This is a genomic window from Pseudophaeobacter profundi (assembly GCF_029697505.1).
In the GTDB taxonomy this organism is placed as follows: domain Bacteria; phylum Pseudomonadota; class Alphaproteobacteria; order Rhodobacterales; family Rhodobacteraceae; genus Pseudophaeobacter; species Pseudophaeobacter profundi.
The window spans coordinates 171,015-227,731 of record NZ_JARJEF010000004.1; the positions used below are offsets into that span (position 1 = coordinate 171,015).

The window sequence follows — 56,717 nt, forward strand, 5'->3', positions numbered from 1 at the left end:
GCGATCTTTTCCTTCCTGCAGTTCACCACCTTTGGGATGGTTGTGCGGGCAGGCATGGCTGATCGCGAAACTGTTGGCCTGTTGGGGATCAATATTGATCGCCGCTTTACCATCATGTTTGGGATTGCGGCCGCCGTCGCCGGCCTTGCCGGGGTGATGTACACCCCGATCAATTCGCCCAACTACCACATGGGCATGGATTTTCTGGTGCTCAGCTTTGTGGTGGTTGTTGTTGGCGGCATGGGCTCTCTGCCCGGCGCCGTGCTGGCCGGTTTCCTGCTCGGCATTCTGGAAAGCTTTGCCTCGATGAATGAAATCAAATCCATCCTGCCCGGTATCGACCAGATCATCATCTATGTGGTCGCGATCATAATCTTGCTCACCCGTCCGCGGGGTCTGATGGGCCGCAAAGGTGTGATGGAGGAATAAGCACATGTTCGGACTTGATAATAAAGATACTCGGATGCTGATCATCGTCGCTGTACTGACGCTTTTTGCACCCTTCATCCTCAATCCATTCCCCACGGGCAGCGCCATGGCGCAGTTCAATGCGGGCTACCCGGATCTGATGCAACGCTTTGTGATCTTTGGCATCTTTGCCATCGGTTTCAATATTCTCTTTGGCCTCACCGGTTATCTCTCCTTTGGTCACGCGGCCTTTCTGGGGGTCGGCTCCTACTCTGCCGTTTGGATGTTCAAACTGCTGAGCATGAACGTGGTGCCTGCCATCCTGCTGTCGGTAGCAATTTCGGGGCTGTTTGCGCTGCTCATTGGCTTTGTCTCGCTGCGGCGCTCGGGCATCTACTTCTCGATCCTGACGCTGGCCTTTGCACAGATGTCCTTTAACCTGGCCTATTCGGTTCTGACCCCCATCACCAATGGTGAAACCGGTCTGCAACTGACGCTGGATGATCCCCGTATCCTGGGTGTTTCGGCCACCGCTGACGGATCAATTCCGGTAACCAGCCTGTTTGGTCTGGAAATGCGTTCAACCTTTGAAATGGTTGTTGGCCCCTGGGCCTTCCAGTTCAACGTCGGATACTACCTCTGTGCCTTGGTTCTGCTGGCGGCCTTCTATCTATCGATCCGCATCTTCCGCTCGCCCTTTGGCATGATGCTGCGGGCTGTGAAGTCCAACCAGCAGCGGATGAACTACACCGGTCTCAACACCAAACCCTACACCCTTGCCGCCTTTGTGATCTCTGGCATGTATGCGGGTCTGGCCGGTGGTCTGATGGCCTCGATGGATCCGCTGGCTGGTGCGGAGCGCATGCAGTGGACCGCCTCGGGCGAGGTTGTTCTGATGACCATCCTCGGCGGTGCGGGCACATTGATCGGCCCGGTTCTGGGCGCTGGTTTCATCAAATACTTTGAGAATATCTTCTCAAAGATCAATGACACCGTGTTGCACAACTGGTTCGCCTTTATGCCCGACGGGCTGGAAGATTTTGTCGTCTTCATCGTGCATCCTTTCATCGGCAAAGGCTGGCATCTGACTCTGGGTATCATGTTCATGCTGGTTGTGGTCTTCCTCCCAGGTGGCCTGGTCGAAGGTGGTCAACGCATTGGCAAATGGGTGAAGGGTCGCAAGAACAAGGACGACTCCACCTCTGCCACAAAAACCCCTGCGGAATAAGGAGACGGATTGATGGGTATTCTTGAAGTCAAAAACGTAGGCAAACGCTTTGGTGGCCTGCAGGCGCTGGGGGATGTGAATCTCAGCGTCAAGGAAAACACCGTCCACGCCATTATCGGACCAAATGGCGCGGGCAAATCCACCCTGCTGAACTGTCTTGTGGGTAAGCTTATTCCTGATACCGGGTCGGTCATGTTTGATGGCCAGTCGGTGCTGGGGCGCAAACCCTTTGAGATCAACCAGATGGGCATCAGCCGCGTGTTTCAAACACCTGAAATATTTGGGGATCTTTCGGTTCTGGAAAACATGATGATCCCCTGCTTTGCCAAACGGGATGGTGCGTTTTCTCTCAATGCCATCTCTTCGGTGCCCGCGCAGAAAGACGTGCTGGAAAAAGCCGAGGCAATGCTGGAGGAAATGAACATGGCGGACAAGCGGCACATGCATTCTGCCTCTCTGTCGCGGGGGGACAAACGGCGCCTTGAGATTGGCATGTGCCTGTCACAAGAGCCACGTCTGCTCTTGTTGGATGAACCCACCGCCGGGATGGCGCGGGCGGATACCAACAACACCATTGATCTGTTGAAAGAGATCAAGGAACAGCGCGACATCACCATCGCCATCATCGAACACGACATGCATGTGGTGTTCTCTCTTGCGGATCGGATCACCGTTCTGGCCCAGGGCACCCCCCTGGTCGAGGATGATCCGCAAAACATCCGTGGCAACCCCAAGGTACGCGAAGCCTATCTCGGCGAGTCGGCATAAGAACGGACACTCCCTGCCCGTCCTGACAGGACATCACGCCAGTCAGGATGGGTCAGAGTAAGAAAGGACAAGACAGATGAACGTCAAACCCGACTTTTCCAAGAACGCCAATGCGGCAACCACCGCTCCGGCCTTTCTGTCGGTCTGGGATATGCATGCCTACTACGGCGAAAGCTATATCGTGCAGGGCATCAACTTTAACGTCCATGAGGGCGAGATCCTGGCACTGTTGGGCCGCAATGGTGCTGGCAAGACCTCTACCCTGCGCTCCATCGCGCGTACCGGATCGCCCATGGTGACCCAGGGGGAAATCTGGCTGGATCACCAGCCGCTGCACCTGATGGAAAGCCATGAAGCCGCCGCAGCCGGTCTGGGCCTGGTGCCGGAAGATCGCCGCATCATTGCCGGCCTCACGGTTGAGGAAAACCTGCAGCTGGCGCAGATCGCCCCGCCCATTGGCTGGTCGATTGACCGGCTCTATGATCTGTTCCCGCGCCTGGGCGAACGACGCAAGCAAGAGGGCATCACCCTATCGGGCGGCGAACAGCAGATGCTGGCAATTGCCCGTGCCTTGGCCCGTGACATCAAGGTGCTGCTGCTGGATGAACCCTATGAAGGCCTGGCCCCGGTAATCGTGGATGAGATCGAAAAGACCCTTATGCACGTCAAGGAACAGGGCATGACCACCATTCTGGTGGAACAAAACGCCGTACGCGCGCTGGAGCTGGCAGACCGGGCCGTGATTCTCGACACTGGTGGCATTGTCTTTGATGGCACCGCCGCCGAAGTTCTGGAAAATGCCGACCTGCGATCCGAATACCTGGCGATCTAAGGTCTCTGCCACGATCAGCAACAATAGGCCGGCCCCCACTTCGGGGTCGGCCTTTTTCATGACACGCGCGGGCGTTAGGCTTGGTGCAGTTGCTGGCGCAGCTCTGTCTTTAGTACCTTGCCATAGTTGTTCTTGGGCAGCTCAGCGACAAAGATATAGGCCTTGGGGCATTTGAACCGGGCAATCTGGTCGCGGCACAGGGCATCCAGCTCGGCCTCGCCAACCTGACCGACCACAAAGGCCACCACCTCTTCCCCCCAATCCGCATGCGACCGCCCGACAACCGAGACCTCCTGCACCTGCGGATGGGCCAGCAGCGCCTCTTCGACCTCGCGCGGGTAGACATTGGACCCGCCGGAAATGATCAGATCCTTCGATCGGTCCTGTAGGGTCAAATAACCTGCTGCGTCCAGAACCCCCATATCGCCGGTCATCAGCCAGCCGTCCTTCAGGGTTTCGGCGCTGGCGGCGGGGTTGTTCCAATAGCCCGGCATCACCGCATCGCCGCGCACCATGATTTCCCCCAGCGTGCCACAGGGCAAGGGAGTGCCATCCGCCGTGCCGATGCGCAGCTCCACCCCGCTTTGCGCCCGCCCCACTCCGGCCAGACGTCCCTTCCAGTTGGGGTGGCCGCGATCGCCTACCTCTTGCCGGGTCAACACCGTGATCCCCATCGGGCATTCCCCCTGACCGTAGATCTGGATGAAGATCGGGCCAAAATGCGCCTCGGCCTCGATGATATCCGCCAGATACATTGGCCCACCTGCGTAAATCACACTGCGCAGGCCTGCGCCCGACCGGCCCTGCGCCTTGGCCACGGCGGTCATCCGCGTCACCATTGTGGGGGCGGCAAACATCTGCACCCGGCCAAAATGTTCGGCCAGATCAAAGATCTCCATCTCGTCAAACCCGCCCGAGGCCGGGCAGACATGCGCCGCACCGACACGCACATGCAGCATATTGTAGAGCCCGGCCCCGTGGCTCATCGGGGCCGCATAGAGGATTTGATCCGCGCTGCTGGCCGCATCGACATCGGCAAAATAACCCAGCGACACGATGGTCAACATACGGTGGGTGATTTGCACCCCCTTGGGCCGCCCAGTGGTGCCAGAGGTGTAAAACAGCCAGGCCAGATCCTGCGGATCGCGTGTCGCCGGTGCCTGCACGGGGTCATGGGCCAGGGCGTCCGCATAGGCGGCATCCGTGACCGACACCCGAGGTGTATCGCCATCACAGCGCGCCAGGGCCTGGTCCTGACCGGGCGAGGTGAAAACCAGCTTGGCACCAGAATCCTGCAGGATGAACTGCGCCTCGCGCCCGTGCAGTTTGGCATTGATCGGCACTGCAGCCGCGCCGGCATACCAGATACCATAGAGCGTGATCAAATAATCCGGACAATTCGTCATGAACAGGGCCACCCGGTCGCCGGGGGCCACCCCCTGCCGACAGAGCCACCCCGCCACTGCGGCTGCCTTTTGATGAAAGCTGGCATAGTCTTCCACCAGATCCTGACCCAGAAAAATAGCTGGACGCGCTGCATCTGCTTGCGCCTGCCGTTGCAGCCATTGCGCGATATTCATCGCCTCATCTCCCCTTGAATACACGGCCCTGCCCACTCCCTCCCCGGAGCGTTGCGACAATGAGCCTGTCAAAAACAGCCTCTCATGGCGCAGCTTTCCCTTCAATTCCGCAGAAATACCCGGTTAATAGGGAATATGAGCGATATAGCCTTTGACCATGCCCCTGTGGGTCTCGCCGTTTTGGAAAACCGGGTGATCATCCGGTGCAACCAGCAATTTGCTGCCACCTTTGGCGGTGGCCCTGCTCAGTACAGCGACCTGCTGATTGCCGAACTCTATCCCAGCCAGGAAGATTACCAGCGCATCGGCGCGCTGTTGCAGCAGGATGAAGGCGCAAAAAGCGGCCTTTATAATGACGAACGCATCATGCGCAGGCGCTCGGGTGAATTGTTCTGGTGCCGGGTGCGGGGGCGATCCATTACGCCTGATGATCCCTTTCGGACCGGCATCTGGTCCTTTGCTGATATTTCCGAAGACCGACCTGTTGTCAGCCTGACGCCGCGCGAACGCGAAGTGGCGATCCTGACCTGCAAGGGGCTGTCGGCCAAGGAGATCGGCCAAAAGCTGGGCCTGTCCTACCGCACCATTGAAACCCACCGCGCCCATTTGTTGCAGAAGTTCGGTGCCCGCAAGCTGCCGGAATTGGTGGCGAAGCTAAGCGGGATGCCCCTGTAGAGACAAATGTCTGACGCTAATTTGAGCGCAGAGATTGCGAATCCTGCCAATCCTGCCCATTTTATGTGCCAGATCGACAGCGCTTTCCTTGTGGTAAAGCTTACCCTATAAGCGCATCTAATTTGCTGGCTGCCTATGTGGCAGACCTGTCAGAACCGGCTGAGGACAAAATGACAAATAAAACTCATGAAGCGGATGTGGCATTCATCAAGGCACTGGCCGAATTGCTGCGCGACAATGATCTGACCGAGCTAGAGGTCAAGCGCGACTATAGCGAAGACGACAGCCTGAATGTCCGCGTCGCACGCCAGACCATCGCGGCCGCCGCCGCGCCCGTGCAGGCCAGCGTTCCTATCGCAGCTGCCGCCGCCCCTGCCGCCGCGGCCCCCGCTGCCGCAGCAGCCGCCCCTGCCGATGACCCGGCCAGCCACCCCGGTGCGGTCACATCGCCCATGGTTGGCACCGTCTACCTGCAGGCCGAACCCGGCGCCCCCGCCTTCATCACTGTTGGCAAACAGGTCAACGAAGGCGATACTCTGCTCATCGTCGAAGCGATGAAAACCATGAACCATATTCCGGCGCCAAAATCCGGTACGGTCAAGCGCATCCTGGTTGAAGACGGGGCCGCCGTCGAATTCGGATCTCCGCTGGCCATCATCGAGTAAGGGCAGCCCATGTTTGACAAGATCCTGATTGCCAACCGCGGAGAGATTGCGCTGCGCGTGATCCGGGCCTGCCGCGAGATGGGCATCAAATCGGTTGCGGTGCATTCCACCGCCGATGCCGATGCCATGCATGTGCGCATGGCCGATGAATCCGTCTGCATTGGCCCGCCCTCGGGCGCGCAAAGCTACCTATCAATTCCGGCGATCATTTCGGCCTGCGAAATCACTGGCGCCCAGGCGGTGCACCCCGGCTACGGCTTTTTGTCGGAAAACGCCAATTTTGTGCAGATCATCGAAGACCACGGGCTGACCTTTATCGGCCCCTCGGCTGCCGATATCCGCACCATGGGCGATAAGATCACCGCCAAAGAGACCGCCAAGGCGCTGGGGATCCCGGTTGTGCCCGGCTCTGAGGGTGGTGTTCCAGATGTCGAAAGCGCCCGCAAGGCCGCCGCCGACATGGGATACCCCGTGATCATCAAGGCGACCGCCGGTGGCGGTGGGCGCGGCATGAAGGTGGCCACCTCTGCTGCCGATATCGATGTCGCCTTCTCCACCGCCCGCTCTGAGGCAAAGGCGGCTTTCGGCAATGACGAAGTCTATATGGAGAAATACCTCCAGAATCCGCGTCACATCGAAGTGCAGGTCTTTGGCGATGGCAAGGGCAATGGGGTGCATCTGGCCGAACGAGACTGTTCGCTGCAGCGGCGCCACCAGAAAGTGTTTGAAGAGGCCCCCGGCCCCTGCATCACCGCCGAAGAACGCGCCCGCATCGGCAAGATCTGCGCCGACGCCGTCGCCGCCATGAGCTACTCTGGCGCCGGGACCGTTGAATTTCTCTATGAAGCGGGCGAATTCTTCTTCATCGAAATGAACACCCGCCTGCAGGTTGAACATCCGGTGACCGAAGCCATCTTTGGCGTCGATCTGGTGCGCGAACAGATCCGCGTTGCTGCCGGGCTGCCACTGTCCTTCACCCAGGATGATCTGCAGATCAACGGCCATGCCATCGAGGTGCGCATCAACGCCGAAAAGCTGCCGAACTTCTCGCCATGCCCCGGCAAGATCACCGCCTACCACGCCCCCGGCGGGCTGGGTGTGCGGATGGATTCGGCGCTCTATGATGGCTATTCGATCCCGCCCTATTACGACAGCCTGATTGGCAAGCTGATCGTGCATGGCCGCGACCGTCCCGAAGCCCTGGCGCGCCTCAGCCGTGCCCTGGGCGAGCTGATCGTTGATGGCATCGACACCACCGTGCCGCTGTTCCACGCGCTGCTGGCCGAACCAGACGTCCAGTCTGGCGACTATGGCATCCATTGGCTGGAACGCTGGCTGGAAGAAAACCTCGGGGCCTGACCCCGATCAGACTTGGGGCGTGGCACAAGGCTGCGCCCCAATGGCCTTGCTACCGGCACTGTGCCCATACTCTCCTCAGACCTTCAGGCGGTTCGCCAGATGAGCCTCACCCCCGATCTCTTGCTGCATGCCTATTCCATTGGGGTCTTTCCAATGGCCGAGCACCGCGAAGATGAAGAGATCTTTTGGGTGGACCCCAAACGCCGGGGCATCTTTCCAATCGAAGGCTTTCATATCTCACGCTCACTGGCCAAAACCATCCGGCGCGGCGGGTTTGAGATCACGATCAATCGTGCCTTTGGCGCTGTGGTGGCGGCCTGCGCAGACCGGCAAGAAACCTGGATCAACGACGAAATCTACGCCCGCTACCTGGATCTGCATGCCATGAGCAATGCCCATTCGCTAGAGGTCTGGCAGCAGGACCAGCTAATTGGTGGCCTTTACGGCGTCTCGCTGGGGGGCGGTTTCTTTGGCGAAAGCATGTTTTCGCAGCAGCGGGACGCATCCAAGATTGCCCTGGCCTATCTGATGGATCGCTTGCGCCAGGCTGGCTTTGTGCTCTGTGATACACAGTTTTTGACGCCGCATCTGGCCTCTCTGGGGGCGATAGAAATCTCTCGTGCGACCTATAAGGCCCGTCTGGCACAGGCCATTGCGCGGCAGGTTGATTTCACCGCGCCGGAAATTCCCTCGCCTCAGCTGCTCTTGCAGCGAATGACCCAGACGTCATAGCGTGCATGATCCAGCGCTGACAGCGCCGGGCTAGAGGCAATCATCCACCCATCAAAGAACACCTCGCCATTCTGCGGATCACGAATGGTCACATAGGCAAAGGCATCGCCTGTAGGGTTTGTTACCGGATAGCGGCACTCCGTCAGGGTGACGATCAGGCCAAAGACCTCGGCGCTGCCGCCGGTGGGGATATCCACGTCGACATTTCGACCGTTGACCTTATCCAGCCCACGCAAAACCGCAGAAACACCGCGTTGGGCCTGTTCTTCCTGTGCCACAGCAGGCAAGGCGGCAAGGCCCAGAACACAGGCTGCTGCCAGCTGGCGCAATCGACCTATTCGCCCGAAGTTCACGAATCATCCCCACTGCCAGAGACAAATTTGACCAGCAGTGAAATCAGGCTGACCGCACCCTGGGTATCAAGCACCTCATCGCCCGGTTCAAAATTGTACGGCGATCCCCCCGGCATAATCTCTACAAAATTCCCGCCCAACAGACCTTCGGAGGAAATGATCACCGAACTGTCGTCGGGCACCTCAATCCCCTCTAGCACCGAAAAACGGGTATCGGCGCGAAAGGTCTGCGGGTTGAGATCAACGCCCGTCACCGTGCCAATCTTGACACCGGCCAGGCGCACATCCGTGCCGACGCTCACCCCTTCCAAAGAACGGAAAGAAGCCGCCAGCTCATAACCACCCCTTGCAGCGGATAACCCGGCAACCTGCCCGGCGTAGACGGCAAATCCAAGGGCGACGGCCAGAACCACGCCACCGGCCAGAACTTCAGTTGTATTGTGCGACATTGGGGTCTCAGCCTAGATCTTTGGGGGAAATCAAACAAACGGACCAAAGGGCAAAGCGCCGTAAGGCCCTGAAAATACGCAAGGCCCAGAGGGCCCAGGCGCGGACTGCACCTTATTCCGGGGCCCAGGCCTCGTAATCGCTGCGCGGCTTCGGGCTGCCCCCTGCGCGGATCGACCCGGCCGGAGCATAGGCCTGAAGGGTGCCCGTCAGGTTTTCCTGATGCGGCTTTTCCCAGTCCTTGTGAACCAGTGGCTTTTTGCTGGGCAATTCATCAAAGGTGCGGTGTAACCAGCCATGCCAGTCGGCACCAATACGCGAGGCTTCGACCTCGCCATTAAAGATCACCCAACGGCGGCTGTCATCGGCTGTGTGATAAAACACATTGCCCTGATCATCCTCACCCACTTTTACGCCCTTACGCGCGGTAAAGATCTGGGTGTTCAGCGTCTGACCGTTCCACCATGTCACAGCGCGCAAAAGAGTATTCAGGATTCCCATGGATGCCTCCGAAGATTTCCTCAACCGTATGACGTAATTTCCCGCAAAGGTCCAGTGGCTTGCAGCGCACGGGGGCACCCTGGCGGGTTTTGGCATAACTTACCGAGAAGACCTTAAGGTCCGGTATCCTGCACCGTTTGCTCGCAAAAGGTCAGGCGATTGCCAAAGGGATCCGTCAGGGTCATCTGCAGCCCCCAGGGAACCGTCTCGATCTCCGGGTTCAGGTTGGGATAGGTTTTCGCCTGCAATTCAGCATGAAAGGCGCCAAGCCCCAGCATGGGGATAAAACTACGCCCGCCTGGCGCTGCATCCCCGTGATGCTCGCTCAGATGCAGCAGGCAGCCCGAGCGAGAAACCTGTTGATAAAGCGGCAGGTCTGGCGCGTGCCTATGCTCCCAATCGACGCAAAACCCCAGGTAATCCAGGTAGAAATCCTGCGCTTTGCCCCCATCAAAGCAACGAATGATCGGGATCGCCGGATGCAGCGCAACGGGCTCATCCGTGGCCGCAATCCGAGCCGCAACTCGATCTCCGGCAACAACAGAACGCGGTGCCAGCGCAGTCACTTCGATCTCGATGCGGTATTTAGGATCAATCAGCCCCGTCTCAATCATGGTGGCGGCGGGCGGGTTGGCGCCAAATGTTTCCGCCAGCAGCGGCCAGCAGGGCGCAAACTCGCTGGCGTCTGGCAGATAGTAGTTCACCCGCACCACATCCGCAAAAGAGCCCCCCACCTCCGCAAGGGCCTTACCGATGATGTCCAGTGCTGACTGACACTGGCTCAGCACATCCTCGCCCTGGCCAACGGTGCCTGCAACATGCACAAAACCGCCCGCCACCACAGCCCGGCAATAGCCGACCTTGGCCTCAAATTCTCCACCTGATGAAATACGTCTGATCCTAGCCATTCCCTGTTCCTTTCATTTGGCCCAATACATCCTGGGGGGAGCGCCCAACGGGCGCGATGGGGCAAAGCCCCCGAGGCCGCAACTCCCGTAGGCTAAGGCCCCATTCACCTGTATACCCCCCCTAGCCAATAGAAAACGGCCAATGTCATCAAGACATTGGCCGTTCAAAACAGATCACGGTTCAGCTTCCCAGGATCACAGGATCAGCTCGCTGACGCGGGCTCTTTTTCTGCTTCTGCATCGGTGTAGATCATCAAGGGCTGGGCATCGGATATGACCGCCTCTTCGTTGACCACAACCTTGGTGACGCTTTCCATGCCGGGCAGCTCAAACATGGTTTCCAGCAGCAGATCCTCAAGAATAGAGCGCAGGCCACGGGCACCGGTTTTACGCTCAATCGCGCGCTTGGCGATAGCGCTTAGCGCCTCTTCGGTAAAGTCCAGCTCGGTGTCTTCCAGCTCAAACAGGCGCTGATACTGTTTTACCAGCGCGTTCTTTGGCTTGGTCAGGATGGTCACCAGGGCATCTTCGTCCAGATCCTCCAGTGTTGCCAGAACCGGCAGACGACCAACAAATTCAGGGATCAGACCAAATTTCAGCAGATCTTCAGGCTCCAGATCCTGGAAGATTTCGCCAACGCCGCGGTCGTCATTGTTGCGCACATCGGCGCCAAAACCCATGGCGGACCCCTTGCCGCGCTGCGCGATGATTCGATCCAAACCAGCAAAAGCGCCGCCGCAGATGAACAGGATATTGGTGGTGTCGACCTGCAGGAATTCCTGCTGTGGGTGCTTGCGCCCGCCCTGCGGTGGCACGCTCGCAACGGTGCCTTCCATCAGTTTCAGCAGCGCCTGCTGCACCCCCTCGCCCGAAACATCGCGGGTGATAGACGGGTTTTCCGACTTGCGGGTGATCTTGTCGACTTCATCAATATAGACGATGCCACGCTGGGCGCGTTCAACATTGTATTCAGAGGCCTGCAATAGCTTGAGGATGATGTTTTCAACATCTTCACCGACATAGCCTGCCTCTGTCAGGGTGGTGGCATCGGCCATGGTAAAGGGCACATCCAGGATGCGCGCCAAGGTCTGCGCCAGCAAGGTCTTACCGCAGCCGGTGGGGCCGATCAGCAGGATGTTGGACTTGGCCAGCTCGATATCGCTGCCCGCTTTCTGGGCATGGTTCAGCCGTTTGTAATGGTTGTGCACCGCCACCGAGAGCACCTTTTTCGCCATGGCCTGACCAATCACATAGTCATCCAGAACCTGGCAGATGTCTTTCGGGCTCGGCACACCATCGGTTGCCTTCAACCCAGAGGCCTTGGTTTCCTCCCGGATGATATCCATGCACAGCTCAACGCATTCGTCGCAGATGAACACGGTGGGGCCCGCAATCAGTTTGCGCACCTCATGTTGGCTTTTGCCACAGAAGCTGCAGTAAAGCGTGTTCTTGCTGTCGCCACTCGAATTCGTCGCCATGGTCTACCTTTCAGTCCGCTCGGACAACCGGCGTCGCCGGGCTCTCCGCCTTTTGGCCAGCTTATGACAGCCCATCCGCCGCCACAATGTCAAAATATGTGCCCCGACGAACGCGGGGCACATGTTCGTTCACTCAGGCGAGTCTCAGCTCTCCTCGTCGTCACCTTTGGCGCGATTTTCAACAATCTCGTCGATCAGACCAAAGGCCTTGGCTTCTTCGGGATCCATGAAATTGTCGCGTTCCAGCGCCGCTTCGACCTTCTCCAGCTCCTGGCCGGTGTGCTTGACGTAGATCTCGTTCAGGCGCCGCTTCAACTTCAGCGTTTCTTCGGCGTGAATCATGATATCCGTCGCCTGGCCCTGAAAACCACCAGATGGCTGGTGCACCATGACGCGGGAATTGGGCAGCGAGAAACGCATGCCTTTTTCACCCGCCGTCAGCAGCAACGACCCCATAGAGGCCGCCTGGCCAATCACCAGGGTCGAAACCTTGGGTTTGATGTACTGCATGGTATCATAAATCGACAGGCCCGAGGTCACAACGCCGCCGGGGGAGTTGATATACATCGAGATCTCTTTCGAAGGGTTCTCGGCCTCAAGATGCAGCAGCTGCGCCACGATCAGCGAAGACATGCCGTCATGCACCGGGCCATTCAGAAAGATGATCCGCTCTTTCAGCAGGCGCGAAAAGATATCATAGGCCCGCTCTCCCCGGCTGGTCTGTTCGACCACCATGGGCACGAGGGTATTCATATAAGTTTCTCTTGGATCATTCATGCGAACCTGCCTGCGTTGTGTTATGTCCGGTACCATACCCGACGAGTATTACCTGAGTCTTAGTATTGCCCCCTTGGGGCTGCAAGGGCCGACCTTTGTTTTTACGCAGCTGTCCCCATTGCAACACCCTGCTGCAATGCCTCTGAGGCACCGGCGTCGCAAATCATCGGAGCGCGGTCGTAATCTTAGGGCAGATCCGCAAGAATACACCGTAAACGCAAATCAAGAGAGGCCAGCCCCGGCCCCCGGTGGGATGTCGCATTTGGCCGTCCCTCCACCGGTATTGGCCTGTCTGCCGCCTGAACCCCTTGGGGGTACCTCACGCCTTTGGACCGGGACCATGCCATGACAGATGACAATTTTGTGCAAAAGGGTGCCGCTGCCACCCTGGCCGTGCCCTTTACCGGGGCACCACAAGATTTTTACTTCCTGCTGCTGCCCAAGGCGACGATGCTGGCGGTTGCAGCCGCAATTGAACCTCTGCGTATTGCAAATCAGGTCACCAATTCCAAGCTTTATCGCTGGTTCATCCTGACCGAGGACGGCGCGCCAATCCGCTGTTCAAATGGCATGATGGTCACCCCTGACATGCCCCTGCAACCACTACCTGCGGATGCCTTGGGCTTTGTCTGCGCCGGGGTCGAGCCACAGTCCACTGCGGGTGAGGCGACGCTGAACTGGCTGCGGCGCGAAAGCCGGTTTGGCCGCTCTATCGGCGGCATCTGCACTGGTGCCTTTGCCCTGGCCCAGGCCGGACTGATCCGGGACCAGCCCTTTACCCTGCACTGGGAAAATCAGCCCGGTTTTCAGGAGAGCTATCCAGATCTGCACCCCACGGCGAATACCTTTGAAATAAGTGGTGCGCTGATGACCTGCGGCGGCGGCAATGCGGCCACCGATCTGATGCTCAACCTGATTGAGGCACGCCACGGCAAACAGCTGGCAATCATCGTTGCCGATATGTGCCTGCATGTGCGCTCGGGTGGGCAGGCGGTGCCGCAGAAATCCAACTTTGCCGTGGCCATCGGCAGCCGCAACCAGCGCCTGCTGAATGCGCTACAGTTGATGCAATCCGCCATCGAAGATCCGCTCTCTATTGGCGATCTCTGCGCCCAGCTGGATATCTCTCGGCGCCAATTGGAACGGCTGTTTTCACGCTATCTGAACCAAAGCCCGATGCATGTCTATTTTGACATGCGCCTTGCCCATGCCTTTGCCCTGATGAATGAAACCTCGATGAGCGTGACCGAAATCGCGCTGGCCTCTGGCTTTAACAATTCGACCCATTTTTCACGCCAGTTCAAACGCCGGTTTGGTGCCTCGCCGCATTTCTTCCGCAAAGGTTGGGGTTAGAGGCAGGGCACAGCTGCCACTGTTTGACGGCCACTAGCCATCCCCCTGACCGCAAAACAAAAATCCCCCACAGGCATGGCTGCGGGGGATCAGACTTGGCGTCATGTCGGCGGGTTCCGGGGTCTCGGCAGTGCCCCCAAAGGCCAGGCTCAGGCAACACCGCGAATCTGGCGGGGAAGCTCTGCGGCATCGAGGTCAGCATCTTGTTGCAGGTCCGGGACTGCAAACCCCTCCTGTAGCGGCAAGCACAGCCCAAGAGAGATGCAAAGCGGCAAGCGACGCGCGGCAAAATTGGTCGCCCGCACCTGCAAGACCGCTAGGTTTTCCGCGTCACTCTCTAGCATCCGTCCTTCGTGGCGTACACGTTGCCCCTGCGCCGACAGAATCCCCCAGACCATATCGGCCCATTGGTTGGGATCCGTCTTGCCCTCGCTCAGCGCCAGCAGGAACAGCTGCTCAAAGCGATCAAATTCTACACCGCCACCCGTCACCGGAGAGGCCAGGAAACGCAGGGTATCGCTGTCTTCAGCCCGTTTGCACAGGGCCAGATTGAAGGCCTGGCAGCGCGCCTCGCGCGCGGCGCGCCCTTCCAGTGGCAGACAGGGCGACAAGATGCCAGATCCGACAAGGATGGTCAGAAGCCGGGAAATTTCGCCCCAGGTCATGCGCCCGAATACGCCTTGATCCAACAGGCTGCGTACGGTGGCCGGGCCTGCCACCAGGGCGTCCAGGATGGGCGCATACTGGGCATGATCCAGCGCGATCTCGCCCTGACGCCAGCGAAGCTTGAGCACGCCGCCATTGTAGCGCTGCATCAGGGCAAGCGGGGTTTCGAACCAGGCGCCAATGGCACTGCGTTCGGTGTGCTGGCGTGGCCCCTTTACAAACAGGTCAGACCGGAACTGTTCATTCACCATGACATCGCGCAGGTTTTCCCGCTGTACCGGGTCACTTTCCGCCGCAAGCAGTTCACCCTGCTGCGGCGTCAGTGAAATGTCCGCAACATGGTCCAACACACAGGAAGATCCAACAAAGCTCAGCTTGGCCTGATCCAGATGCGCCGCGAGATCGCCAAAATGGAACGGGGTCCAGTCGGCATTGAACAGCTCATGCGCCAGATACTTGCGCGACATATTCTTGGCACTGCCCAGACGCGAACTGGCCGAAGGATTGATGGTGAAGAACTTGGCGCCCGTCGCTTCCAGCTTGGCGGCAAAGGCCAGCGCCTCATCCACCCGGTCTTCTGTCGGGGAAGAGCTTTGTGCCGCGTGATCCAGCAGCACCCGCCGAAGGGGCATGGCTGCGGCCCAGGCTGCAAGCACGTTATAGCTGATATAGACCATGCCACCTGCAGCCAGACGGCGACCGATAAAATCAACAATAAGATCTTGATTTTCTTTTGAAACCCAGCTCATCACCCCATGCAGCGCAATCACATCGAATTGCTTGGGCAGGGCGGTTTCCTCTTCGAAATCTGCAAAGGAGCGCTCATAAAAATGCACATTATCCAGGCCACCCTCGACCGCCAGCTCACGCGCGCCCGCGATATGCCCAGGCATGAAATCCATCGCGTGGAAATCTATATGCGGATTCGCCGCTGCCAATAGATTCGCGGTAAACCCTTGGCCACAGCCCAATTCACAATAGCTGAGCCGTTTTTGGTTCAGCCCGTGTTTCTGCCCGCGAGAGGTCGCAGACAAAGCCAACATAGCCGGTGTCATCTCGTGAAAAAAATCATGCGTGTAGTCAACATCGGCCACATAGCCAGAAGTCCAATCACTCATACACCACCTCTTGGTCTCGATTTGAATCAATGTTGCGGCCCAAGTTGTCTAAAATCTATGATGATGTGGTTAATAGCGCCGGGTTTGCGGCGCGCATTTATCTTTTCTTTGCTTTGCCCTGCTGGCAGATGCAAAAACGCAGGCTCCAGAGAGTTCCGGAACCTGCGTCACATATCGCCCAAACGGGCCGCCAAAATTGGCCAGGGTGCCTATTCCAGGCTTTTTAGATAGGCAACAATGGCCTCGATATCCGTCTCTTTTCGCAGGCCAGCGAAGGACATCTTTGTCCCCTTCATGTATGCGCGCGGCTTGGCCAGAAAGGCGGCAAGCTCCGCTTCGGTCCAGATCAGGCCGTCTTCGCCGGCAGCGGCCATCACCTTGGAATACCGAAAGCCATCAACCTGCCCTGCCGTGGCCCCGACAATCGCGTTCAACGCGGGGCCTGTACTGTTCTTGGCCCCCTCGCCCACCCGATGGCAGGCTTTGCATTTTTTGAACACCGTGGCACCCTGGGCAACCAATTCCGGATCCAGCAAAAGTGCCGCCTCTTCGACCTGCTCCTCTTGCGCCACCGGGGCCGCTTCAGCGGTTTCTGTGGTGTCAGCACCACTTTCGGTCCCGGCCTCGGAGGCGGCGGTTTCTTCCGGTGTTACATCCAGAACCCGCGCTCGCATGGTGATTTCAACGGTCTCCTTGCAGTCTTGCATGCAGGGCTCGGCGGTCCAGAAATGTTGTTCGCTTGTCAGCCGATCATCGACAAAGAACCCCTCGGCATTTGGCATAGCAACAGAGGTGAAATTCTCTTGTGAGAGGGTGAAATCCTCATCCACCAAATCGTTGGAATACAGAATATAGGCCAGGATTGCATAGACTTCATCCGGCTCCAGCGTCTGCGCCGCGCCAAAGGGCATCGAGCGATTGATATAGTCCCAGCCGGTTGACAGGTAAGGCCAGTATGACCCGACAGTTTTCAGCGGATCCTCGCGGTCCAGAGTGCCACGCCCGCCGGCGAGTTTGGGCCAGTTGCCAACCCCTTCGGCAAAATCACCATGGCACGCGGCGCATTTATCGGCAAAGATCTCTTCGCCGGTCCAGACATCGCCAGACCCCGGCGGCAAGCCAGTCCCGTCCGGCGATACGTCAAGATCCCAGGCGGCGATTTCTTCTGGCAGCGCCACACGCCCCAGACCATAACCTTCCGCCCATAGCGGGCTGCCACAGGTAAGGGCAAACACCCCAGCGGCCAGGTATTTAGGAAACTTCGACATTTTCTGCCTCCCCATCGGCTTTGACCCACCAGGTCTGGATGGCATTATTGTGGTAAATGGAGTTCAGCCCGCGCACCTCGCGCAGCTGCGTCTTGGTCGGCTGCACATAGCCCGAACTGTCGCGCGCACGGGCCTGCAATAGCATTTCAGAGCCATCCCAATGGGTATCCAGATAGAACCGTGTCAACGCCTTGTCGGTGCCCGGTGCCGCCAGACGGGCCGCAGTCCAGCTCTTGCCACCGTCCTTGGACACATCAACACCCGTAATCGCGCCACGCCCGGACCAGGCAAGCCCCGTGATCACCAGCGGACCGGTGCCATGGGTGATCGGTGCTTGCGGGCTGGGGCTGGTGATGACGGATTTTGCATCCATCTCCCATGTCCATTTGCGCGCCGTGCCATCTGCCATTGTATCGGTGTATTTAGAGGTCTCCTCGCGGCTCTCGACCGGGCCATCCGTGACCTCGATCCGGCGCAGCCACTTGATCCACATATTGCCTTCCCAGCCGGGCACGACCAGCCGCACCGGATAGCCATGTTCCTTGCGCAGGGCTTCGCCATTGGCCTTGAAGGCCACCAGAACATCGTCCAGCGCCTTTTCCAGCGGAATGGAGCGCCCATTTGAAGAGGCATCCGCGCCTTCTACATAGACCCATTTGTCCTTGAAATCGCCCGCAGCCGCCAGCCCGGCCTCTTCCAGCAGGGTGCGCAGAGAGACCCCGGAATATTCCATATTATGGATCATGCCATGGGTGAACTGCGCACCGTTCAGCTGCGCCCCCGCCCATTCCATGCCCGAATTTGCGGCGCATTCGCAGAAATACACCCGGTTTTCGCGGGGAAAGCGCTCTAGATCGGCGTAAGAGAACACCAGCGGGCGGTCGACCAGCCCGTTGATCATCAGCCGGTAGTCTTCTTTCGCCAGTTCGATCGCACCGGAATGATGCCGCTCAAAGGCGCAGCCCTGCGGCGTGATGGTGCCGTCAAGGGCATGGATGGGCGTGAAATTGATCGAGGAAATGGTATCAGCCGTCAGCCATTCCACATTGCGCCGCACCACATCCTGTTCAAACCGGATAGGCAACCCGTAGGGGGTGGCATCAACACCATCGCCCAGGCCGCTGGCCCAGTCCTGTACCTCGGTGATCAGCGGATCCACCTGCCCGGCGGCCTGCGCCGCACCCGTGGCTGCGGCACCTGCCCCAGCCGCCGCAGCTCCGGCCAGAAACTGGCGGCGCGAGGGCACAAATTTATCTGCTTTGTCGCTCATTTTCTCTTCTCCTCACATCGATAAATTCGCGTTTTTGAATTTATCAGCGCAAAAAATTTTGGTCAAACGAAGCGCCGCCCGGGCCAGACCCCAGAGCGGCGCCCCAAATGCAGGGGTTAAGCGCCCACCACCTTGACCGTTGTATTCGGGTTCACAGAGACGGTTCCCTGCTTGCGGATATGATCCTCGACCACATCCCAGATCATCGGGCCTTCGGTCCCCTCATTCACGCTGGCCCAGCCGGACACCACATAGGATTTTCCGGCATCGATCATTTCACCGGTTTTCAGCAGAGTCATCTCGCTGATGCGTTCGCCCTGCGGTTTGGTGATGTCGATCCGGTAGCCCATGCCACCAATGCGCACCATGTCACCGCCCTGCTGGTAATAGGGATCGGGGTTAAAGATGTTGTCGGCGACGTCTTCAAGGATCACCTTGATGAATTCCCCGGTCATCTCTGACCGGTAGGCCGCGCCATAGCTCATCGAGGTCACGTTCCAGATGTCTTCGCGGGTGATGTCATCCCCCGGCACCAGCGATGGCCCCCAGCGCACGCCGGGCGACATGGCGATATCGGCTTCGCGTTCGCTAAGCAGGGCGTCGCAGATCAGATCATCCCAGGTGCCGTTGAAATTGCCGCGCCGGTACAACAGGGAATCGGTTCGACCAATCACCTCGGCCAACTGGTCGGCATAGGGTGCGCGCTGCTCGTCGATCAACTGCGAGATCACCGGATCGGGGGCAATCACATCTGCAAAGATCGGGATCAGCTTATGGCGAATGCCCATCATCTGCCCGTCACGCACATCCAGATCAACGCGGGATACAAACTTACCGTTGGAGCCGGACGCAATGATATGGGTCTTGCCGATCAAAACCGGCTCGGGCAGCGCGTCATGGGTGTGACCCGACAGGATGACGTCAATGCCGCTAACAACGCCGGCCATTTTCTTATCCACGTCAAAGCCATTGTGCGACAGCAGAACCACAACATCAGCGCCCGCCGCGCGGACTTCATCAACCATATCCTGCATGTGCTCATCACGGATCCCAAAGGAGTATTCCGGGAACATCCAGCCAGGGTTGGCGATGGGCATATAGGGAAAGGCCTGACCAATGACAGCCACCTTGGCGCCGCCCCGATCAAAAAACTTGTAGGGCTTGAACAGCTCAGCCGGTTCATCCCATTCCGCGTCAAAGATGTTCTGACCAAGCGCCGCAAAAGGCAGGCCCTCGACGATCTCATTCACCCGGTCCGACCCAAGGGTGAATTCCCAGTGGAAAGTCATGGCGTCGGGCTTCAGCGCGTTCATCACATTGACCATATCCTGGCCCGCCGTGTGATGGCAGGTGTAGGAGCCATGCCAGGTATCGCCGCCATCCAGCAGCAGCGCATCGGGGCGATCCGCCCGGATGGCGTTGATCACCGTGGACACCCGGTCCAACCCGCCAACCCGGCCATAGCCCTGCGCCAGCGCCGAGAAATCATCGTGGGTCAGCGCATAGGCCGAGGGGCTGCCATCATTGATGCCATAGGCACGGCGGAAATCGGCACCGGTGATATGGGGCACATGGCCCTTGTTGCCACCCACGCCCAGATTGACCGACGGCTCGCGGAAATAGATCGGTTTCAGCTGCGCATGGATATCAGTGATGTGGATCAGGCTGATATTGCCATAGGTGTCAAACTGCAGCAGCTGGTCCTGTGTCAGGCGCTGCTGCGCGGCCAGACGGCCCCAGTTGCCAAAACCAGAGGCCCCTACCAAGGCGGTGGTGGCCATTGAGACCTGCAAAAAATCACGGCGCGAGATCATGTCTATCTATCATCCTGTGCAACCATAAGCGGCAAATATGATTCATATTCGCATTTATGAATTAGATAAGAGCGAAACACCCCACGCCAGAACAGACGCGGGGTGCAGATGTGTTTAGTTGCGGACCGAAGGCCCCTCGACCGAGAGGCCATTGCCGCGGGACGCGACATAGAGCTCCAGCGCCACAAACTCTGACGAGCCGGGCTTGTAGGTCTCGGCGCGGGTGTCGCGCACGCAGCCCTTGAAGCGGGCCTGCACGTTGTTGAGCTTGGCATTTTTCAGACGATAGGTCGGAAAGCCGTTGATGTGGCCCTGGCTCAGGTGATCCGCGCGGATCATCTTGCCATAACTGTCTTCGTGACAATTGGCACAGGACAGCTCCAGCTGGCCAGTGCGGGTGTAATACAACTCTTTGCCCTCTTCCCAGGCGGACTGGGCCGGGCCGTCGATGGCCACATTGACCGGCATGCCGCGCGACTGCACCGAGATCAGCGCCTCCATCGCGGTCATGTCACCGCCGGTGTATTTCCATGCCTTGGCGCCCATCTGGTTTTCGCGGCAGTCATTGACCTGCATCGCAAGGGTACGCACTTCGCCAGCGGCCTCGTTCCACCTGGGATAGACCGCGCGCACGCCTGCCATGCTCTCTTCCACATCATCGTGGCAAGAGGCGCAGGATTTGCCCTCGGATCCCTCAACGGTGTTCCAGGCGTCGTAGGCCTTATCGACAAACACCATGGCAGGGTTTTCAAAATCGTCCATCTGCAGGGCCTGGGTTTCATCAGAACGGAAGTGCCAGCCGGACATGATCTCGTCCAGCACATCCGCCACATGGGCGGGGGGCGCGGTTTTAGTCACCAGCGTCTCTTCTTCGTTGAGCACCAGCGTATCGTCGTCCGCATCCGCATAGGCAGAAAGCGGCAGGCTCAGTGCGACAGCGATGGCGGTAAGCGCCTTATAGTTCATTCCTTGTCCTCCCTTGGGTATCCACCCGGGCCACAAATGCAGCCAGGGTGCCGTGCCTTTGAGATCCGGAAGGGATCAGGCGATAGCGACCGATTTGGATGCCTCATAAACAGAGCCATCGTCATCATACCAGGTAAATGCAAAGTCGCCAGCTTCTGGCACAATGGCCTCGAACTGGAAATAGGGGTTGGTCGAAACCGCAGGTTCAATCGCGACATCCAAGACCAGCTGGCCGTTGAATTCACAGGTAAACCGGTTGATGATCGAGCGCGGAATGACGTTGCCCTCTTTATCCTTGCGCTGACCGCTTTCCATCTGGTGGCTGATCAGGGTCTTGATGGTGATTGCCTCACCAGCACTTGCCGTCTTGGGGACTTTGACGCGGGGTTTTACACCGGATGCCATGTCTTAAACTCCTTCGTATTCAAGGCCGTCTCAGCGGCCCTCTTCGGGGTGGTGCGGGGCGTATTGCTTAGCCGCCACAGCCCCCGATTGTCACTTTCACAGCGGCGCTCGCCTTGGCAAAGCTACCATCGGCCAGTTTGGCAATGGCAACCACATCCTGGGTGCCGGCCAGACGGATCCGGGTGGCGGCAGCCTGGCTGGCAGCCAGCGGTCCAAAGGTAAAGGTCGCAACGCCAGGTGTTGGGTTGCCAGTTGCCAAAACCATGATCGCGGTGGCCCCGGGGGCGCTGACCTCGATTGGCACGGTATTGCCGTTTTCAGCAATTTCCGGCGCGGTCAGCTCGATCCCGGCATCTGCCATATCGGCACCACCGGTAAAGGCGGCGATCCGCTCGTCTACGCTACTGCTGGCACTGGCCCGCAGCGGCAGCACTGTCATCACAGCAGCACCCAAGGCCAGGCCCAGGGTCTCACGGCGTGAGAACTCCATCATATGTCTCCTTTGACGTTCCGCAAAGCGGCAGGGTACGCAGCCCTGGCTTTACTCTTCTTTCAGCGTTGCGATGAAGGCAACGACATCTTCGATCTGCTGTGCAGACAGGATCGGCGTCAGCGCCTCTGTCGGGGCTTTGCCAGTATAGGCATCGCCTGGGCGAATAAAGCCTTCGACCTTGTAAAAGGCCGGCATCATTGTGCCGTCAAAGGTCATCTTGGCATTGGTCATCAGCCCGCGCAGCTCTGCTTCGCTCCAGCGATCGCCTGCGCCATCCAGCGAGGGGCCGATCTCACCATGAAACGGCACCTCCGCCAAGGCAGTGATCTGATGGCAGGCGATGCAGTTGCCCTGCGATTTTGTGCCCGCGATCACGGCACCATTTGCCGCATCCCCTGCTGTGCCAGTCAAGGAGGTCGCAACCGCCCCGTATTCGTCAAACTGCACATCCTTTGGCGCGACCTCTGCCGCGAGGGCTGCACTCCCGATCAGGCACGCGGCCAGTGTAAGAGATAGTCTCTTCATGGTTCCTCCCGTTGGCTGCCACCCGCATGGTGCGCGGGCTTAGCTGTCGTCTATCGTAGGGCACCGCCCTCTGAAAACGCAACAACAAATTCAATATTGTGAATTATTATATTTGTTCGCCTGCTTTCAGTCGGTTGACCCGTTGTCGCGTTCCGAAACGCGCCGCGCGTGATAGCGCTGAAAATCCTCTCCGTTGTCAAGGAGATATCGCTTTTCTCTCACCCAGGTAAACATGTCCAGCGTGGTGCCGACACCAAAGGCGCCCGGCATGATCGCCACTGCGGCCTTGGGCGCGCTCTCCCCTGCCGTGACCTCTTCCGGCAGGAACAGAATCGTCGGGGTAAACAGCACGCCCCATTTGCGCGCCATGTCCTTTTCCGCCAGGGTTTCGCCGTCAAAATCCGTGACCTCAATATCGCCATGCAGATTCAGCTGCACGACAAAATAGTTGTCAGCGATATAGCCTCCCACTTCGGGGCGCGGAAAGACTTCTTCATGCATCTTGGTGCAGTAGATGCAGCCGCGCTGTTCAAAGAACAGCACCAGACGCTTACCCTCGGCATTTGCCTCTTCCAGATCCTCGCGCAGATCCTTGAAGGTCTCGCGCATCCAGGGCGTCTTGTGCAGCCCGTCATCGCCCAGTTCTGCTGCGCGGGTCTCCATTGCCAGCACAGGCACAGCCAGCGCCAGAGCGGCAAGGTTCAATATCCAGTGCTTCATCGTTTCCTCCCAGATTATCCAGTTGATGTATCGCCTTATCCAATCGAGGCAAAGCCCGGCATCCAGCGGATCATCAGATCGGCGATCCAGCGCACGCCTCCGGTGACGATCAGAATGGCGAACAGGATCAGCATGGCGCCCATGATCTTTTCGACCCAGTGAAAGGCCGCCCGGTGACGCGCCACCCAGGCCAAAAACGGCTTGGCAAACAGCGCCGCCACCACAAAGGGGGCGGTCATCGCCGCACCGTAGACCAGCAGCAATGCGCCGCCGCGCCAGATATCGCCCAGACCCGAGGCCACCATCAGAATCGAGGCCAGCGCAGGCCCGACGCAGGGCGTCCAGCCAAAGCCAAACGCCAGCCCCATCAGATAGGCCCCCGCCAGGCTCGACGGGTCAGCTGTGCTTTCCACCCTGGCCTCGCGGTACAGCAGGGGAATGCGTATAACCCCAAGAAAGTGCAGGCCAAACACCACCAAAAGCGCCGCCGCCCCATAGGATAGGATTTCCATGTAGCGGCCAAACAGCTGCCCCAGCGCGGTGGCCCCCATGCCCATCAGCATAAACACAGATGTGACCCCGGCCGCGAAACAAACCGCCGCCGACACCATGCGCCGCTGCGCCCCCGGTGCAATTTCGCCGTCGCTGCGCAGCTCTGCCATCGACAGCCCCCCCAGATAGGACAGGTAAAACGGCACCATCGGCAGGATACAGGGGGTGAAAAAGCTGAGCAATCCGGCAAACGCCGCCCCCAGATACGAAATTTCCAGCATCACGGCTCTATGATCCTTCCTGTGCCCCGGTGTACCACCGCAAGGCTTGTACTATTCACATATTCAAATTACGTTGTATAAAGCCGCAAACGGCGGTTGCCGTCAACGGTAGAGGTAATGATCATTTCACGTCTGTTCTTTGCTCCGCTCGTCCTGTTTCGGCGCGCCTTGTCGCTGGTACCTGCGCTGCTGACGGTGGCCATAATCGGGCCCGTTATGGCAGCCCTGCCTGCTGCCGCTGCGGCCTCTGATAGGCCAGCGCAGACCGACACGCCAAGCCGACAGCTGGTTATGGTAGAACAGCGCGGATGTGAATGGTGCAAGCGCTGGAATGCAGAGATCGCGCCAATCTATCCCAAAACCCGCGAAGGGCGCTTTGCGCCGCTGCGCCGAGAGGATCTGCATGCGCTGCCGGATGATCTTGTCCTGGCCCGGCGCGTCACTTTTACCCCCACCTTTTTGCTAATAGAAGATAGCCATGAACTGGCCCGCCTCGAAGGCTATCCGGGGGAAGATTTTTTCTGGCCTCTCATCGCAGAGTTGATGCGCAGACATCTGGGCTTTACCCCAGAGGCAGAAGCCGCCGCCAAGAGTTAGGACAGGTCGAAACCAACCCGTGCAAAACCAAATTGGGAGTTGCGGCGCCCGCTGCGCCGCCACCACAGGAGACAGGACAATGGAACTACCGCAATTCTCGGCTGATATGGCACCGGAAGAGCTGGACAATATGGTCGATAACGCCACCCAGGCCTCGAATTTCCTGAAGGCCATCAGCCATGAGGGCCGGTTGATGATCCTGTGCCATCTGGTCACCGGCGAAAAATCCGTGACCGAACTGGAAGAGCTGCTGGCCGCCCGCCAGGCTGCCGTGTCGCAACAGCTGTCACGGCTGCGCCTCGAAGGTTTGGTGGTGCCCCGCCGCGAGGGCAAAGCGATCTACTACCGGCTGGCAGATGACCGCCCACGCCGCATTCTCGAAGTGGTCTATGAAATGTTCTGCACCGACGGCAAGGGCTGACCACAGAGAGACAACCGCAGGCCTATTGGGGCGAATCATCTGGCCCCGCCCAGGGGAAATACCAGCGCAGACCGCGCCCTCGGGCGACCACTTGAGCAACCACACGGGAGAGAGCACCAATGTTTGATCTGTTCAGCGATCACCAGCTGGTTGCAGCTGTGGGCCTGTTTGGCGGCATATTGCTGGGGCTGGCCGCGCGACTGGGACGGTTTTGCACCCTGGGTGCAATCGAAGACCTGCTCTATGGTGGTTCCTCCCTGCGGATGCGCATGTGGGGGCTGGCCATTGGCACCGCCATCATTGGCAGCTTTACTTTGATCGGGCTCGGCCTGCTTGACGAAGCGCAGTCTTTTTACCTCTCGATCCGCTGGATGCCGCTCGCCTCTATCACGGGGGGGCTGATGTTTGGCTATGGCATGGCGCTTAGCGGTAACTGTGGCTACGGTGCCATCGCCCGGCTGGGAGGCGGCGATCTGCGCAGTTTTGTCATTGTTCTGGTCATGGGCGTGGCCACCTATGTTGTGCTGGCCGGGCCTCTGGCGCCGCTGCGCAATGCCCTGTTTCACCAACAAGACGTGACCCAGGAACTGCCCCCAGGCCTCGCCCACCATCTGGCTGGGATTACCCGGCTTCCTCTGGCGGGCATTGGGATTGGCATCGGCGCGCTGGTAGTCATTGCCAGCCTCTGTCAGGCCGAGTTCCGCCAGGATCGCACCAGCCTGTTCTGGTCCATTGTTGTGGGGCTTGCGGTGGTCTCGGGCTGGGCGGGCACCGCCTATGTCAACCGGATGGGCTTTGCCGCGCTGCCGGTGGTGTCTCATTCCTTTTCTGCCCCCCTTGGCGAAACCATCCTGTGGAGCATGACCGGCAGTCTGCGCCCCCTTTCCTTTGCGGTAGGATCCATCGCCGGGGTCTGGGTTGGCGCCTTTATCGGCTCACTGATCAAGGGGCATTTCCGCTGGGAAGCCTGCGAGGATCCGCGAGAGCTGCGCCGCCAGATCCTTGGCGCCGCCATCATGGGGGCCGGAGCCGTCATCGCCATGGGCTGCACCGTCGGCCAGGGGCTTAGCGCGTTTTCCCTGTTGTCGCTGTCGGCACCCGTGACATTCTTGGCGATCTTTGCCGGGGCCGGGCTGGGGCTGCGCCAGTTGATCACCGGTTTTCGCATTGCGCCCTAGCCGCAGGTGCTGTTGACTTTGCCGCAGCAAACCAGAAAGGCGCGACAGCAGATGACAGGCCCAGACCCCACCGGCAACAAGGCCGAAGCCTTTGAGGCCGAGGATGACCTGCCGCGCAACCCCAATCTGACGCAAACCCTGGGGCACGTGATTGCCGCCCGACATGCGCAAGCAGCCTCACAGCCCACCCGCCGTGGGCTGCTGCAGGGGCTGCTGGGGGTGTCGGTCATTCAAGGCCTGCTCGGCAGCTCTGCCTTGGCGCAGACAGCGGCAATCCGGCCCGCCGCCGCGCGACAGCCCTCCCGCTTTGCCTTTGACGAACTGCCCTGGGGCAATGACGCGCATCACCATGTGCCCGCAGGCTATCGGGCCGATATCCTGCTGCGGTGGGGCGATCCGATCACCGCTGGTGCGCCAGACTTTGACGTCACCAACCAGAGCGCCAAAGCGCAGCTGCAACAGTTTGGCTATAACAATGACTACATCGGCTTTACCCCGCTGAATGCCGAGGCCAGCCGCGGCCTGCTCTGCGTCAATCACGAATACACCAACGAAGAGATGATGTTTCCCGGCCTGGGCCGCCAGGATCGGGCCGGGTTTTCCGGCATGACCCGCGATCTGGTCGAAATCGAGATGGCCGCCCATGGAGGCACGGTGGTCGAAATTTCCCGGCGCCACGATGGCTCAGGCGGCTGGCAGGTGCAGCGCGACAGTCCGCTGAACCGCCGCATCACCCCTCTGGATACCGCGATGACCCTGGATGGCCCGGCCGTCGGCCATCCCCGCCTGCAAACCCCCGAAGACCCAAGTGGCAGATCGGTGATTGGCACCCTGAACAATTGCGCCGGGGGGATGACCCCCTGGGGCACATGGTTGATGGCAGAAGAGAACTTTCACGGCTATTTCTGCAGCGACCGACGGGATGCAACCGGCGCGCCCGATCTGTCCGACCAGCCCGAGGCGCGACAGATGGCACGCTACGGTATTCCTGGCGGCTGGTATGCCTGGGGTCAGTATTTCGACCGCTTCAACATCGACAAATCCCCCAATGAAGCCAACCGCTTTGGCTGGGTGGTCGAGGTCGACCCGCGCGATCCACTGTCCACCCCGGTCAAACACACCGCTCTGGGCCGGTTCAGCCATGAAGGCGCAGAAACCTGCCTGTCCGCAGAGGGCCATCTGGTGATCTACATGGGCGATGATGCCCGGTTTGAATATCTGTATAAATATGTCTCGCACGATACCCTGTCCGACCCGATATCGCAGGATCCCGCCGCCCATCGCCACCTGTTGCAAGATGGCACGCTATATGTCGCTCGATTTGACGCCGATGCCAGCCTGACCTGGTTACCGCTGACCCATGGAACCGGGCCGCTGACGGCGCAGAACGGTTTTGCCAGCCAGGCAGATGTGCTGATCGACGCCCGTCTGGCGGCGGATGCGCTGGGGGCAACGCCGATGGATCGCCCCGAAGATGCCCAGCCCCGTGGCGACGGGGTGGCCTATGTGATGTTGACCAACAACAGCCGCCGCAACGCCGATCAGGTCGATGCGGCAAACCCAAGAGCCAAGTCCCGCTTTGGCCATATTATCGAGATCACGGAACAGGCCGGTGATCACGCCGCCACGCGTGGCACCTGGGAGATCCTGGTGCAATGTGGCGACCCAAAGATTGCCGAAGTTGGCGCCCTCTGGCACCCTACAATAAGCGACAGTGGCTGGTTTGCCGCGCCTGACAATTGCACCTTTGACGCCGAAGGACGGCTCTGGGTGGCCACAGATCAGGGTGGACGCTGGTCCAAAACGGGTAAATCAGACGGGCTTTATGCATTGGAAACCGAAGGCGATAGGCGCGGAGAGGCGCGACTGTTCTTTCGCTGCCCGGTGGGGGCGGAACTCTGCGGTCCCTGTTTTACCCCAGGTGGCGACAGCCTGTTTCTGGCGGTGCAGCACCCCGGCACCGATGGCACCAAGGCATTGAAAGGGTTTGAGCGGGCCTCTACCTTTGACGACCCAGCCACCCGCTGGCCCGACTTTGATCCGCAGATGCCGCCGCGCCCTTCGGTGGTCGTCATCACCAAACTCGGCGGCGGCAAGATCGCCAGTTCGCCAGACGCAGCCACCACACAATGACCACGGAGCTGTCACGCGCGGCTGTCGCAGGATTTGTCACGCGCCTGTCACACGGTCTGTCACACGGTCTGTCACAGGCGCGTGAAGGGGCTTGCACCGGGCCGCACATCCGGCAATCTCTGGCCAACAAGATCTGACCATCAGCAACAGTGGGATACCAAGATGACAGAAACCCTTCGCGCCGCCGATGTTCTGGCACGGCGTCTTTATGCGGCGGGCTGCCGTCATGCCTTTGGAATGCCCGGTGGCGAAGTGCTGACGCTGGTGGACGCGCTGGTAAAGGCTGGTATCCAGTTTCATCTGGCAAAACATGAAAATGCCGCCGGCTTTATCGGCGAGGGCCTGCATCATGCAGATGGCGCCCCGGTCATTCTGGTGGCGACACTGGGACCCGGCGCGCTGAATGGGGTCAATGTGGTCGCCAATGCGCATCAGGACCGGGTGCCGATGCTGGTGCTGACCGGCTGTGTCGATGCCAGCGAGGCGCAGAGCTATACCCATCAGGTGCTGGATCATCCTGCGGTCTTTGCCCCCATCACCAAGGCAAGCTTCCGGCTGGAGGCAGAGGTCGCAGATATCATTGCCGACAAGGCCGTCTCGCTCGCCTGTGCGCCACGCAATGGGCCGGTGCATATTGATGTGCCAATCTCGGTCGCGGATCAGCCCGCACGGGATCGCGGGGTGCGTCAAGCCCCCCCTGCCCCGACCCAGCCCGCGCCCGCCGCCCTGTCCCAGGCCCGCAGCTGGCTGGCGCAGGCGCAGCGCCCGGTGGCGATCATTGGTCTGGATGCCCTGCAGGAAAACGCCGGTCCCGAAATCCGCGCCTTTCTAGAGCACCACCAGATCCCCTTTGTCACCAGCTACAAGGCCAAAGGCATCCTGCCCGAGACCCATGCCCTGTGCCTGGGCGCCGCAGGGCTGTCGCCCTTGGCCGATACCCACCTGTTGCCGCTGATCCAGCGCGCGGATCTGATCCTGGGGCTGGGCTATGACCCGATTGAAATGCGCCCCGGCTGGCGCAATATCTGGGACCCCGCCGCCCAGCGCGTGATCGACATCACCCCGGAAGCCAACAGTCACTACATGCACCAGGCCAGCCTGGCATTTGTTGCCGCTTTGAAACCCACACTGGCGGCCCTGACGCAGGACAGCACGCCAACCTCTGGCATCACATGGCCCTGCGCCAGCCCGACAGAAGTCAAAACTGCCCTGGCAGAGGCCTTTCCCAGCCACGACGACTGGGGCCCTGCCGCAGTGATCGCGCAATGCCGCGACAGCCTGCCTGAAAATACGCTTGCCACTGCCGATAGCGGGGCGCATCGCATCCTGCTTAGCCAGATGTGGCAGTGCAACGCCCCACGCGCGCTGATCCAGTCTTCCGGGCTGTGCACCATGGGCTGTGCCGTGCCCATGGCGATTGGCCGTAAACTGGCTGACCCCGACCGCCCGGTTGTCAGCTTTTCGGGGGATGCCGGGTTTCTGATGGTGGCCGGGGATCTGGCCACCGCCACCGAACTGGGGCTTGCGCCGATCTTTGTCGTCTTTGCCGATGCCAGCCTGGCACTGATCGACCTCAAACAACGCCAACGCCAGCTTCCCAATGCCGGGGTTGATCTGGCCAGGCACGATTTTGCAGCCATTGGCCGCGCCTTTGGCGGCAACGGAGTAACGGTGCGTAATCGCGATGCATTGGACAAAGCGCTACAACAGGCCTTGGCCTCGGACCGCTTCACTGTCATTTCTGCCGAAATCGAACCCGGAGGATATGATGGACGCATCTAACCCACAGCCAGACGCACCCCGCAGCCCGCTCAGCCATGGCGCCCTCAAAGGCGTAAAAGTGCTGGATCTGTCGCGCATTCTGGCCGGCCCTACCTGCACCCAGTTGCTTGGCGATCTTGGCGCCACTGTAATCAAGGTCGAGAACCCCAAGACCGGCGGTGATGACACCCGCCAGTGGGGCCCGCCCTATGTGATCGATGCGGCTGGCGAACAGTCTGATCTGTCAGCCTATTTCATGGCCGCCAACCGCAACAAGCGCTCTGTCGCAGTAGATATCACCACGGCAGAGGGCCAGGCGGTGATCCACCGGCTTGCAGCGCAAGCAGATATCCTGGTCGAAAACTTCAAACCCGGCGGGCTGGCCAAGTATGGACTGGATTATGCCAGCATCACCAAAGACCTGCCGGGGCTGATCTATTGCTCTATCTCAGGCTATGGCCAGACCGGCCCCAACAGCCACAAACCCGGCTATGACCTGATGGCGCAGGGCTATGGTGGCCTGATGTCCCTGACCGGCGATCCCGACGGCCAGCCGGTGAAAGCAGGCGTTGGCATCGCCGATGTAATGTGCGGCATGTATGCGACCATTGGTATTCTGGCCGCATTGCATCACCGCGACACCACCGGCGAAGGCCAGCAGATCGACCTCGCGCTGGTTGATGCGCAGATCGCCTGGCTGATCAACGAGGGCGTTGGCTATCTCAATACCGGCAGCCTGCCGCAGCGGCGTGGCAACGAACACCCCAGTATCGTCCCCTACGGGCTTTATGAAACATCGGATGCGCATGTGATCCTGGCGGTGGGCAATGACAGCCAGTTTCGCCGCTTTATGGAATTCCTCGGCCTGGAAGGTCTGGCAGAGGATCCCCGCTTTGCCACCAACCCTGCCAGGCTGCAGCACCGCGGCGCACTGAATGATATTCTGATCCCGGCGCTCAAGCGGTTTTCCATGGATGCGGTCATCGCCGGCATGGAGGCCCGCAAGGTGCCCGCAGGCCCGGTACAGACCCTGGATCGTGTCTTTGCTTCAGATCAGGTGGCGGCCCGCGATATGGCGATTGAAATGCAATCGGGGGCCGGGCCGGTACAGCTGCTGGGCAATCCGCTGAATTTCTCGCGCACTCCGGTAACCTATCGCCATGCACCGCCCCAGTGTGGCGAAGCCAGCGCCGACCTGCTTGACGCGCCAGATCCCTTTGCCAAGGCCTGAGAACACGCCCCCGTCCCTGCCGCCCCTGTGCAGGTCCTGACAGCGGTTGGACAGGCAGCAAAATGTTACAAAAGCCCGCAAGCCTCCGCCTTACCAGCGGGGGCTTGCTCATCTTGAAGCGATCTAGCGTCAAACGGCCTGAAAAACCGCCTATTCTTGCGGGAGAATTCCACCATAGGCCAAGATTTGCACACGCTTAATCACCAAAGCGAGAGCAGCGTCGCTTGGACCTGTCTGCTGGTTTAACCTCTGCATACCCCAGTGCGGTTTGCGCACCCCGGCAGAGAATGGACCCCCAATGACGCAAGATATCTTCGGACAGGAAACCAGCCTAAGCTGCGCGATCAGCCAGCAACACTGGGACGCGGTGCAAATGGGGGTTCTGGCGCATTCGGCCAGCACGGCCGATCACCTTGGCGCGCTGCTCAACACGGCACCGGATTTTGCCCTGGCCCAGGCGATCAAGGGCATTTCGCTGCTGATGCTGGGCCGCAGAGAATTGCTGCCCATGGCGCAGGACGCACTACAGGCCGCGCAACTGGGCTATGACGCGGCCCTGCCGCGGGAACGCAAATATATTGAGGCCCTCGCCGCTTGGCTGGATGGCCAGCCCTCTCGCGCGATAGAGCGGATGGAACAGGTGCTGGCAGTGGATCCCTGCGACAGCCTGGCGATGAAGCTCAGCCATGGGATCCGTTTTATTCTGGGCGATGCCAAGGGCATGCGGGCTTCGGTCGAACGGGTGCTGCCCGCCTATGCGCCCGATCACGCAGGTCGCGGCTATCTCTTGGGCTGCCATGCCTTTGCGCTTGAGGAAACCGGCGCCTATGAGCGCGCCGGGATCACCGGGCGTCAGGCACTATGGCTGGCCCCGGATGATGCCTGGGGGCTGCATGCGGTGGCCCATGTGCATGATATGACAGGGGATGCCTCTGCCGGGCTGCGCTGGCTGAACGGTCGCGAACAGGCCTGGGCCCATTGCAACAATTTCCGCTACCATGTTTGGTGGCACAAGGCATTGATGCATCTTGATCTGGGGCAGACCGACCAGGCGCTGGCACTTTATGATACCGAGGTGCGCAAAGATAAAACCGATGACTACCGCGATATTTCCAATGCCACCTCGCTGTTGATGCGGCTGGAGCTGGAAGGCGTCGCTGTTGGCAACCGCTGGCAAGAGCTCTCGGAACTTTGCGCCAGCCGCACCGAAGACGGCAGTCTGATCTTTGCCGATCTGCACTATCTGATGGCCCTGGCAGGCCCCGACCACAAGACGGAATCCCGCCGCCTGATCCTGCGTATCCACGCCGATGCCCGGCAGCGCGACACAGAGGCCCAGCAGCGGATGGCCACTCCAGGCTGTGGCGCAGCACTGGGGCTAGAAGCCTTTGGCGAGGGCAACTATACACAGGCCTTTGCGCATCTGTCCGGCGTACGCGCCAGCCTGCATCTGGCCGGGGGCAGCCATGCCCAGCGCGATGTGTTTGAGCGTATGACCATCGACGCGGGCCTGCGCTGCGGCGCCTTTGATACGGTAGAGCACATCCTGAACGATCGGCGTGCAAAACGCGGCGGGAACGACGACAACTATGCCCTGGCCCGGCGCGCCCTGATTGCTGCCGCGCGCAGTGACACAGAGCACGGCGCGGAAACACAACCAGAGGCTGAATTCGGCGGGAAGATGCCACCCGTTCGGCAGGAAGACGCCATCCCTGTCGCCCCGACACTCCGTGCCCGCTGAATAGCCCTTTTCAAGATGCGAAAAGAACCTCACACACGCGCTTGAAAATCAACAAGGAATAACCCAATGGCGGAGATTTCGCCTTTTCCCTCCTCCCCGAAAAATGCAGGGGCAGAAAACGCGGCACCAGCAGCCAACCAGGCTGCATCCCCGGCAATCTCTTCTGCTTCCGCAGCCCTTCGCACGCGCGACCCCAGGCTGGATTTTTATCGCGGCATCGCCATGTTCATCATCCTGGCAGCCCATATTCCGGGCAACCGCTGGACCGGATGGATCCCGGCGCGGTTTGGCTTTTCCGATGCAACAGAGATCTTTGTCTTCTGCTCTGGCATGGCCTCGGCCATTGCCTTTGGCGGTTCCTACGCGCGAAAGGGCTGGGCCCTGGGCAGCGCCCGCGTGCTGTTCCGCTGCTGGCAGGTGTTCTGGGCCCATATCGGGTTGTTCTTCTTTGTCGCCATGACCATGGCAGCGCTGGACACCTATGGCAGCTTTGACAAAAGCTATATCAACAGTCTGAACCTGCAGCATTTCTTTGACGATCCCGCACAGCAGCTGGTTGGTCTGTTCACCCTGACCTATGTGCCGAACTACTTTGACATTCTGCCAATGTATCTGGGCGTGCTGGCCCTGCTGCCATTGATGATGGGGCTGGCGCGCGGTCAGCTTTGGCTGGTTGCGCTGTGTTCTGTGCTGCTCTGGCTGGCGGCAAATCCCTATCTGATCGGTCTGGGGCCGGATGGGCTGTCCTTCCCGGCAGAGCCATGGTCCCAACGCGAGTGGTTCTTCAACCCACTTGGCTGGCAGCTTTTGTTTTTCACTGGCTTTGCCTTCATGAAGGGCTGGCTGCCGCCCCCACCGGCCTCGGCGCTGCTTGGAGGTGTCGCCGCGGCCTTCTTGATCCTGTCAGCGCCGCTTGGCTCCTGGAAGGTATTCTTGTGGCTGGATGCCGCCAATGGTGATCTGGCTGACGCCATCCGCCCCTGGTGGGCCGCAAGCGCGCAGTGGCGCGAAAAGACCGATTTTGGCCTGCTGCGCTATGCACATTTCCTCGCCCTGGCCTATCTGGGCTGGCTTCTGGCAGGAGAAGGCGGCAAGCGCCTTATTGCCTCGGGCCACAGCCTGGGGGCGCGGCTCTGGGCAGGGCTGCTCGGCATCATCAGCAAGGTCGGCCAGCAAAGCCTTGCGGTTTTTGTGTTTTCCATGGCGCTGGCCCGGCTGATCGGCTTTGCTCTGGATCAGACAGATCGCGGCATCCTGATCACCGCGCTGGCCAATCTTGCGGGCTTTGCCCTGATCATTGCCTGCGCCTATGGCGCCGGATGGTTCAAATCCCACCCCTGGAGAGCCAAGCGATGACCCCATTCACCCGTCGCAGCTTTCTGGGGGCCGCCCTCAGCAGCACCCTGCTTTCGCCCCTGCCAACAGCGGCCCAAGCGGCACACGACCCGATGCCCTTTCACCGTGATCAGCTGGTAGCGCGCGCGCGCAACTTGGCCCAGCAGCCCTATCGCCCGCGCCCCGAGGTGCCGCAGGACTGGCAGGATCTCACCTATGATCAATACAAGGCCCACCGGTTCCGCACCAAGCGGGCGATCTGGGCGAATACAGCGCGCAGCTACAATGTCGATCTGTTCCTGCCGGGTCTATATTTCCGCCAGGCCGTGCAGATCAATACGGTCGAAGAAGGCCTGGCGCGCCGGGTCGGCTTTGACATGGATCTGTTTGACCGCGGAGAAATCGCGCCGCCGCTCAGCCAGGCAGAGACCCTGGGCTATAGCGGCCTGCGACTGCGCACCACGCTGGATCAGCCCGACAAGAAAAGCGAATTCTGCGTCTTTCAAGGGGCCAGCTATTTCCGCGCCATCGGGATCGGCCAGACCTATGGCCTATCGGCGCGGGGATTGGCGCTGAAAACCGCAGACGCCATGGGCGAAGAATTCCCCGATTTTGTGGAATTCTGGCTGGAAGCCCCAGCGCCCGGGCAGCCCCATATGGTGGTGCATGCGCTGATGGATTCCCCATCCGTGACCGGGGCGTATCACTTTCGCATCACCCCCGGCACCACCACGATCATGGATGTCGAGGCCCAGCTCTTTGCCCGCGCCGACCTGCCGCATATGGGGCTGGCGCCGCTGACCTCTATGTTTTTGTTCGATCGCACCAATCGCCACCGGTTTGATGATTTCCGCCCCAATGTGCACGACAGTGACGGGCTGTTGATCCACAACGGCAACGCAGAGACCCTCTGGCGACCGCTGGCCAACCCCACCCATTTGCAGGTTTCCTCTTTCGTGGATTCCGATCCACGCGGTTTTGGCCTGATGCAACGCAGCCGCCACCTGCAGGATTTTGAGGATCTCGAAGCCAACTACCACCGCCGCCCCGGTCTTTGGGTGGAACCCAAGGGTCGTTGGGGCAAGGGGGCGGTCACCCTGGTGGAAATCCCGGCTGACAAGGAAATCTACGACAATATCGTCGCCTATTGGCGTCCAGACGCCCCGGTCAAAGCCGGGCAAGAGCTGGCGCTGGCCTATCGGCTTTTCTGGGGGGAAGAACCCGACACCCCCATGCCAAACACCAAGACAGCCGCGCCTATCCCCCCCCTGGCACGCGTTATCGACACGGCAGCGGGCGCCCGCATATTTGGCGATCCCGGACGGTTGATGACGGTGGATTTTGCAGCCCACCCGCTGTTGGCGGGCGACCCGGAAGAGATAGAGGTGCATCTGTCCTCGCCCGATGTGGAAACCACCCCCGGCGTGTTGCAGCGCAACCCAGGCACTGGCGGGCTGCGCCTTGCCTTCAGCTTTACGCCCAATGCGAAAAATCATGTCGAACTGCGGCTGCAGTTGCGTCGCAACGGGCAAGCCGCCAGTGAAATCTGGCTCTATCGGTGGACCGCATGACCCAGTTGTCTGATCCAACCATGTCGCTGCCTGCGGCCCCTCTCGCAGACCATCTGGCCACAGGGTGCGCAGAGGGCGCGCAAGACACGAGGGGCACAGACCTGATGCCCCCCGTGATGCCAATGGAGATGCCCGAGCAGGATTTCACCGCGCCATTTCAGGACCGGCAGGCGCCGCAGGGCGCGCCGCGCCCCCAAGTGGCTCTCTGGCGCATTCTGGCCTTTTCGCCCGCCATGCTGGCCACGGCAGCGCTGACCTGGGTGATGCAGGGCTGGTTTGCCATCGGCGGCTTTATGGGGCTTGAACTGCTGCTGCTGGCGCTGATTGCCTTTAATTTCTTCTGGATCTGTTTTTCGGTCTCAACCGTGATCCTGGGGCTGTATTCGCTGTCGCAACGTGACCACAGCCGCCCCACCGGCCAGGTGACACCAATGCAGGTGGCGCTTTTGGTGCCCGTCTACAACGAAAGCCCCTGGTATGTGCTGGGCAATGTACGGGCAATGCTGGAAGAGCTGAGCCGCGTCGACGGAGCCCATAGCTATGCCATGTTCATCCTGTCAGATACCCGCGATGAGGAATTGGCCGCCCAGGAACGGCTGAGCGTTGAGGCCTTGCGTGCCGACCTGCCACCTGGGACGGCACTGTACTATCGCCGCCGGGCCCGCAATACCGGGCGCAAGGTCGGCAATATCAGCAACTGGCTGCGGCACTGGGGCGCGGGATATGAGGCCATGCTGGTGCTGGACGCCGACAGCCTTATGACCGGCCGCGCCATTGCCCGGCTGACCGATGCGCTGTCACGCGATCCATGCGCCGGGCTGATCCAGAGTTTTCCGCAGCTGATCGGCGCCCAGTCCATTTTTGGCCGGATGCAGCAATTTGCCAATGGCGTTTATGGGCTTGCCCTGGCCGAAGGGCTGGCCCGCTGGACCGGGCATGAAGGCAACTATTGGGGCCACAACGCCATTCTGCGCACCCGCGCCTTTGCCGCCTGTGCCGGCCTGCCCAAGCTGCGTTCGCGGCTTAGCGGGCGTGAACACCTGATCATGAGCCATGATTTTGTCGAGGCAGGCCTGTTGCGCCGGGCCGGCTGGCGGGTGCGGTTCTTGCCACGCCTGGGGGGATCTTATGAGGAAACGCCCGCCACCCTGGTCGACCACATCCTGCGAGATCGCCGCTGGTGCCAGGGCAATCTGCAACACCTGAACCTGCTGGGCGCGCGTGGCTTTTTCGCCATGTCGCGGTTTCACCTGCTGCACGGGGCCATTGGCTATCTGATGGCGCCAATCTGGTTTGCGCTCTTGGTGATCTGGGCGCTGATCGGTCTGGGCGAAGACCGCTCGGTGATCCACTATTTCAGCATCACAAATCCTTCGCGCCCCTCTTGGCCCGATATGTCAGAACCCCGCCACGTTCTGGTGATTTTGCTGATCTATGCCATGTTGCTGGCCCCCAAACTGCTGGCGGTGCTGGCACTGGCAATGACCGGTCGTCGGCTTGATCAGTACGGCGGCCCGGCGCGCTTTGCGCTTTCGACCCTCTGCGAGATCCTGTTGGCGGTGCTTTATGCCCCTATTCTGATGGTACAGCAGATGATTGCGGTGCTGCGCACCACCTTTGGCATTCAGCGGGGCTGGTCAGCCCAGGCGCGCGAAGGCGGGCACTATGGGCTGCGTCATCTGCTGATCTGCCACGCGCTTGAAACCCTAAGCGGATTTGCACTCTCTGGCGGTATCCTGGCCGGGTTTGTATCGCTATGGCTGCTGCCAATTGCGCTGTCACTGGTGCTGGCGGTGCCCTTGTCGGCGCTCTCTGGCTGGCGTGCGGGGACCTCACGGCGCGGATGGATGGCGACCCCTGTGGTCTATGCCGAACCGCAGATCACCCGCGCCGCCGACCGCTATCGCCGCAGCTTCAAGCGCTATCTCGATATGCAACGCCAGCACCCCGCAGAATAGCCCCTCCCGTACACGCCATAAACTAGAAAAAGCGATAATCTTGCAACCCTGATGCGCTTCACCTAACCTCGTGCAAAGCATCGGCCACGTAGCCATTTCCCGGAGGATCGTCCACTGAGCCCCCATCTGAGCTTGGATCTTATTCCCTTTATAGCGGGGCTAAGCATCATCGGCGCCCTCCTCTTTGCGTCAAGGCGCCTGTCCATGCAACACGCTGGACTGCGGGTTGTGATCATTGGCGGGGTCTTGATGACGCTTTCTGCGCTGGTACCGATCCTGCAAGGTATCTGGCGGGCGACACCACAGCCACAGCCGCCAGATCACCCGATTGCCATGCTCCTTGCCCTGGGGTTCATGGGGCTTGGCGCCATTCTGGTCTTTCAAGGAATGTGGACCTGGCTATCGGCACTGGATAGCCTTTCTGCGCGCATTGACGAACATCAGCACCGCGCGCAAGAAGGCCACCTGAAAGAACGCCGCCTACTGACCATGATGCAGCACGCCCCCGAAAGCATCGTTGTACTCGATGCAGAGGCCAACTGCCTGGTCGAGGTAAACCCAGCTGCCGAGACACTGTTTCAGTATTCCAGCGATCAGTTGGTCGGCGAAAAAACCCTCTGGCAGCTGAGCCCGCCACTGCAGCCCTGTGGCACCCCCTCCAAGGACTTGATGGAAAGATACCTGAAACAGGCCATCAATGGCACATACCCGGTATTTGAATGGCTGCATCTCAACGCCAAGGGAGAGCCGCTGGACTGCGAGGTTACCCTGGCCCAATTGCCCTCTGCAGATCAGATGCTGATCCGCGGCACCATTGTCGACATATCCAAGCGCCGCGCCGAGGCACAGGAACGCGAAAACCTTCTGCTGCAATTGGCGGCCTCACACAAACTAGAATCCGTAGGCCAGCTGACCGGCGGAATTGCCCATGATTTCAACAATTTGCTTGCCGTTATTGTGGGAAACCTAGAGCTGTTGCGCGAAAATATCACAGAGGTTGATCAAATTTCATTGATCGACGCCGGCATCGACGCTGCGCTGCACGGTGCTGATCTGACCAAGAACATGCTCGCCTTTGCCCGCAAATCGCCGCTGGCCCCCGCAGAGCTGGATCTGAACAAGATCATTCGCAGCACGAAAAACTGGGCCGGTCGTACCCTGCCTGCCTCTGTCGCGATGGAAACCTCCTTGCTGGCTGGTCTCTGGCAGGTCAAGGCGGACCCCAGCTCGACAGAAAGCGCCCTGCTCAACCTTTTGCTGAACGCCCATGACGCAATGCCCGATGGTGGCCGGGTGACCATTGAAACCGCCAATGTCAGGATCGACGAGGATTACATCAGTTCCCGCCAAGAGGACCTGTCGCCCGGCCGCTACGTGATGCTGGCGGTCAGCGATACCGGAACGGGCATTCCGCAAGAGCTTCTCGATACCGTCTTTGACCCCTTTTTCACCACGAAATCGCCAGGCAAAGGCACCGGGCTGGGCCTGTCCATGGTTATGGGCTTTATGCACCAATCCGGCGGCACGGTGCGGGTCTATTCAGAACCCGGCGTCGGCACCACTTTCAAGCTGTATTTCAAAGCGCTTGGCAGCGACAACGAAGGGAGCCAAGAAACCATGCCCCACACCGCCCCCATCCCGACAGGAGAAACGCGCGTTCTGGTTGCCGAAGATCAGGAACAGGTTCTGGACATCATCGTCGCCACCCTGACCAAGGCGGGCTACGATGTCATCGCTGCCAAGTCGGGCGACGATGCCTATGCCCTATTCGAGGCCAACAACGATATCGACGTCTTGCTGACGGATATCGTGATGCCCGGCTCGCGGCACGGCCCGGCACTGGCCCGTGATCTGCGGCAACTGCGACCGGATCTGCCGGTGGTGTTCATGTCTGGCTATGCCAGCGAAGCCACGGTGCATGGCAATGGCTTGCGCCCCGAGGATATTCGCTTGATGAAACCCGTACGCAGATCGCAGCTTCTGGAGGCGATCAAAAAGGCCACGAGCTAGGCGGCGCGTCAGTCTGTCCTGCCCAAGGCCTGCTGGGGTTTGGCCGGATCAATCCGCCCTGCCTCAAACCAGTCCAGCAGCCAGCCGGCCCAGGCGGCAGGCACCTGGTGGCCTTCGGGGAACAGGACGAATTCGATGTCTGCGCCGGGGGCACAGTCCCAGCGGCGGCGCAGCACCGCGCCCTCGCGCGAGCGCTGCGCTGGGGCCTGCTCCTGGCAGCCATTGGTCTGACGCCACAGCGCAAGCCCGGCAAAAATATCGCCTTGCTGAAACCGGCCACCCCCCAGAAACCGCCCCTCCAGCGGCACCACGGCGTCGGTCCAGCCATGGCTGTGAAACAGCCGTACAGGCCCGGCGCAGTGGTCCGGCTGTGGGCGCCAAAAACCGCCCGCGACCGGCGCATAGGCGGCAAAGGCATCGGGGCTGTCGCAGGCCAGATAGGACACCATGAAGCCCCCGGCGGAAAATCCGGCCAGCACCATCGCCTGGCGGTCCAGATCAAAGCGATCGGCCGCATCCTGGGCCACCTGCTGCAAAAACCCCACCTCGTCGCGGCCCTGCCAACCCGGAAAAAATGTCCAAGAGCGGGGGCGGCCCACGCCGCGCGACAGTGCATCCGGCGCGATCACCGCATAGCCGCGCGCCGTCAGCGCCCCGACCAGTGTTTGATTGCGCAGCGCCCCTGCGCCAGATCCGCCATAGCCATGCAAGAACATCACCGCAGGTCTGCGCGGCGCCGCACCAGCACGCACAGGCGACGGTGGCGCAGCGACGCCAGTCCGCGGCAGGACAACATGGTAACTGCCCTGTGCGATCTGGCAGGCTTCGGTGCCCGCTGTCCCGCAGCCTGCCTGGGCCGCAGCGGGCCAGGCAAACACGGCTGGCACCAGCGCCAGCGCCAGTTTTGCAATCAACCGCCCAAGCTGGCGATTTTTGCACCCTAATCCTGCCATGGCACCACCGGCAGCTGCGCAGCAATCCAGCCGGGGCCATCGGCGGATCCCAACATGCCCTGCGGCACGTCGATCACGCCCGGAAACCCTGCCGCTGCCAGGTCCAGCGTCATGCGGGCAGAACGCACGCCACGGGCGCAGATCAGCGCAACGGGGGCGGCGCGATCCCCGGCCAGAGCCTGATCCAGCGCCGCGACAAAGTCGACACGGCGCATATCGATTGGCACCGCGCCGACTGCCACCCCTGTTTGGTGCCATTCCTCCGGGCTGCGAATATCCACCAGGGTGATCTGGCCTGCCTGCGCTGCGGCGTGCGCCTCGGCAGGGGACAGGCGCGGCTGATCATGGGCGACAGGCTGCAACCGCCACCGCCAGATCCCACCACCTGCCGCAGCCCCCCCCAAGAGCGCCCCTGCGCCCACAACACCCCGCAACACCCGGCGCCGCGATGGCGGGCTGGACGGTGCCGGTTCCTGTGGTCGGCTGTCATTTGCGTTTTGATCGCGCATATCACCCCGGTGCAATCTGAAGAAAACCCATGACGAAACCCCGCCGCGTCTCGCGCTGAATTTTACGGCTTATATCAGCTTTGCCCAGCGCGATCAGCCCTGGCATGGCCTTGGGCTGTTCACCTTCGCGTCACTGGCGGCACACTGGCCGGGTTCACCCACGACACCGTCGCAGAACCCCAGCAGCGACTGCGCAGTGGGACGAGCCACAAAATCTTGCACCCTATGCAAAAAAAATTCCAAGGAGAGTAAAAATCCGCCACGGGCCTGCCTACATGCGATCCACAAAAGCTACAAAACCTCACTCTTGAAACACTTACAGGGTCGTGGGGCTGGAACAGTTGCGAAAAATTGCTTAGGCGTTTGATAACCTAAGCCCAGCCAGGAGAACTGCTCGTGTCCCTGTTTTTGATTGCGGCCCTGCCGTTTCTTGGGGCGGTCTTCCCCGCCTTGTTGATCCGTGCCGGGCGCAATGCTTCGGCCTCGGCTGCGGGTCTGACTACTTTTCTCGCCTTTGCCGGGCTGTTGCTACATGCGCCAGCCATTTTTCGCGGCGAGGTCATTCAGGTGGGCGTCGACTGGCTGCCAGCACTGGGACTGAATGCCAATTTCTTTCTTGATGGCCTTGGCTTTCTCTTTGCCAGCATGATTCTGGGCATTGGTCTTTTGATCATTCTCTATGCGCGGTTCTATCTCTCGCGCGAAGACCCGATGGGCCAGTTCTACACCTATCTCTTGCTGTTCCAGGGGGCGATGGTCGGCATTACCCTGTCCGACAACATTCTTCTGTTGCTGGTGTTCTGGGAACTCACCTCGCTGTCCTCCTTTTTGCTGATCGGCTATTGGAAGCATCTGCCAGAGGGACGCCAAGGCGCGCGCATGGCGCTGGCGGTGACCGGGTCTGGCGGGCTGGCGATGATTGGTGGCATGATGATCCTTGGCAATATCACCGGGTCATATGACTTGAGTGTGATCTTGCAAAACAAGGAGCTGATCCAGGCCTCTCCGATGTATCTGCCCGCCCTGGTGCTGATCCTGCTGGGCTGTTTCACCAAATCGGCGCAGTTTCCCTTTCACTTCTGGCTGCCGCACGCAATGGCAGCGCCAACCCCAGTTTCTGCCTATCTGCATTCGGCAACCATGGTGAAAGCGGGAATTTTCCTGATGGCGCGGCTCTGGCCGGTGCTGGCGGGCACACCCGAATGGTTCTATATCGTCGCCACCACCGGTCTGGTGACCATGTTGCTGGGCGCTGTGATTGCCCTATTCAAGGATGATCTGAAGGCGCTGCTGGCCTTTTCAACCGTGTCCCATCTGGGGCTGATCACCATGCTGTTGGGCTTTGGCACCAAGATCGCTGCGGTAACGGCGGTGTTTCACATCATCAATCATGCCACCTTCAAGGCGGCGCTGTTCATGTCGGCAGGCATTGTCGACCACGAGACCCATACCCGCGACATCAAACGACTTGGGGGCTTGCGCCATCTGATGCCGGTCACCGCTACCGTCGCCATAGTGGCCGCCCTGTCCATGGCCGGGATCCCGCCCTTCAACGGCTTCCTGTCCAAGGAAATGATGCTGGAAGAAACCGTTCACACCCATTGGGGCAGCTCTGCCTATCTGGTTCCGGGTCTGGCGCTGGTGGCGGCGCTGTTCTCGGCAGCCTATTCCTTTCGCTTTATTGGCCATGTCTTTCTGGGCCAGCCGCGCAATGACTACCCTGCCCAGCCGCATGATCCGGGGTTTGGCATGTGGGCCGGGCCCGCACTGCTGATGACCCTGGTGGTGCTGATCGGGCTGTTTTCGGCCACATTGGTCGGCCCGCTTGTGGCGATTGCTGCGGGCGCGGTGATTGGCGGCGCCGAACTGCCCTATTATTCGCTGAAACTCTGGCATGGGCTGACGCCTGCGCTCTATATGTCATTGGCCGCGAGCATTGGCGGGCTGGTGCTATTGCTGCTGCATCGCCCGCTGATGGCGGCCTGGAACGCCGCGTCGCGCCCCGAGGCAAAACAGATCTTTGACCGCCTGATGCGCGGCTTGACCAAGCTGTCGCAACTTATCACCGATGGGCTGCACAATGGGGCGATCACCCGCTATGCCTTTGTGATGATGCTGTTTATCATCGCGCTAAGCTATTACGCCTATTCCAGTGGCACGATCACTGCGCCGACGCGCCTGGCGCAAGCAGAGGGCCCGATTGCCCTGATCGCCTGGTTCTGCCTGATTGTCGCCACCCTTGCCGTGGTTGCCAAACACCGACAGCGGCAGCTTTCACTGGTGCTGATCGGGGTGGTGGGGCTGGTTGTATCGCTGGGGTTCAACTATCTGTCAGCGCCCGATCTTGCCCTGACCCAGCTGTCGGTTGAGGTCGTGACAATGATCCTGCTGCTCTTGGCGCTGAACTTCATGCCCAAGGATAGCCCCATTGAATCGCCGCTTTGGGTGCGGCTGCGCGATGGTGGGATTGCGGTGATTGCCGGGCTGGGTGCGGCGACGCTGATCTATATGTTGATGCTGCGGGACTTTGCGATGCCGAGCATCTCTGAATTCCACCTGGCCAATTCCTACAAAGGCGGCGGCGGCACCAATGTGGTGAATGTCATTCTGGTAGATTTCCGTGGCTATGACACCTTCGGCGAGATCATCGTTCTCGGCATTGCTGCGCTGGTGATCTATGCCCTGACCGAAGCCGTGCTGGGCTCGCGGGTGCGCGCCTATCTGCTCAATCGTAAACCCGACATGCCGCAGGCCGGTGATGCCCATCCAATGATGATGGTTGTTGCCACACGGGTGATGATGCCGCTGGCCCTGATGGTGGCGGCCTATATCTTCTTCCGCGGCCACAACTTGCCGGGCGGCGGCTTTATCGCCGGGCTGATCACGGCCATTGCCCTGCTGATGCAGTATATGGCCTCCGGCTTTAGCTGGGCCTCGGAACGACAGCGGATGTTCTACCATGGCACCATCGGGTCGGGGGTGCTGATTGCGGCGGCCACCGGGCTTGGTTCCTGGTTTGGCGGTGTGCCCTTCCTGACCAGTGCCTTTGGCTATATCCACTGGCCCCCGCTGGAGGAATTTGAATGGGCCACTGCCGCCTTGTTTGACTTGGGCGTTTTTCTTGCGGTGGTTGGCGCAGTCCTCCTGGCGCTGGAGAGCCTGGCACGCTTTGCCTGGCAACCGGGGATTTCGTCTGAACACGCGATGGATATCAACCCCGCCCGTGACGATCTGGAACAGGCTCAGATGCAGGCGCAGACTCCGGGGCAGCACCCTGGCCTGCATCCACCCGGCCCGCATGATCAAAGCATAAAAGGCGAGGTGTAACGAGATGATCCCCTTGAGCATCGAATTCCTGGTGGCTTCTGCCGTCGGGCTGCTGACAGCAGCCGGGATCTACCTGATCCTGCGGCGGCGCACCTTTCCGGTTATCCTTGGCCTGTCACTGCTGACATATGGGGTGAACATTTTCCTCTTTGCCACGGGCCGCCTGATGGTCAATGCGCCCCCCATTCTGAACAAATACGCCGATGTCGCCTATACGGATCCGCTGCCGCAAGCGCTGGTGCTGACCGCAATCGTGATTTCCTTTGGCATGACAGCCGTGGTGGTGATGATCGCCCTGGCCGCCTATCTGTCGGCGCGCGATGACCTGATCGATATGCCACACCACCCCGAAGATGAAGGGGAAGACGCATGAACCATTTCCTGATTGCACCGGTTGTGCTGCCGGCCCTGGTTGGCCCCTTTATCATCATGGTGGTGCGTCACCATCTTGACCTGATGCGGATCTTCTCGCTGGCCAGCACCGTGCTGCTGGTGGCGATTTCACTGGTGCTGGCGGCGCAGGCCTCTAGCGGTGAAATTCAGGTCTATGAGCTGGGAAACTGGTCCGCACCTTTTGGTATCGTGCTGGTGCTGGATCGTCTGTCGGCGATGATGGTCTTGCTGACCTCAGTGCTGGCGCTGGTGGTCAACCTCTATGTCATCGGCTCGGGCTGGGACAAGCGCGGCGCCAACTTCCATGCATTGTTCCAGTTTCAGCTGATGGGCATCATCGGCGCCTTCCTCACCGGAGACGCCTTTAACCTGTTTGTCTTCTTCGAGGTTCTGCTGATCGCATCCTATGGGTTGATGATCCATTCGGGCGGCACCCGCCGGTTTCAGGCGGGCGTGCAATATGTGGTCTACAACCTCTTGGGATCGACGCTGTTCCTCTTTGCTCTGGGCACGCTTTATGCGGTGACAGGCACGCTGAACATGGCGGATCTGGCGGTGCGGGTGGCGGAAATTCCTGCCCAAGACAGCGCCCTGTTGCGGGTTGGCGCGGTGATGCTGCTGCTGGTCTTTGCCATCAAGGCCGCAGTAATTCCGCTGCATTTCTGGCTGCCGGCCTCTTATGCCAATGCGCCACTGCCGATTGCGGCGCTGTTTGCGATTATGACCAAGGTCGGTGCCTATGCGATCCTGCGGATGTATACGCTGGTCTTTGGCCCCGACCTGGCGCTGACCGAGGGGCTGGCAGGGGCCTGGCTGATGCCCGCAGCACTGATCACCCTGATGATTGGCGCCATTGGTGTGCTGGGGTCTTACCGGATGGGGCGGCTGGTGGCCTTTGGTGCCATTACCTCTATGGGCACCCTGCTGACCTCCATTGCGCTCTTCACCCCAGAAGGGGTTACGGCAGCGCTGTATTATACCGTGCATTCGACCCTGGCTGCGGCCTTCTTGTTTCTGGTTGCTGATCTGGTGACCGAACGCCAGGGCATCGAGATCACCGCCCAACCGGTGATGCCACAAAGCGGGCTGATCGCGGTGCTGTTCTTTACCGGAGCCATTGCCCTGGCAGGGATGCCGCCGATCTCGGGTTTTCTGGGGAAACTCCTGGTGCTGGATGCCGCCCGCGAGCATGATCTGGTCTGGTGGATCTGGGGTACTATTCTGATCGGATCTTTGGTGACCATTCTGGGCATGGCACGGGCTGGCAGCCTGTTGTTCTGGAAAAGCCATAGCATCACAGAGACAGAGGTCGATCCTGCTGAGGACCACGACAGCGACGCGCATGACGAGACGGCGCCGACAGAGCATGCCGCTGCCCTGCCCTTTGTCGCCTGTTTCGCCCTGCTGACAGGATTGGTGGCGCTGACCATTTTTGCAGGCCCCGCCAGCCATTACGCCGAGGCCACGGCGGCCCAGTTGTTTGCACCTGAAGCCTATATCAGGGCCGTACTCGGAGAGGTGACGCCATGAAACTGCTACGTCGGCTGGTGCCGCATCCGATCCTGACCCTTCTCTTGACCATTGCCTGGGTGCTGTTGACCAGCACCTGGACGCTGAATTCCCTGGTCTTCGGCTTTTTGCTGGGGATTGGGATCCCCTTTCTGACCCAGCCCTATTGGCCCAATCAGATGCGGATGAAGAAACCGCTGAAGATCGCTGCCTACATCCTTTTGGTTCTCTATGATATTATCGTTGCCAATGTGGTGGTGGCGCGTATCGTGGTTTTCAAACCCAACAGCAAGCGCAGCCCTGCCTGGGTCGCCGTGCCGCTGGATCTACGCACACCAGAAGCGATTACCGTACTGGCCGGAACCATCACCATGACCCCCGGCACCGTTTCGGCGGATGTCTCTGCCGAGGGGCACGCGCTCTTGGTGCATTGTCTGGATGCCAGCGACCCGGATGCCGTCCGCGATTCGATCAAACAGCGCTATGAGCGCCGCCTGATGGAGATCTTTGAATGATAGCCTTTGCCACGTTTTTTGCCTTTGTCTGTTTTGCCCTCGCGATACTGATGAACCTGTGGAAGATCATCTCGGCCGCCGAAATTGCTGATCGCATCCTGGCGCTGGATGCTATGTTCATCAACGCGCTGGCACTGATGATCCTCTATGGGATTTCCCTGGGCAGCGAGGTCTATTTCGAGGCCTCCCTGATCATCGCCATGCTCGGCTTTGTTTCTACCGTGGCCTATGCGCGCTTTATTCTGCGCGGCAATATCATCGAGTAACAGGAGCCAGCCATGAACATGATTTTTGAATATCTGATCGCGGGCTTTTTGATTATGTCTGGCGTCTTTGGCTTTGTTGGCTCTTTCGGGTTGCTAAAGCTGAACGATCCGATGTCGCGCCTGCATGCGCCGACCAAGGCCACGACGCTGGGCGTTGGCGGGGTTCTGCTGGCCTCTATGGTGCATGGGCTGACCGTCGAAGGCTCTGTCTCGTTGCATGAACTGATGATCACCCTGTTCCTGTTTCTGACTGCCCCTGTCACGGCACTGTTTATTGCCAAGGTTCACCTGCACCGGCATGAAACAAAGGACAGCCTGCCCACCCCCGCAGATGACAGCAGTTGGGCCACTCATACCGTGATTGAACCGCAGCCACAGCAGGACTGAGCCAACATCGCCCTACGGCGGCACCGGCAGGGGATACCGATCCAGGCCCCATGACTGAGGCGTCAAGACACAGGCGGCACAACACAGGCGGCACAACACAGGCAAAAAGGTACAGAAGCAGATGCATAGCCCCCCTCTACCAGCAACCAAAGATGTGGTTTTGATTGGCGGCGGGCATGCCCATGCTCTGTTGCTATTGAAATGGGGGATGCGCCCGCTGGCGGGGGCGCGCCTGACCCTGATCAACCCAGGCCCCAGCGCCCCCTATTCCGGCATGTTACCGGGCTTTGTGGCCGGCCATTACCAGCGCGATGAGCTGGATATTGATCTGGTAAAACTGGCGCGCTTTGCCGGGGCCCGGCTGGTGCTGGGCGCGGCAACGGCGATGGATCCAGTGGCCCGTCAGGTGCAGGTGTCGGGGCGCGCGCCTATTGCCTATGATCTGGCCTCTCTGGATGTGGGCATCACCTCTGACATGCCCGATCTACCCGGTTTTGCGCGCTACGGCCTGCCGGCCAAGCCGCTTGGTGCATTTGCCCGGACCTGGGATCAGTTCCGCCAGGCGCAGGCGGATCGCGCGGCGGCATCAGGCCCGGCAGCCAATATCGCGGTGATTGGTGGCGGCGTCGCCGGAGCCGAGCTGATCCTGGCAATGGCCCATGCGCTGGCGCAACAGGGGCGGCTGGGCCAGGCCTGCCTGATCGACAGCCGCAGGGTATTGGGACAGGCCAGCCCCGAGCTGCGCCGCCGCCTGCTGCGGGCCTTTTGTGAACACAGGGTCACGCTGGTGGAAAACACTGCGGTCGCCCGGATTGAATCAGACCGCATCCTGCTGGAAGATGGCCGGACGGTACTGTCGGATTTCACCACCGGTGCCGCCGGTGCCCGCCCGCAGGACTGGATCGCCCAGAGCGGGCTGGCGCTGCAGGATGGCTTTATCAAGGTGGACGAAACCCTGCAAAGCTCTGTTCCGGGTGTCTTTGCGGCAGGGGACTGCGCCCATATGACCGCGACGCCGCGCCCCAAGGCCGGGGTTTATGCGGTACGCCAGGCCCCCATTCTCTATCACAACCTGCGCGCCCAGCTGACCCAGGATCCGCTGCGCAAATATCAGCCGCAAAAGGACTATCTAAAGCTGATCTCGCTGGGCAGGGCCGAGGCCCTGGGCGAGCGCATCGGGCTACAATTTTCCGGTGCTCTGGTCTGGCACTGGAAAGACCGGATCGACCGGGCCTTTATGGATCAGTTTCGCAACCTGCCCCAGATGCCCACTGCCAGCCTGCCGCCGGAACATACCCATGATCTGCCAGCCATCCTGGGCGACAAACCCATGTGCGGTGGCTGTGGTGCCAAGGCCGGCCGCGCCGCCCTGCGCGGCGCACTTACAGGGCTGGCAGCCCCGCGACGCAGCGATGTGACGCCGCTGCCCGGCGACGACGCTGCACTGGTGCAAACCGGTGGCGCGCGGCAGGTGATCACCACCGATCATCTGCGCGCCTCGACGCTCGACCCTGAGGTAATGGCCCGGATTGCCGCGGTACATGCGCTTGGCGATATCTGGGCCATGGCCGCTGCGCCACAGGTGGCCACTGCCAATCTGATCCTGCCGCGCCTGTCCCCGGCGCTGCAACAGCGCAGCCTGGCGGAAATCATGGGCGCTGCAACGCAGGTATTTCAGGACGCCGGGGCCGACATCATCGGCGGTCATACCTCTCTCGGGGATGAGCTGTCGATTGGCTTCACCGTCACGGGCCTGTGTGACAGCCCGCCTGTGACCCTGGGCGGGGCGCAGCCTGGCGATGTGCTGATCCTGACCAAGCCTATTGGGTCCGGCGTGATCATGGCCGCCGAGATGCAGGGCGCGGCCAAGGGCACCTGGGTGGCAGCGGCTTTGGCGCGGATGGTCCAGCCCCAGGGCGCGGCCTCCCGGATCCTGGCTTCGGCCCACGCGATGACGGATGTCACTGGCTTTGGCCTTGCCGGGCATCTCTTGGGGATCTGCGAGGCTTCGGGCCTGGCTGCCCAGCTGGATCTTGCCGCAGTGCCACTGATGCAGGGGGCTGCCACGCTCAGCGCGCGTGGTATCCGCTCTTCCCTGTTTGAAGACAACCGCGCCCTCGCCCCCGAGCTGCCAGACCGCCCCGACGTTGATCTGCTGTTTGATCCGCAAACAGCCGGCGGGCTGCTGGCCGCGCTTGCCCCGGATGAAGCAGAAGACAAACTGCAGGACCTGCGCGCCGCTGGCTTTGAGGCTGCACGCATAGGCTGCCTGCAGGCTGGTGCGCCCGGCCTTACGCTGGTTTGACAGCGCCGCCTTCAGATCTCTGTGCCGGGGCTTCCATCAGATCGCAGATCTGTTGCGCGGCGCGGTCCAGATCTGCCTGCGTCATCTGCCCCAGACCCACCTCAGAAAGGGGCGGCAAACCATTGATACGGCGTGATTTCTGATAGGCAGGATCATAGTGATCCTGCATCAGGGCCAGGGTCAGCGCGGCCTTATCCCCCGCCGCGATCAGGTCAAACCAGTGATCTATAACCGCATTTGCGTGATGCCCCCGCAGATAGCCAAGCTTCTGTTGCAAGCGCTTTGTATCCGACAGGATATCATCATAAACTTGGGTCAGATATTGGCAGCGGGTCGCACTGGGGGCGCTGACCTCGATCCGGGGGGCCTGTTTCATCGCACGCCACAGGCTGGGGGGAATGATACGGGCGCCGACCTTGCTCGACTCGGCCTCGACCAGAACCGGGCGCGCGGGGTCCATCTGCACCAGCGCCTGTGCCAGGGCGCTTTCAAATCCCTTTTGGCTCGGCTGTGGATCCGACATTGCCCCCAGCAAAGAGCCGCGATGTTTGGCCAGCCCCTCCAGATCAAGCATCTGTGCGCCCAGGGCCTGACAGCGCTGCAACAGCTCTGTCTTGGCGCTGCCGGTATAGCCATCCAGCGCGATCAGCCGAAACGGCAGCACCTGATCATAGAGGTAAGACTTCACCAGGCGGCGATAGGTCTGGTACCCGCCCTCGACCAGTTCCGCCCGCCAGCCGATCTGTTGCAGCATCCAGGCAAAACTGCCCGAGCGCTGACCGCCACGCCAGCAATAGACCAGCGGTTGCCAACCGCCGTCATGATGGCTGAGGCTGGTTTCGATGTGATTGGCGGCATTGCGAAACACCAGTGCCGCGCCAAGTTTGCGGGCCCGAAAAGGGCTGTCCTGCACATAGATGGTGCCGACCTGCGCCCGTTCTTCGTTGTCCAGAACTGGCAGGTTGATGGCCCCCGGAAGATGATCCTCGGCAAATTCGGCAGGGCTGCGCACATCAATGACGCAGTCCGCCCCATGGGCCAACAATTCCTGCAGCGATTTGTAACGCTTTGACATGCGCTCTGACCTATCCTTTGAACGGGCTGAATAAAAGAAAGATTTCGCATACAGGCTGTCGCACCCGCTGCAAGGAATGCCCCGCCAATCAAAGATCGTGGCGGGGCATAGCAGGCAACTGTTTCGCGCGCGAAACGCTATTCTTGCGAAATGCGACCGTCCGTATAGGCCTGATAGGGGCCTTGCTGTGCCAGATATTCGGCCAGAACATCAGCGAGATCGGGGCCAAAATCATAGGCGTTCTTGTCGTCACCCGCAAAGATCTTGTAGCCGTCACCGCCCTTGCGCACATAGTCGTTGGTCACAACGCGATAGGTCTTGGCCGGATCCAGCGGCACAAAGCCCGCATCGCTGGCGACCTGAACCTCTTGCACCCTGCCCTCATTGGCGGCGACACTGCCATCCCAGCTGAACTTCAGCCCGGCAACCTGGGGAAAGCGGCCTTTGACCTCTTCCACCTGGCTGACGCCATTTTCAAGGGCTGCAACCAGATCAGCCCCGGTGATTTCAAAGGTGGACAGCGTGTTTTGGAACGGTAACACCGTCAGCACCTCGCCCATGGTGACAGCGCCGGGTTCCAGGCTGGCGCGAATGCCGCCAGAATTGGCAATGGCAATGGTCACGCCCTGATCCTTGACCCGATCCAGCATGGCATCCGCCACCAAATTGCCCATCTCGCATTCCTGAATGCGGCAGATGGTGCGATCACCTTCTACCGCGCTGGCGGCCTCGGCCACGACCTTGTTGCGGATTTCATCCAGCGGCTGCGCCAATTCGGCAATGCGCGCCAGGGTGTCACTGTCCTCGGCCACATTGCCATCCATGATCAGCGGCTCGCCCGCAGCCTTGGTCACCGTTCCAGCCTCGTCAAAGGTAACGTTCAGCTCGCCCAGGAATTTGCCATAGGCATAGGCCTGCACGATGGCGACATCATTGACCATGGTGGGATAGGGACCAACCGCATCTTCGGATGTATTGGACAGATAGGTATTTGAATGCCCGCCAACAATCACATCCACCCCGGTGGTCTCCGCCGCCACGATCTGATCCACCTTATAGCCGGAATGGCTGAGCACGATAATCTTGTTGACGCCCATCTCTGTCAGCCGGTCGACCTCTGCCTGCACGGCGGCCACCGGATCAGAGAACGAAATATTCGCGCCCGGGCTGGCCAGATCGTGGGTATCTTCCGGGGTCAGGCCAATCAGACCGATTTTTTCGCCGCCACGTTCAATCACGGTGGATTTTTGCAAGACATCCGCCAGAGCAGGTTCCGCCGAGACATCCGCATTGGACATCAACACCGGGAACTCTACCGCATCCATGAACCCGCGCAGGACCTCGGGGCCATCGTCAAATTCATGGTTGCCAACGGTCATCCCGTCATAGCCGAGCTTGTTCATCATCTCGGCCGCGACCTTACCCTTGTAATAGGTATAAAACAGCGAGCCCTGGAACTGGTCGCCCCCATCCACAAGGATCGCATTGTCGGCACGTTCGCGCGCGTCTTCCAAGGCGGTAACCAAACGTGCCGATCCGCCAAAGCACTTGCCCTCGGCGTTGTCGCCCTCGCGGCAGCCGCTGTCATATTTACTGATCGGTTCAAAGCGCGCGTGGAAGTCATTGGTGTGCAGAATGGTCAGTTTATACTCTGCCGCCGCCATGCCAGCCGTCAGGCCCAAGGCCGCGACCGAGGTCAAAATTCGCATCATCATCAGTATCGCTCCCGTTGTTATTCTTTGCCCGCAATCGTGCGATCAAAGCATCAACCAGTCAAAGGGGAATAACGCCCGGCCCGCCCCTAGGCAGCATTCGGTACGATATTTGCACGTTTGGCGCGATCGACGCGGCACGTGTTGGGCGATCTGCGGCGGATTACTGCGCCCGGTACTGTCGCTTCGGGCTTGATTCCAACGGCGGCGCGGGGCATCAGATCGCCATGCTGATCTATAAAATCCTCCGCGCCGATGAATGGTCGGCCTTCCAGTCCCAAGGCGAAACCCTTGGCGCGCCTATCGACCTGAGCGATGGTTTCATTCACTTTTCCACCGCGGTGCAAGCGGCCGAGACCGCCAGCAAGCATTTTGCCGGTGTTGACGGGCTTTGGCTGCTTGCGCTGGATGCAGACGCGCTGGGGGAGGCGCTGAAATGGGAGGTCTCGCGCGGCGGTGACGACTTCCCGCATCTTTACCGCAAGATGCACCTGTCAGAGGTGATCTGGGCCAAACCGCTGCCGCTGATCGACGGTGTACACCACTTTCCCCCAGCCATGACGTGAGCACCCCAATCAATGAAACTGACTGAAAAACTTGCGCTCAAGGCGCTGCACAAGCTGGATCCGGAAGTGGCACATGGCCTGTCGATCAAGGCGCTGACATCGGGGCTGGCCCCCTGCCCCGGCCCGGTACGATCCCCCCGGTTGAAATGTGACATCGCGGGCATCACGCTGGACAATCCGGTGGGACTGGCCGCAGGTTTTGACAAAAACGCCGAGGCGCTGGCACCGCTGAGCCAGGCCGGGTTCGGCTTTATCGAGGTCGGCGCTGCCACACCGCGCCCACAGCCGGGCAACCCCAAGCCACGCCTGTTCCGGCTAAGCGAAGACCGCGCTGCGATCAATCGCTTTGGATTTAACAACGACGGTATGGAGGTGATTGCAGAGCGCCTGGCGAAACGGCCCAAAACAGGCGTAATTGGCCTGAACCTTGGGGCCAACAAGGACAGCGACGACCGGGCAGCCGATTTTGCCAGGGTGCTGGCGCGCTGTGGCGCTTTTCTGGATTTTGCGACGGTCAATGTTTCCTCGCCCAACACAGAAAAACTGCGGGATCTGCAAGGCAAGGCAGCACTTTCTGCGCTGTTGAACGGGGTGATCGAAACCCGCGACAGCCTGGATCGCCGGGTGCCGATCTTCCTGAAAATAGCCCCAGATCTGGATCGTGCAGGCATCGAAGACATTGCCGCCGTCGCGCTGGACACCGGTATCGACGGCGTGATTGCCACCAATACCACCCTGTCGCGCGAAGGGCTGCACAGCCCACACCGGGCCGAGGCGGGCGGGCTGTCCGGCGCGCCACTGTTTGAAGCCTCAACCCGGGTCTTGGCGCAGCTCTCTGATCTACTGCGGGATCAGGTGCCGCTGATTGGCGTGGGCGGTATCGGCAATGCCGAACAGGCCTATGCCAAGATCTGCGCCGGGGCTTCGGCGGTGCAGCTTTATACCGCCATGGTCTATGGGGGCCTGTCGCTGGCGGCTGAGATCGCGCAGGAGCTGGACCACTTGCTGGCCCGCGACGGGTTTGACTGCGTTGCTGCTGCGGTTGGGACAAAACGCGGGGACTGGCTATGATCCGCTATTGGCATAATCCACGCTGCTCCAAATCGCGCGCAGGTCTTGCGCTGCTTGAAAGCCGGGGGATCACACCAGAGGTGCGGCTTTATCTGCAGGATCCGCCCAGTCTGGCTGAGCTGCAGGCGCTGCATGCCGCCCTTGGGGGATCGGTAATCGAAATGATGCGAACAGGCGAAAAGGTCTTCAAAGAGCTGGGCCTGAGCAAGGGCAGCCCCGCAGCAGACCTCCTGACGGCCATGCAGGCACATCCCATCCTGATCGAACGACCAATTGCGATCAAGCAGGATGGCGATGCAATCGAACAGGCGGTAATTGGCCGCCCGACCGAAGCACTGGATGCGCTGCTCTAGGCCACCGCGCCAGGCTGAGATGACGCCACGCTGGCCTCTAGCCGAGGATAGCGCAGCCCCAGCGTCACAGCGCGGGCACAGTTCAATACCAAAAGCGCCGCCCAGAGCCCATGATTGCCCCAGAGCGGCACCAGCGCCAGCAGCACCAAGATGAAAATGGCCACCGATTGCACCATTGCCCGGCGCATATCACCCGTCCAGGTCGCGCCGATATAGATGCCGTCATACATGTAGCTTGCCACCGAGATCAGCGGCAGCACCGCAGCCCAGATCAGATAGCTACGCCCCTCAGCTCTGACCTCGGGGGCGGTGGCCATCAGGTCAATCAGATAGGGGCCGCCCAGAAAAAAACCTACGCTCAGCAATACGGCGCAGACAATCCCCCATTGACTGGAAATCAAGGCGGCGCGGCGCAGGTTGCCCCGGTTCTTTGCGCCTATGGCACCACCCACCAGGGCCTCGGCGGCAAAGGCAAAACCATCCAGCGCAAAGGCAGTGATCTCGACAAACTGCAGCAGTACCTGATTGGCCGCCAGCGTCACATCGCCAAATTTGGCCCCGACAAACATAAAACAGGTGAAAGACCCGGTCAGCAGCACCGAGCGCACCATGATATCCCCATTGACCTGCGCCATCCGCCGGATCCGCACCGGATCAAACACCCTAGGCCAATCGCACCATTGCCGCCCGGCAAAGGCGGCACGACACAGCCAGAGCCCCAGCGCCAAGCCGCTCCATTCGGCAATCAGGGTGGCAAGGGCGACGCCTTCGACGCCCCAGTCCAGCCCCAGCACGAACCATAGATCCAAGGCGATATTGATCCCATTCATCCAGATCTGCAGCACAAAGACGCCACGGGTATTTTCCACCGCGATCAGCCAGCCCGTCACCGCAAAGAGCGCAATGGTCGCAGGTGCCCCCCAGATGCGAATCTGCAAATAGTCGCGCGCCAGGGTTTCGACCTCGGCACTGGTGGGGGCCAGGGAAAACGCCCCCCAGAACACCAGGCCCTGCAACGAAACAAAGGTGATCCCAGCAAGCGCAGCCAGCAGGACGCCGCGCATCAGCAAGGCGCCGGTTTCCGCCGTGTCGCCGGCCCCGCGCGCCTGCGCCACCAGACCGGTGGTGCCCATGCGCAGAAAGCCGAAAATGAAATAAAGCGTCGCCAGAATAACTGCGCCGATGCCCACCGCGCCAATAGGCGCCGCCTGCCCCATCTGCCCGACAACGCCGGTATCCACCGCGCCCAGAATAGGCACCGTGGCATTGGACAACACAATCGGCAGGGCAATTTTCAGCACCCGCGCATGGGTGATGTCATCCTGTTGCAAACCCATCTCGCGGGCACCTTCCTGTCATCTGTCAGGTCACGCGCGACACCACCCAGTTCGGGGGGCTTGCTGCGCACCTGGCCCTGGCATCAGCTTTTGGCCGCTTTATCTTGTGGCATCAGAAAATGGCCGGTGGCCTGGGCAAACAGCTTGTCTTTGTGATCCTGCCAGGCCTCGACATGGACAGAGGCATAGCGCCGCCCGGCGCGGCTGATCGTGGCGCGGGCATAGGCATCGCGCGGCAGGCCAGAGCGCAGGTAGTCCACGGAAAAATCAATGGTCTTCGGTTGGCGTGGCAGGATGCCCTTCGCCATGTCTTCGGGGTCCAAGGCACCGTTTTCAATGCTGCTCCAGATCTGCGACCAATTCAGAGAGACCGTGGCGGTGATCTCCAGAAAAGCCGCGGTCACCCCACCATGAATGGCAG

The 56,717-nt window shown here is 60.3% G+C and carries 53 protein-coding genes and 1 pseudogene (2 of these 54 cut by a window edge); 30 read left to right on the forward strand and 24 right to left on the reverse strand.

Annotation, left to right across the window (positions count from 1 at the left end; translation table 11 throughout):
- The 4 genes from P2081_RS08830 to P2081_RS08845 all read left to right on the forward strand — a co-directional run.
- Positions 1 to 429, forward strand: partial view of a branched-chain amino acid ABC transporter permease gene (locus tag P2081_RS08830; protein ID WP_278922509.1) — the final stretch only. The gene continues 594 nt to the left of window position 1, outside the view; 429 of the gene's 1,023 nt are visible here — the last part of the coding sequence; its start codon lies beyond the left edge, outside the window; it ends in the stop codon at positions 427 to 429.
- A gap of 4 nt (positions 430 to 433) precedes the next feature.
- Complete coding sequence (locus P2081_RS08835; RefSeq protein WP_278922510.1) at positions 434 to 1,636, forward strand: branched-chain amino acid ABC transporter permease; 1,203 nt, start codon at positions 434 to 436, stop codon at positions 1,634 to 1,636.
- Positions 1,637 to 1,648: 12 nt separating this feature from the next.
- Positions 1,649 to 2,404 (forward strand): ABC transporter ATP-binding protein, encoded by a 756-nt coding sequence (locus P2081_RS08840; RefSeq protein ID WP_278922511.1) that lies wholly within the window; start codon positions 1,649 to 1,651, stop codon positions 2,402 to 2,404.
- A gap of 76 nt (positions 2,405 to 2,480) precedes the next feature.
- Entirely contained in the window at positions 2,481 to 3,236 is a 756-nt protein-coding gene (locus P2081_RS08845) for an ABC transporter ATP-binding protein (protein WP_278922512.1), read from the forward strand.
- Between the two features lie 74 nt (positions 3,237 to 3,310).
- Here the strand turns inward: P2081_RS08845 and P2081_RS08850 are convergent, their stop codons facing one another.
- Positions 3,311 to 4,816: a class I adenylate-forming enzyme family protein gene (locus P2081_RS08850; protein WP_278922513.1), complete on the reverse strand. Its 1,506-nt coding sequence runs from the start codon at positions 4,814 to 4,816 to the stop codon at positions 3,311 to 3,313.
- A 135-nt stretch (positions 4,817 to 4,951) separates the two neighbouring features.
- Between P2081_RS08850 and P2081_RS08855 the strand changes: the two genes are divergently transcribed.
- The 4 genes from P2081_RS08855 to aat all read left to right on the forward strand — a co-directional run bounded on the left by P2081_RS08855 (position 4,952) and on the right by aat (position 8,247).
- Positions 4,952 to 5,491 (forward strand): PAS and helix-turn-helix domain-containing protein, encoded by a 540-nt coding sequence (locus tag P2081_RS08855; RefSeq protein ID WP_278922514.1) that lies wholly within the window; start codon positions 4,952 to 4,954, stop codon positions 5,489 to 5,491.
- A 170-nt stretch (positions 5,492 to 5,661) separates the two neighbouring features.
- Positions 5,662 to 6,156: an acetyl-CoA carboxylase biotin carboxyl carrier protein gene (accB, locus tag P2081_RS08860; RefSeq protein WP_278922515.1), complete on the forward strand. Its 495-nt coding sequence runs from the start codon at positions 5,662 to 5,664 to the stop codon at positions 6,154 to 6,156.
- Between the two features lie 9 nt (positions 6,157 to 6,165).
- The gene (accC, locus tag P2081_RS08865) at positions 6,166 to 7,515 is read left to right on the forward strand and encodes an acetyl-CoA carboxylase biotin carboxylase subunit (protein ID WP_278922516.1); all 1,350 of its coding nucleotides are present in this window, start codon (positions 6,166 to 6,168) and stop codon (positions 7,513 to 7,515) included.
- Positions 7,516 to 7,614: 99 nt separating this feature from the next.
- Entirely contained in the window at positions 7,615 to 8,247 is a 633-nt protein-coding gene (gene aat, locus P2081_RS08870) for a leucyl/phenylalanyl-tRNA--protein transferase (RefSeq protein ID WP_278922517.1), read from the forward strand.
- Here aat and P2081_RS08875 read toward each other — a convergent pair.
- From P2081_RS08875 to P2081_RS08905, 7 genes and pseudogenes are all read right to left on the reverse strand, one after another.
- Positions 8,211 to 8,549 carry a DUF2155 domain-containing protein gene (locus tag P2081_RS08875; protein WP_278922674.1) on the reverse strand — a complete coding sequence of 113 codons (339 nt, stop codon included), beginning with the start codon at positions 8,547 to 8,549 and terminating at the stop codon, positions 8,211 to 8,213. The genes aat and P2081_RS08875 overlap by 37 nt on opposite strands.
- A 47-nt stretch (positions 8,550 to 8,596) precedes the next feature.
- Positions 8,597 to 9,049: an outer membrane lipid asymmetry maintenance protein MlaD gene (gene mlaD, locus P2081_RS08880; protein ID WP_278922518.1), complete on the reverse strand. Its 453-nt coding sequence runs from the start codon at positions 9,047 to 9,049 to the stop codon at positions 8,597 to 8,599.
- A 112-nt stretch (positions 9,050 to 9,161) separates the two neighbouring features.
- A complete protein-coding gene (locus P2081_RS08885) occupies positions 9,162 to 9,548 on the reverse strand; it encodes an NADH:ubiquinone oxidoreductase subunit NDUFA12 (protein ID WP_278922519.1) in 387 nt (128 codons plus the stop codon).
- A gap of 113 nt (positions 9,549 to 9,661) precedes the next feature.
- The gene (locus P2081_RS08890) at positions 9,662 to 10,114 is read right to left on the reverse strand and encodes a glyoxalase superfamily protein (RefSeq protein WP_313790337.1); all 453 of its coding nucleotides are present in this window, start codon (positions 10,112 to 10,114) and stop codon (positions 9,662 to 9,664) included.
- A pseudogene (locus P2081_RS08895) lies at positions 10,097 to 10,456 on the reverse strand (RidA family protein); the annotation flags it as partial. The pseudogene P2081_RS08895 and the gene P2081_RS08890, both read right to left, overlap by 18 nt.
- Before the next feature lie 203 nt (positions 10,457 to 10,659).
- On the reverse strand, positions 10,660 to 11,934 hold the full coding sequence (gene clpX / locus P2081_RS08900; RefSeq protein ID WP_278922520.1) for an ATP-dependent Clp protease ATP-binding subunit ClpX: 1,275 nt from the start codon (positions 11,932 to 11,934) through the stop codon (positions 10,660 to 10,662).
- 144 nt (positions 11,935 to 12,078) lie between these two features.
- The gene (locus P2081_RS08905) at positions 12,079 to 12,711 is read right to left on the reverse strand and encodes an ATP-dependent Clp protease proteolytic subunit (protein WP_232402097.1); all 633 of its coding nucleotides are present in this window, start codon (positions 12,709 to 12,711) and stop codon (positions 12,079 to 12,081) included.
- Between the two features lie 345 nt (positions 12,712 to 13,056).
- Between P2081_RS08905 and P2081_RS08910 the strand changes: the two genes are divergently transcribed.
- A complete protein-coding gene (locus P2081_RS08910) occupies positions 13,057 to 14,064 on the forward strand; it encodes a GlxA family transcriptional regulator (protein ID WP_278922521.1) in 1,008 nt (335 codons plus the stop codon).
- A gap of 149 nt (positions 14,065 to 14,213) precedes the next feature.
- On the opposite strand, the gene P2081_RS08915 is transcribed toward P2081_RS08910, so the two are convergent.
- The 10 genes from P2081_RS08915 to P2081_RS08960 form a co-directional block, all read right to left on the reverse strand.
- Positions 14,214 to 15,848, reverse strand: a complete 1,635-nt coding sequence (locus P2081_RS08915; RefSeq protein WP_278922522.1) for a class I SAM-dependent methyltransferase — start codon at positions 15,846 to 15,848, stop codon at positions 14,214 to 14,216.
- A gap of 209 nt (positions 15,849 to 16,057) precedes the next feature.
- A complete protein-coding gene (locus P2081_RS08920; protein WP_278922523.1) occupies positions 16,058 to 17,116 on the reverse strand; it encodes a c-type cytochrome in 1,059 nt (352 codons plus the stop codon).
- Positions 17,100 to 18,386, reverse strand: a complete 1,287-nt coding sequence (gene soxC, locus P2081_RS08925) for a sulfite dehydrogenase (RefSeq protein ID WP_278922524.1) — start codon at positions 18,384 to 18,386, stop codon at positions 17,100 to 17,102. Before soxC ends, P2081_RS08920 begins: the two co-directional genes overlap by 17 nt.
- Before the next feature lie 116 nt (positions 18,387 to 18,502).
- Positions 18,503 to 20,200: a thiosulfohydrolase SoxB gene (gene soxB, locus P2081_RS08930; RefSeq protein ID WP_278922525.1), complete on the reverse strand. Its 1,698-nt coding sequence runs from the start codon at positions 20,198 to 20,200 to the stop codon at positions 18,503 to 18,505.
- 114 nt (positions 20,201 to 20,314) lie between these two features.
- A complete protein-coding gene (gene soxA, locus P2081_RS08935; RefSeq protein ID WP_278922526.1) occupies positions 20,315 to 21,166 on the reverse strand; it encodes a sulfur oxidation c-type cytochrome SoxA in 852 nt (283 codons plus the stop codon).
- A 75-nt stretch (positions 21,167 to 21,241) separates the two neighbouring features.
- Positions 21,242 to 21,571 carry a thiosulfate oxidation carrier complex protein SoxZ gene (gene soxZ / locus P2081_RS08940; RefSeq protein ID WP_278922527.1) on the reverse strand — a complete coding sequence of 110 codons (330 nt, stop codon included), beginning with the start codon at positions 21,569 to 21,571 and terminating at the stop codon, positions 21,242 to 21,244.
- Positions 21,572 to 21,638: 67 nt separating this feature from the next.
- Complete coding sequence (gene soxY, locus P2081_RS08945; protein WP_278922528.1) at positions 21,639 to 22,061, reverse strand: thiosulfate oxidation carrier protein SoxY; 423 nt, start codon at positions 22,059 to 22,061, stop codon at positions 21,639 to 21,641.
- A gap of 51 nt (positions 22,062 to 22,112) precedes the next feature.
- A complete protein-coding gene (gene soxX / locus P2081_RS08950) occupies positions 22,113 to 22,589 on the reverse strand; it encodes a sulfur oxidation c-type cytochrome SoxX (RefSeq protein WP_278922529.1) in 477 nt (158 codons plus the stop codon).
- 126 nt (positions 22,590 to 22,715) lie between these two features.
- Positions 22,716 to 23,309, reverse strand: a complete 594-nt coding sequence (locus tag P2081_RS08955; RefSeq protein ID WP_278922530.1) for a thioredoxin family protein — start codon at positions 23,307 to 23,309, stop codon at positions 22,716 to 22,718.
- A 35-nt stretch (positions 23,310 to 23,344) separates the two neighbouring features.
- The gene (locus P2081_RS08960) at positions 23,345 to 24,082 is read right to left on the reverse strand and encodes a cytochrome c biogenesis CcdA family protein (RefSeq protein ID WP_278922531.1); all 738 of its coding nucleotides are present in this window, start codon (positions 24,080 to 24,082) and stop codon (positions 23,345 to 23,347) included.
- A gap of 117 nt (positions 24,083 to 24,199) precedes the next feature.
- Here P2081_RS08960 and P2081_RS08965 point away from each other — a divergent pair, with 117 nt between their 5' ends.
- The 11 genes from P2081_RS08965 to P2081_RS09015 all read left to right on the forward strand — a co-directional run bounded on the left by P2081_RS08965 (position 24,200) and on the right by P2081_RS09015 (position 40,018).
- Positions 24,200 to 24,679 (forward strand): thioredoxin domain-containing protein, encoded by a 480-nt coding sequence (locus P2081_RS08965; RefSeq protein WP_278922532.1) that lies wholly within the window; start codon positions 24,200 to 24,202, stop codon positions 24,677 to 24,679.
- Between the two features lie 79 nt (positions 24,680 to 24,758).
- On the forward strand, positions 24,759 to 25,100 hold the full coding sequence (locus P2081_RS08970) for an ArsR/SmtB family transcription factor (RefSeq protein WP_278922533.1): 342 nt from the start codon (positions 24,759 to 24,761) through the stop codon (positions 25,098 to 25,100).
- Positions 25,101 to 25,219: 119 nt separating this feature from the next.
- Complete coding sequence (locus P2081_RS08975; RefSeq protein WP_278922534.1) at positions 25,220 to 26,278, forward strand: YeeE/YedE family protein; 1,059 nt, start codon at positions 25,220 to 25,222, stop codon at positions 26,276 to 26,278.
- A gap of 51 nt (positions 26,279 to 26,329) precedes the next feature.
- Positions 26,330 to 28,411 (forward strand): PhoX family protein, encoded by a 2,082-nt coding sequence (locus P2081_RS08980; RefSeq protein ID WP_278922535.1) that lies wholly within the window; start codon positions 26,330 to 26,332, stop codon positions 28,409 to 28,411.
- Between the two features lie 162 nt (positions 28,412 to 28,573).
- The gene (locus P2081_RS08985; RefSeq protein ID WP_278922536.1) at positions 28,574 to 30,193 is read left to right on the forward strand and encodes a thiamine pyrophosphate-binding protein; all 1,620 of its coding nucleotides are present in this window, start codon (positions 28,574 to 28,576) and stop codon (positions 30,191 to 30,193) included.
- Complete coding sequence (locus tag P2081_RS08990; protein ID WP_438826529.1) at positions 30,180 to 31,403, forward strand: CaiB/BaiF CoA transferase family protein; 1,224 nt, start codon at positions 30,180 to 30,182, stop codon at positions 31,401 to 31,403. The genes P2081_RS08985 and P2081_RS08990 overlap by 14 nt, the downstream gene beginning before the upstream one ends.
- 298 nt (positions 31,404 to 31,701) lie before the next feature.
- Positions 31,702 to 33,144: a tetratricopeptide repeat protein gene (locus P2081_RS08995; RefSeq protein WP_278922538.1), complete on the forward strand. Its 1,443-nt coding sequence runs from the start codon at positions 31,702 to 31,704 to the stop codon at positions 33,142 to 33,144.
- A 66-nt stretch (positions 33,145 to 33,210) separates the two neighbouring features.
- Positions 33,211 to 34,500: an OpgC family protein gene (locus tag P2081_RS09000; RefSeq protein WP_278922539.1), complete on the forward strand. Its 1,290-nt coding sequence runs from the start codon at positions 33,211 to 33,213 to the stop codon at positions 34,498 to 34,500.
- On the forward strand, positions 34,497 to 36,050 hold the full coding sequence (locus P2081_RS09005; protein WP_278922540.1) for an OpgD/OpgG family glucan biosynthesis protein: 1,554 nt from the start codon (positions 34,497 to 34,499) through the stop codon (positions 36,048 to 36,050). Before P2081_RS09000 ends, P2081_RS09005 begins: the two co-directional genes overlap by 4 nt.
- The gene (gene mdoH, locus P2081_RS09010; protein ID WP_278922541.1) at positions 36,047 to 38,008 is read left to right on the forward strand and encodes a glucans biosynthesis glucosyltransferase MdoH; all 1,962 of its coding nucleotides are present in this window, start codon (positions 36,047 to 36,049) and stop codon (positions 38,006 to 38,008) included. Before P2081_RS09005 ends, mdoH begins: the two co-directional genes overlap by 4 nt.
- 204 nt (positions 38,009 to 38,212) lie before the next feature.
- The gene (locus P2081_RS09015; RefSeq protein ID WP_278922542.1) at positions 38,213 to 40,018 is read left to right on the forward strand and encodes an ATP-binding protein; all 1,806 of its coding nucleotides are present in this window, start codon (positions 38,213 to 38,215) and stop codon (positions 40,016 to 40,018) included.
- 8 nt (positions 40,019 to 40,026) lie between these two features.
- Here the strand turns inward: P2081_RS09015 and P2081_RS09020 are convergent, their stop codons facing one another.
- Both P2081_RS09020 and P2081_RS09025 read right to left on the reverse strand, forming a co-directional pair.
- Positions 40,027 to 40,971, reverse strand: a complete 945-nt coding sequence (locus P2081_RS09020) for a CE1 family esterase (RefSeq protein WP_278922543.1) — start codon at positions 40,969 to 40,971, stop codon at positions 40,027 to 40,029.
- Positions 40,959 to 41,480: a rhodanese-like domain-containing protein gene (locus P2081_RS09025; protein ID WP_278922544.1), complete on the reverse strand. Its 522-nt coding sequence runs from the start codon at positions 41,478 to 41,480 to the stop codon at positions 40,959 to 40,961. Before P2081_RS09025 ends, P2081_RS09020 begins: the two co-directional genes overlap by 13 nt.
- A gap of 396 nt (positions 41,481 to 41,876) precedes the next feature.
- Here P2081_RS09025 and P2081_RS09030 point away from each other — a divergent pair, with 396 nt between their 5' ends.
- The 7 genes from P2081_RS09030 (at position 41,877) to selD (ending at position 50,182) form a co-directional block, all read left to right on the forward strand.
- Positions 41,877 to 44,807, forward strand: a complete 2,931-nt coding sequence (locus P2081_RS09030) for a monovalent cation/H+ antiporter subunit A (RefSeq protein WP_278922545.1) — start codon at positions 41,877 to 41,879, stop codon at positions 44,805 to 44,807.
- A 19-nt stretch (positions 44,808 to 44,826) separates the two neighbouring features.
- Complete coding sequence (locus P2081_RS09035; protein WP_232402726.1) at positions 44,827 to 45,180, forward strand: Na+/H+ antiporter subunit C; 354 nt, start codon at positions 44,827 to 44,829, stop codon at positions 45,178 to 45,180.
- Positions 45,177 to 46,730, forward strand: a complete 1,554-nt coding sequence (locus P2081_RS09040; RefSeq protein ID WP_278922546.1) for a monovalent cation/H+ antiporter subunit D — start codon at positions 45,177 to 45,179, stop codon at positions 46,728 to 46,730. The genes P2081_RS09035 and P2081_RS09040 overlap by 4 nt, the downstream gene beginning before the upstream one ends.
- Positions 46,727 to 47,224 (forward strand): Na+/H+ antiporter subunit E, encoded by a 498-nt coding sequence (locus tag P2081_RS09045; protein WP_278922547.1) that lies wholly within the window; start codon positions 46,727 to 46,729, stop codon positions 47,222 to 47,224. The genes P2081_RS09040 and P2081_RS09045 overlap by 4 nt, the downstream gene beginning before the upstream one ends.
- On the forward strand, positions 47,221 to 47,490 hold the full coding sequence (locus tag P2081_RS09050) for a K+/H+ antiporter subunit F (protein WP_278922548.1): 270 nt from the start codon (positions 47,221 to 47,223) through the stop codon (positions 47,488 to 47,490). The genes P2081_RS09045 and P2081_RS09050 overlap by 4 nt, the downstream gene beginning before the upstream one ends.
- A gap of 12 nt (positions 47,491 to 47,502) precedes the next feature.
- A complete protein-coding gene (locus P2081_RS09055; RefSeq protein ID WP_278922549.1) occupies positions 47,503 to 47,877 on the forward strand; it encodes a Na+/H+ antiporter subunit G in 375 nt (124 codons plus the stop codon).
- 121 nt (positions 47,878 to 47,998) lie between these two features.
- A complete protein-coding gene (selD, locus tag P2081_RS09060) occupies positions 47,999 to 50,182 on the forward strand; it encodes a selenide, water dikinase SelD (protein WP_278922550.1) in 2,184 nt (727 codons plus the stop codon).
- On the opposite strand, the gene mnmH is transcribed toward selD, so the two are convergent.
- A complete protein-coding gene (mnmH, locus tag P2081_RS09065) occupies positions 50,169 to 51,257 on the reverse strand; it encodes a tRNA 2-selenouridine(34) synthase MnmH (protein ID WP_278922551.1) in 1,089 nt (362 codons plus the stop codon). The two genes, selD and mnmH, sit on opposite strands and share 14 nt — an antisense overlap.
- A 137-nt stretch (positions 51,258 to 51,394) precedes the next feature.
- The gene (locus tag P2081_RS09070) at positions 51,395 to 52,972 is read right to left on the reverse strand and encodes a bifunctional metallophosphatase/5'-nucleotidase (protein WP_278922552.1); all 1,578 of its coding nucleotides are present in this window, start codon (positions 52,970 to 52,972) and stop codon (positions 51,395 to 51,397) included.
- Between the two features lie 224 nt (positions 52,973 to 53,196).
- On the opposite strand from P2081_RS09070, the gene P2081_RS09075 reads away from it, so the two are divergent.
- From P2081_RS09075 to arsC, 3 genes are read left to right on the forward strand one after another with little or no spacing between them, the layout of a single operon-like run.
- Positions 53,197 to 53,535 (forward strand): DUF952 domain-containing protein, encoded by a 339-nt coding sequence (locus P2081_RS09075; RefSeq protein ID WP_278922553.1) that lies wholly within the window; start codon positions 53,197 to 53,199, stop codon positions 53,533 to 53,535.
- Between the two features lie 12 nt (positions 53,536 to 53,547).
- On the forward strand, positions 53,548 to 54,606 hold the full coding sequence (locus P2081_RS09080) for a quinone-dependent dihydroorotate dehydrogenase (protein WP_278922554.1): 1,059 nt from the start codon (positions 53,548 to 53,550) through the stop codon (positions 54,604 to 54,606).
- The gene (gene arsC / locus P2081_RS09085; protein WP_278922555.1) at positions 54,603 to 54,959 is read left to right on the forward strand and encodes an arsenate reductase (glutaredoxin); all 357 of its coding nucleotides are present in this window, start codon (positions 54,603 to 54,605) and stop codon (positions 54,957 to 54,959) included. The genes P2081_RS09080 and arsC overlap by 4 nt, the downstream gene beginning before the upstream one ends.
- On the opposite strand, the gene P2081_RS09090 is transcribed toward arsC, so the two are convergent.
- Together P2081_RS09090 and P2081_RS09095 are read right to left on the reverse strand one after the other, a co-directional pair.
- On the reverse strand, positions 54,956 to 56,296 hold the full coding sequence (locus P2081_RS09090) for an MATE family efflux transporter (protein WP_278922556.1): 1,341 nt from the start codon (positions 56,294 to 56,296) through the stop codon (positions 54,956 to 54,958). The two genes, arsC and P2081_RS09090, sit on opposite strands and share 4 nt — an antisense overlap.
- Before the next feature lie 83 nt (positions 56,297 to 56,379).
- On the reverse strand, positions 56,380 to 56,717 hold the 3' portion of the coding sequence (locus tag P2081_RS09095) for a PaaI family thioesterase (RefSeq protein WP_278922557.1). The gene runs 181 nt beyond the window's last position; only the last 338 of its 519 coding nucleotides appear in the window; its start codon lies beyond the right edge, outside the window; it ends in the stop codon at positions 56,380 to 56,382.

What these genes read in the sequence shown, in the direction of transcription:
- P2081_RS08970 (WP_278922533.1), top strand. Translation starts at nt 24,759, where the DNA reads ATGGAACTACCGCAATTCTCGGCTGATATGGCACCGGAAGAGCTGGAC.
- P2081_RS09055 (WP_278922549.1), top strand. Translation starts at nt 47,503, where the DNA reads ATGAACATGATTTTTGAATATCTGATCGCGGGCTTTTTGATTATGTCT.
- P2081_RS09000 (WP_278922539.1), top strand. Translation starts at nt 33,211, where the DNA reads ATGGCGGAGATTTCGCCTTTTCCCTCCTCCCCGAAAAATGCAGGGGCA.
- mlaD (WP_278922518.1), bottom strand. Translation starts at nt 9,049, where the DNA reads ATGTCGCACAATACAACTGAAGTTCTGGCCGGTGGCGTGGTTCTGGCC.
- P2081_RS08995 (WP_278922538.1), top strand. Translation starts at nt 31,702, where the DNA reads ATGACGCAAGATATCTTCGGACAGGAAACCAGCCTAAGCTGCGCGATC.
- P2081_RS08975 (WP_278922534.1), top strand. Translation starts at nt 25,220, where the DNA reads ATGTTTGATCTGTTCAGCGATCACCAGCTGGTTGCAGCTGTGGGCCTG.
- soxX (WP_278922529.1), bottom strand. Translation starts at nt 22,589, where the DNA reads ATGAAGAGACTATCTCTTACACTGGCCGCGTGCCTGATCGGGAGTGCA.
- mdoH (WP_278922541.1), top strand. Translation starts at nt 36,047, where the DNA reads ATGACCCAGTTGTCTGATCCAACCATGTCGCTGCCTGCGGCCCCTCTC.
- P2081_RS08845 (WP_278922512.1), top strand. Translation starts at nt 2,481, where the DNA reads ATGAACGTCAAACCCGACTTTTCCAAGAACGCCAATGCGGCAACCACC.
- mnmH (WP_278922551.1), bottom strand. Translation starts at nt 51,257, where the DNA reads ATGTCAAAGCGTTACAAATCGCTGCAGGAATTGTTGGCCCATGGGGCG.
- soxA (WP_278922526.1), bottom strand. Translation starts at nt 21,166, where the DNA reads ATGAACTATAAGGCGCTTACCGCCATCGCTGTCGCACTGAGCCTGCCG.
- P2081_RS08960 (WP_278922531.1), bottom strand. Translation starts at nt 24,082, where the DNA reads ATGCTGGAAATTTCGTATCTGGGGGCGGCGTTTGCCGGATTGCTCAGC.
- P2081_RS08955 (WP_278922530.1), bottom strand. Translation starts at nt 23,309, where the DNA reads ATGAAGCACTGGATATTGAACCTTGCCGCTCTGGCGCTGGCTGTGCCT.
- soxZ (WP_278922527.1), bottom strand. Translation starts at nt 21,571, where the DNA reads ATGGCATCCGGTGTAAAACCCCGCGTCAAAGTCCCCAAGACGGCAAGT.
- P2081_RS09050 (WP_278922548.1), top strand. Translation starts at nt 47,221, where the DNA reads ATGATAGCCTTTGCCACGTTTTTTGCCTTTGTCTGTTTTGCCCTCGCG.
- accC (WP_278922516.1), top strand. Translation starts at nt 6,166, where the DNA reads ATGTTTGACAAGATCCTGATTGCCAACCGCGGAGAGATTGCGCTGCGC.
- P2081_RS09005 (WP_278922540.1), top strand. Translation starts at nt 34,497, where the DNA reads ATGACCCCATTCACCCGTCGCAGCTTTCTGGGGGCCGCCCTCAGCAGC.
- P2081_RS08985 (WP_278922536.1), top strand. Translation starts at nt 28,574, where the DNA reads ATGACAGAAACCCTTCGCGCCGCCGATGTTCTGGCACGGCGTCTTTAT.
- P2081_RS09040 (WP_278922546.1), top strand. Translation starts at nt 45,177, where the DNA reads ATGAACCATTTCCTGATTGCACCGGTTGTGCTGCCGGCCCTGGTTGGC.
- P2081_RS09020 (WP_278922543.1), bottom strand. Translation starts at nt 40,971, where the DNA reads ATGGCAGGATTAGGGTGCAAAAATCGCCAGCTTGGGCGGTTGATTGCA.
- P2081_RS08855 (WP_278922514.1), top strand. Translation starts at nt 4,952, where the DNA reads ATGAGCGATATAGCCTTTGACCATGCCCCTGTGGGTCTCGCCGTTTTG.
- P2081_RS09090 (WP_278922556.1), bottom strand. Translation starts at nt 56,296, where the DNA reads ATGGGTTTGCAACAGGATGACATCACCCATGCGCGGGTGCTGAAAATT.
- P2081_RS08850 (WP_278922513.1), bottom strand. Translation starts at nt 4,816, where the DNA reads ATGAATATCGCGCAATGGCTGCAACGGCAGGCGCAAGCAGATGCAGCG.
- P2081_RS08885 (WP_278922519.1), bottom strand. Translation starts at nt 9,548, where the DNA reads ATGGGAATCCTGAATACTCTTTTGCGCGCTGTGACATGGTGGAACGGT.
- P2081_RS09075 (WP_278922553.1), top strand. Translation starts at nt 53,197, where the DNA reads ATGCTGATCTATAAAATCCTCCGCGCCGATGAATGGTCGGCCTTCCAG.
- soxC (WP_278922524.1), bottom strand. Translation starts at nt 18,386, where the DNA reads ATGAGCGACAAAGCAGATAAATTTGTGCCCTCGCGCCGCCAGTTTCTG.
- P2081_RS09025 (WP_278922544.1), bottom strand. Translation starts at nt 41,480, where the DNA reads ATGCGCGATCAAAACGCAAATGACAGCCGACCACAGGAACCGGCACCG.
- P2081_RS08840 (WP_278922511.1), top strand. Translation starts at nt 1,649, where the DNA reads ATGGGTATTCTTGAAGTCAAAAACGTAGGCAAACGCTTTGGTGGCCTG.
- P2081_RS09015 (WP_278922542.1), top strand. Translation starts at nt 38,213, where the DNA reads ATGCAACACGCTGGACTGCGGGTTGTGATCATTGGCGGGGTCTTGATG.
- P2081_RS09045 (WP_278922547.1), top strand. Translation starts at nt 46,727, where the DNA reads ATGAAACTGCTACGTCGGCTGGTGCCGCATCCGATCCTGACCCTTCTC.
- aat (WP_278922517.1), top strand. Translation starts at nt 7,615, where the DNA reads ATGAGCCTCACCCCCGATCTCTTGCTGCATGCCTATTCCATTGGGGTC.
- accB (WP_278922515.1), top strand. Translation starts at nt 5,662, where the DNA reads ATGACAAATAAAACTCATGAAGCGGATGTGGCATTCATCAAGGCACTG.
- P2081_RS08980 (WP_278922535.1), top strand. Translation starts at nt 26,330, where the DNA reads ATGACAGGCCCAGACCCCACCGGCAACAAGGCCGAAGCCTTTGAGGCC.
- soxY (WP_278922528.1), bottom strand. Translation starts at nt 22,061, where the DNA reads ATGGAGTTCTCACGCCGTGAGACCCTGGGCCTGGCCTTGGGTGCTGCT.
- soxB (WP_278922525.1), bottom strand. Translation starts at nt 20,200, where the DNA reads ATGATCTCGCGCCGTGATTTTTTGCAGGTCTCAATGGCCACCACCGCC.
- P2081_RS08920 (WP_278922523.1), bottom strand. Translation starts at nt 17,116, where the DNA reads ATGTCGAAGTTTCCTAAATACCTGGCCGCTGGGGTGTTTGCCCTTACC.
- P2081_RS08915 (WP_278922522.1), bottom strand. Translation starts at nt 15,848, where the DNA reads ATGAGTGATTGGACTTCTGGCTATGTGGCCGATGTTGACTACACGCAT.
- selD (WP_278922550.1), top strand. Translation starts at nt 47,999, where the DNA reads ATGCATAGCCCCCCTCTACCAGCAACCAAAGATGTGGTTTTGATTGGC.
- P2081_RS08910 (WP_278922521.1), top strand. Translation starts at nt 13,057, where the DNA reads ATGACAGATGACAATTTTGTGCAAAAGGGTGCCGCTGCCACCCTGGCC.
- arsC (WP_278922555.1), top strand. Translation starts at nt 54,603, where the DNA reads ATGATCCGCTATTGGCATAATCCACGCTGCTCCAAATCGCGCGCAGGT.
- P2081_RS08905 (WP_232402097.1), bottom strand. Translation starts at nt 12,711, where the DNA reads ATGAATGATCCAAGAGAAACTTATATGAATACCCTCGTGCCCATGGTG.
- clpX (WP_278922520.1), bottom strand. Translation starts at nt 11,934, where the DNA reads ATGGCGACGAATTCGAGTGGCGACAGCAAGAACACGCTTTACTGCAGC.
- P2081_RS09080 (WP_278922554.1), top strand. Translation starts at nt 53,548, where the DNA reads ATGAAACTGACTGAAAAACTTGCGCTCAAGGCGCTGCACAAGCTGGAT.
- P2081_RS08835 (WP_278922510.1), top strand. Translation starts at nt 434, where the DNA reads ATGTTCGGACTTGATAATAAAGATACTCGGATGCTGATCATCGTCGCT.
- P2081_RS09070 (WP_278922552.1), bottom strand. Translation starts at nt 52,972, where the DNA reads ATGATGATGCGAATTTTGACCTCGGTCGCGGCCTTGGGCCTGACGGCT.
- P2081_RS08990 (WP_438826529.1), top strand. Translation starts at nt 30,180, where the DNA reads ATGGACGCATCTAACCCACAGCCAGACGCACCCCGCAGCCCGCTCAGC.
- P2081_RS08965 (WP_278922532.1), top strand. Translation starts at nt 24,200, where the DNA reads ATGATCATTTCACGTCTGTTCTTTGCTCCGCTCGTCCTGTTTCGGCGC.